General features: G+C 43.2%; 55 protein-coding genes and 2 pseudogenes. 21 read left to right on the forward strand and 36 right to left on the reverse strand.

The window, feature by feature from the left end; genetic code table 11:
* Positions 1-347, reverse strand: a pseudogene (locus SE27_RS14325) (M23 family metallopeptidase); the annotation flags it as partial.
* A gap of 108 nt (positions 348-455) precedes the next feature.
* On the opposite strand from SE27_RS14325, the gene SE27_RS01510 reads away from it, so the two are divergent.
* Positions 456-896, forward strand: coding sequence for a hypothetical protein (locus SE27_RS01510; protein WP_039620229.1), 441 nt, complete (start codon positions 456-458; stop codon positions 894-896).
* Positions 897-993: 97 nt separating this feature from the next.
* Here SE27_RS01510 and lpxC read toward each other — a convergent pair whose 3' ends face one another.
* From lpxC to SE27_RS01555, 9 genes are all read right to left on the reverse strand, one after another.
* A complete protein-coding gene (gene lpxC / locus SE27_RS01515) occupies positions 994-1896 on the reverse strand; it encodes a UDP-3-O-acyl-N-acetylglucosamine deacetylase (protein WP_039620230.1) in 903 nt (300 codons plus the stop codon).
* Between the two features lie 124 nt (positions 1897-2020).
* Entirely contained in the window at positions 2021-3211 is a 1191-nt protein-coding gene (gene ftsZ, locus SE27_RS01520) for a cell division protein FtsZ (protein WP_039620232.1), read from the reverse strand.
* Between the two features lie 164 nt (positions 3212-3375).
* On the reverse strand, positions 3376-4638 hold the full coding sequence (gene ftsA, locus SE27_RS01525; protein WP_039620234.1) for a cell division protein FtsA: 1263 nt from the start codon (positions 4636-4638) through the stop codon (positions 3376-3378).
* Positions 4639-4709: 71 nt separating this feature from the next.
* A complete protein-coding gene (locus SE27_RS01530) occupies positions 4710-5564 on the reverse strand; it encodes a cell division protein FtsQ/DivIB (protein ID WP_039620237.1) in 855 nt (284 codons plus the stop codon).
* A gap of 3 nt (positions 5565-5567) precedes the next feature.
* Positions 5568-6497: a D-alanine--D-alanine ligase gene (locus tag SE27_RS01535; RefSeq protein ID WP_039620239.1), complete on the reverse strand. Its 930-nt coding sequence runs from the start codon at positions 6495-6497 to the stop codon at positions 5568-5570.
* Positions 6498-6553: 56 nt separating this feature from the next.
* The gene (murC, locus tag SE27_RS01540; protein WP_039620240.1) at positions 6554-8002 is read right to left on the reverse strand and encodes a UDP-N-acetylmuramate--L-alanine ligase; all 1449 of its coding nucleotides are present in this window, start codon (positions 8000-8002) and stop codon (positions 6554-6556) included.
* Positions 8003-8015: 13 nt separating this feature from the next.
* On the reverse strand, positions 8016-9113 hold the full coding sequence (gene murG / locus SE27_RS01545; RefSeq protein ID WP_039620241.1) for an undecaprenyldiphospho-muramoylpentapeptide beta-N-acetylglucosaminyltransferase: 1098 nt from the start codon (positions 9111-9113) through the stop codon (positions 8016-8018).
* 305 nt (positions 9114-9418) lie between these two features.
* A complete protein-coding gene (gene gshB / locus SE27_RS01550; protein WP_039620242.1) occupies positions 9419-10363 on the reverse strand; it encodes a glutathione synthase in 945 nt (314 codons plus the stop codon).
* 167 nt (positions 10364-10530) lie between these two features.
* Positions 10531-11013 carry a glutathione peroxidase gene (locus SE27_RS01555; protein WP_039620243.1) on the reverse strand — a complete coding sequence of 161 codons (483 nt, stop codon included), beginning with the start codon at positions 11011-11013 and terminating at the stop codon, positions 10531-10533.
* A gap of 201 nt (positions 11014-11214) precedes the next feature.
* On the opposite strand from SE27_RS01555, the gene SE27_RS01560 reads away from it, so the two are divergent.
* A complete protein-coding gene (locus SE27_RS01560) occupies positions 11215-11412 on the forward strand; it encodes a DUF3565 domain-containing protein (RefSeq protein WP_039620244.1) in 198 nt (65 codons plus the stop codon).
* Positions 11413-11628: 216 nt separating this feature from the next.
* Here the strand turns inward: SE27_RS01560 and pyrE are convergent, their stop codons facing one another.
* Complete coding sequence (pyrE, locus tag SE27_RS01565) at positions 11629-12279, reverse strand: orotate phosphoribosyltransferase (RefSeq protein WP_039620245.1); 651 nt, start codon at positions 12277-12279, stop codon at positions 11629-11631.
* A 40-nt stretch (positions 12280-12319) separates the two neighbouring features.
* Here pyrE and SE27_RS01570 point away from each other — a divergent pair, with 40 nt between their 5' ends.
* Together SE27_RS01570 and SE27_RS01575 are read left to right on the forward strand one after the other, a co-directional pair.
* Positions 12320-13153, forward strand: a complete 834-nt coding sequence (locus SE27_RS01570; RefSeq protein ID WP_039620247.1) for an exodeoxyribonuclease III — start codon at positions 12320-12322, stop codon at positions 13151-13153.
* Positions 13154-13585: 432 nt separating this feature from the next.
* Positions 13586-13933 carry a Spx/MgsR family RNA polymerase-binding regulatory protein gene (locus SE27_RS01575; protein ID WP_039620249.1) on the forward strand — a complete coding sequence of 116 codons (348 nt, stop codon included), beginning with the start codon at positions 13586-13588 and terminating at the stop codon, positions 13931-13933.
* Positions 13934-14015: 82 nt separating this feature from the next.
* On the opposite strand, the gene SE27_RS01580 is transcribed toward SE27_RS01575, so the two are convergent.
* Positions 14016-14453, reverse strand: a complete 438-nt coding sequence (locus tag SE27_RS01580; RefSeq protein WP_039620251.1) for a DUF2147 domain-containing protein — start codon at positions 14451-14453, stop codon at positions 14016-14018.
* Between the two features lie 156 nt (positions 14454-14609).
* Here SE27_RS01580 and SE27_RS01585 point away from each other — a divergent pair, with 156 nt between their 5' ends.
* A complete protein-coding gene (locus SE27_RS01585; RefSeq protein WP_039620254.1) occupies positions 14610-15521 on the forward strand; it encodes an alpha/beta hydrolase in 912 nt (303 codons plus the stop codon).
* Between the two features lie 24 nt (positions 15522-15545).
* Here the strand turns inward: SE27_RS01585 and SE27_RS01590 are convergent, their stop codons facing one another.
* The 5 genes from SE27_RS01590 to SE27_RS01610 form a co-directional block, all read right to left on the reverse strand.
* Complete coding sequence (locus tag SE27_RS01590; protein ID WP_039620256.1) at positions 15546-16241, reverse strand: glutathione S-transferase family protein; 696 nt, start codon at positions 16239-16241, stop codon at positions 15546-15548.
* Between the two features lie 3 nt (positions 16242-16244).
* Positions 16245-18023 (reverse strand): protein-disulfide reductase DsbD, encoded by a 1779-nt coding sequence (dsbD, locus tag SE27_RS01595; protein WP_052251741.1) that lies wholly within the window; start codon positions 18021-18023, stop codon positions 16245-16247.
* Positions 18024-18134: 111 nt separating this feature from the next.
* The gene (locus tag SE27_RS01600; RefSeq protein ID WP_039620258.1) at positions 18135-18902 is read right to left on the reverse strand and encodes a transporter; all 768 of its coding nucleotides are present in this window, start codon (positions 18900-18902) and stop codon (positions 18135-18137) included.
* A 14-nt stretch (positions 18903-18916) separates the two neighbouring features.
* Positions 18917-19459 (reverse strand): ankyrin repeat domain-containing protein, encoded by a 543-nt coding sequence (locus tag SE27_RS01605; RefSeq protein WP_039620260.1) that lies wholly within the window; start codon positions 19457-19459, stop codon positions 18917-18919.
* Positions 19460-19621: 162 nt separating this feature from the next.
* Positions 19622-19987, reverse strand: a complete 366-nt coding sequence (locus SE27_RS01610; RefSeq protein WP_039620261.1) for an HPF/RaiA family ribosome-associated protein — start codon at positions 19985-19987, stop codon at positions 19622-19624.
* A gap of 491 nt (positions 19988-20478) precedes the next feature.
* Between SE27_RS01610 and SE27_RS01615 the strand changes: the two genes are divergently transcribed.
* The 3 genes from SE27_RS01615 (at position 20479) to SE27_RS01625 (ending at position 22599) form a co-directional block, all read left to right on the forward strand.
* A complete protein-coding gene (locus tag SE27_RS01615) occupies positions 20479-21201 on the forward strand; it encodes an outer membrane protein OmpK (protein WP_039620263.1) in 723 nt (240 codons plus the stop codon).
* Positions 21202-21306: 105 nt separating this feature from the next.
* Positions 21307-21810, forward strand: a complete 504-nt coding sequence (locus tag SE27_RS01620) for a GNAT family N-acetyltransferase (RefSeq protein WP_039620265.1) — start codon at positions 21307-21309, stop codon at positions 21808-21810.
* 54 nt (positions 21811-21864) lie between these two features.
* Positions 21865-22599, forward strand: coding sequence for a hypothetical protein (locus SE27_RS01625; RefSeq protein WP_039623731.1), 735 nt, complete (start codon positions 21865-21867; stop codon positions 22597-22599).
* Between the two features lie 133 nt (positions 22600-22732).
* Here the strand turns inward: SE27_RS01625 and parE are convergent, their stop codons facing one another.
* Both parE and SE27_RS01635 read right to left on the reverse strand, forming a co-directional pair.
* Positions 22733-24613 carry a DNA topoisomerase IV subunit B gene (parE, locus tag SE27_RS01630; RefSeq protein ID WP_039620267.1) on the reverse strand — a complete coding sequence of 627 codons (1881 nt, stop codon included), beginning with the start codon at positions 24611-24613 and terminating at the stop codon, positions 22733-22735.
* Positions 24614-24627: 14 nt separating this feature from the next.
* Positions 24628-25212, reverse strand: coding sequence for a YqiA/YcfP family alpha/beta fold hydrolase (locus SE27_RS01635; RefSeq protein WP_039620269.1), 585 nt, complete (start codon positions 25210-25212; stop codon positions 24628-24630).
* A 236-nt stretch (positions 25213-25448) separates the two neighbouring features.
* Between SE27_RS01635 and SE27_RS01640 the strand changes: the two genes are divergently transcribed.
* Positions 25449-26780, forward strand: coding sequence for a PGAP1-like alpha/beta domain-containing protein (locus tag SE27_RS01640; protein WP_039620271.1), 1332 nt, complete (start codon positions 25449-25451; stop codon positions 26778-26780).
* A gap of 47 nt (positions 26781-26827) precedes the next feature.
* Here the strand turns inward: SE27_RS01640 and SE27_RS01645 are convergent, their stop codons facing one another.
* Both SE27_RS01645 and gshA read right to left on the reverse strand, forming a co-directional pair.
* Positions 26828-27352: a disulfide bond formation protein B gene (locus SE27_RS01645; protein ID WP_039620273.1), complete on the reverse strand. Its 525-nt coding sequence runs from the start codon at positions 27350-27352 to the stop codon at positions 26828-26830.
* 18 nt (positions 27353-27370) lie between these two features.
* The gene (gshA, locus tag SE27_RS01650; protein WP_039620275.1) at positions 27371-28948 is read right to left on the reverse strand and encodes a glutamate--cysteine ligase; all 1578 of its coding nucleotides are present in this window, start codon (positions 28946-28948) and stop codon (positions 27371-27373) included.
* A 212-nt stretch (positions 28949-29160) separates the two neighbouring features.
* Between gshA and SE27_RS01655 the strand changes: the two genes are divergently transcribed.
* From SE27_RS01655 to SE27_RS01665, 3 genes are read left to right on the forward strand one after another with little or no spacing between them, the layout of a single operon-like run.
* A complete protein-coding gene (locus SE27_RS01655) occupies positions 29161-29700 on the forward strand; it encodes a DUF924 family protein (RefSeq protein ID WP_039620277.1) in 540 nt (179 codons plus the stop codon).
* Positions 29701-29750: 50 nt separating this feature from the next.
* Positions 29751-30302: a CC0125/CC1285 family lipoprotein gene (locus tag SE27_RS01660; protein WP_039620279.1), complete on the forward strand. Its 552-nt coding sequence runs from the start codon at positions 29751-29753 to the stop codon at positions 30300-30302.
* Between the two features lie 30 nt (positions 30303-30332).
* Complete coding sequence (locus SE27_RS01665; protein ID WP_039620280.1) at positions 30333-31640, forward strand: DUF445 domain-containing protein; 1308 nt, start codon at positions 30333-30335, stop codon at positions 31638-31640.
* A gap of 163 nt (positions 31641-31803) precedes the next feature.
* On the opposite strand, the gene SE27_RS01670 is transcribed toward SE27_RS01665, so the two are convergent.
* A complete protein-coding gene (locus tag SE27_RS01670; protein ID WP_039620282.1) occupies positions 31804-32085 on the reverse strand; it encodes a DUF2798 domain-containing protein in 282 nt (93 codons plus the stop codon).
* Between the two features lie 192 nt (positions 32086-32277).
* Between SE27_RS01670 and argS the strand changes: the two genes are divergently transcribed.
* Together argS and SE27_RS01680 are read left to right on the forward strand one after the other, a co-directional pair.
* Complete coding sequence (gene argS, locus SE27_RS01675) at positions 32278-34068, forward strand: arginine--tRNA ligase (RefSeq protein WP_039623733.1); 1791 nt, start codon at positions 32278-32280, stop codon at positions 34066-34068.
* 22 nt (positions 34069-34090) lie between these two features.
* A complete protein-coding gene (locus tag SE27_RS01680; protein WP_039620284.1) occupies positions 34091-34699 on the forward strand; it encodes an SPOR domain-containing protein in 609 nt (202 codons plus the stop codon).
* Positions 34700-34788: 89 nt separating this feature from the next.
* On the opposite strand, the gene SE27_RS01685 is transcribed toward SE27_RS01680, so the two are convergent.
* From SE27_RS01685 to pncB, 4 genes are all read right to left on the reverse strand, one after another.
* On the reverse strand, positions 34789-35736 hold the full coding sequence (locus SE27_RS01685; protein WP_052251688.1) for a LemA family protein: 948 nt from the start codon (positions 35734-35736) through the stop codon (positions 34789-34791).
* A gap of 83 nt (positions 35737-35819) precedes the next feature.
* A complete protein-coding gene (gene asd / locus SE27_RS01690) occupies positions 35820-36671 on the reverse strand; it encodes an archaetidylserine decarboxylase (protein ID WP_039620286.1) in 852 nt (283 codons plus the stop codon).
* Positions 36668-37516, reverse strand: coding sequence for a sulfurtransferase (locus SE27_RS01695; RefSeq protein WP_039620288.1), 849 nt, complete (start codon positions 37514-37516; stop codon positions 36668-36670). The genes asd and SE27_RS01695 overlap by 4 nt, the downstream gene beginning before the upstream one ends.
* A 111-nt stretch (positions 37517-37627) precedes the next feature.
* Positions 37628-38833, reverse strand: a complete 1206-nt coding sequence (gene pncB / locus SE27_RS01700) for a nicotinate phosphoribosyltransferase (RefSeq protein WP_039620290.1) — start codon at positions 38831-38833, stop codon at positions 37628-37630.
* Positions 38834-39171: 338 nt separating this feature from the next.
* On the opposite strand from pncB, the gene dtd reads away from it, so the two are divergent.
* On the forward strand, positions 39172-39612 hold the full coding sequence (gene dtd, locus SE27_RS01705; RefSeq protein WP_039620292.1) for a D-aminoacyl-tRNA deacylase: 441 nt from the start codon (positions 39172-39174) through the stop codon (positions 39610-39612).
* Between the two features lie 123 nt (positions 39613-39735).
* Here the strand turns inward: dtd and SE27_RS01710 are convergent, their stop codons facing one another.
* The 4 genes from SE27_RS01710 to serB all read right to left on the reverse strand — a co-directional run bounded on the left by SE27_RS01710 (position 39736) and on the right by serB (position 42908).
* On the reverse strand, positions 39736-40248 hold the full coding sequence (locus tag SE27_RS01710; protein WP_039620294.1) for a hypothetical protein: 513 nt from the start codon (positions 40246-40248) through the stop codon (positions 39736-39738).
* A gap of 61 nt (positions 40249-40309) precedes the next feature.
* The gene (locus SE27_RS01715) at positions 40310-40789 is read right to left on the reverse strand and encodes an SCP2 sterol-binding domain-containing protein (protein ID WP_039620295.1); all 480 of its coding nucleotides are present in this window, start codon (positions 40787-40789) and stop codon (positions 40310-40312) included.
* A gap of 153 nt (positions 40790-40942) precedes the next feature.
* A complete protein-coding gene (gene aciT, locus SE27_RS01720; RefSeq protein ID WP_039620297.1) occupies positions 40943-41275 on the reverse strand; it encodes an AciT family ciprofloxacin tolerance protein in 333 nt (110 codons plus the stop codon).
* Between the two features lie 412 nt (positions 41276-41687).
* Positions 41688-42908, reverse strand: a complete 1221-nt coding sequence (gene serB / locus SE27_RS01725; RefSeq protein ID WP_039620299.1) for a phosphoserine phosphatase SerB — start codon at positions 42906-42908, stop codon at positions 41688-41690.
* A gap of 77 nt (positions 42909-42985) precedes the next feature.
* Here serB and SE27_RS01730 point away from each other — a divergent pair, with 77 nt between their 5' ends.
* Entirely contained in the window at positions 42986-44233 is a 1248-nt protein-coding gene (locus tag SE27_RS01730) for a VHS/ENTH/ANTH domain-containing protein (RefSeq protein WP_039623737.1), read from the forward strand.
* Positions 44234-44272: 39 nt separating this feature from the next.
* Here the strand turns inward: SE27_RS01730 and SE27_RS01735 are convergent, their stop codons facing one another.
* Complete coding sequence (locus tag SE27_RS01735) at positions 44273-45247, reverse strand: bile acid:sodium symporter family protein (RefSeq protein WP_039620302.1); 975 nt, start codon at positions 45245-45247, stop codon at positions 44273-44275.
* 100 nt (positions 45248-45347) lie between these two features.
* On the reverse strand, positions 45348-45983 hold the full coding sequence (gene pncA / locus SE27_RS01740) for a bifunctional nicotinamidase/pyrazinamidase (protein WP_039620303.1): 636 nt from the start codon (positions 45981-45983) through the stop codon (positions 45348-45350).
* A gap of 504 nt (positions 45984-46487) precedes the next feature.
* Here pncA and dapA point away from each other — a divergent pair.
* The 3 genes from dapA to purC are packed head-to-tail and all read left to right on the forward strand — an operon-like array spanning position 46488 to position 48762.
* Complete coding sequence (dapA, locus tag SE27_RS01745) at positions 46488-47387, forward strand: 4-hydroxy-tetrahydrodipicolinate synthase (RefSeq protein WP_039620306.1); 900 nt, start codon at positions 46488-46490, stop codon at positions 47385-47387.
* Between the two features lie 13 nt (positions 47388-47400).
* Complete coding sequence (locus tag SE27_RS01750) at positions 47401-48006, forward strand: hypothetical protein (protein ID WP_039620308.1); 606 nt, start codon at positions 47401-47403, stop codon at positions 48004-48006.
* 36 nt (positions 48007-48042) lie between these two features.
* A complete protein-coding gene (gene purC / locus SE27_RS01755) occupies positions 48043-48762 on the forward strand; it encodes a phosphoribosylaminoimidazolesuccinocarboxamide synthase (protein WP_039620310.1) in 720 nt (239 codons plus the stop codon).
* Positions 48763-48872: 110 nt separating this feature from the next.
* On the opposite strand, the gene SE27_RS01760 is transcribed toward purC, so the two are convergent.
* Together SE27_RS01760 and SE27_RS01765 are read right to left on the reverse strand one after the other, a co-directional pair.
* Positions 48873-50138: a replication-associated recombination protein A gene (locus SE27_RS01760; RefSeq protein ID WP_039620312.1), complete on the reverse strand. Its 1266-nt coding sequence runs from the start codon at positions 50136-50138 to the stop codon at positions 48873-48875.
* A gap of 194 nt (positions 50139-50332) precedes the next feature.
* The gene (locus tag SE27_RS01765) at positions 50333-50785 is read right to left on the reverse strand and encodes a YcgN family cysteine cluster protein (protein WP_039620314.1); all 453 of its coding nucleotides are present in this window, start codon (positions 50783-50785) and stop codon (positions 50333-50335) included.
* Between the two features lie 191 nt (positions 50786-50976).
* Between SE27_RS01765 and SE27_RS13575 the strand changes: the two genes are divergently transcribed.
* Entirely contained in the window at positions 50977-51135 is a 159-nt protein-coding gene (locus SE27_RS13575; protein WP_039620316.1) for a DUF1328 domain-containing protein, read from the forward strand.
* Between the two features lie 178 nt (positions 51136-51313).
* Here the strand turns inward: SE27_RS13575 and murJ are convergent, their stop codons facing one another.
* Both murJ and ampD read right to left on the reverse strand, forming a co-directional pair.
* Positions 51314-52864, reverse strand: a complete 1551-nt coding sequence (gene murJ / locus SE27_RS01775) for a murein biosynthesis integral membrane protein MurJ (protein WP_171160645.1) — start codon at positions 52862-52864, stop codon at positions 51314-51316.
* 72 nt (positions 52865-52936) lie between these two features.
* Positions 52937-53512: a 1,6-anhydro-N-acetylmuramyl-L-alanine amidase AmpD gene (gene ampD, locus SE27_RS01780; protein ID WP_039620320.1), complete on the reverse strand. Its 576-nt coding sequence runs from the start codon at positions 53510-53512 to the stop codon at positions 52937-52939.
* A gap of 173 nt (positions 53513-53685) precedes the next feature.
* On the opposite strand from ampD, the pseudogene SE27_RS14330 reads away from it, so the two are divergent.
* Positions 53686-53857 (forward strand): annotated as a pseudogene (locus SE27_RS14330) (carboxylating nicotinate-nucleotide diphosphorylase); the annotation flags it as partial.

A 53857-nucleotide genomic window follows, 5' to 3' on the forward strand; every position in this document is an offset into this window, starting at 1 on the left:
CCATAACTTGAGCTAACACGCTTCATATCTGGTAATGGATGCGAGACCAACCAAGAATATGGACTGTTAAAATAGCTATCCGAAGCATTGCTTGAGCCATATTTTTTGGCTAGCGATTCATTGTTGAGTTCAACTGTTTTGGTCCGCAGCTTCACGCTAACTTTGGTTGCAGCTGGGATATCAATATCATCTGAATCAGCATAAGAGCCTTGCGCCAAAGTACGTGTTAATTGTTCAATACGATCTGTGGATACGTCGTTTGGATTAAGCTGAACCAAATCAGCGAAAGCTACAGATGCAGCAGACGCTGCTAATGAAAACGCTAATAAAATACGGCGTATATGCATAAAAAACCTCTTTTAACTGTTCTTAATTAATGTCCTTGCGTGATCTCTTCCTTGATATCTACTGAAGGATGCGCATAAGATTAAGACATAAAGATGAAGGAACAATGTATGTCTGAACCGGTAAAGCTCTTTCAACAAACAAGAAAACACTTAAAAACAGGAAACTTTACGTTTCTCTCTACACAAGTAGCTGCGTGGCAGAAACTTACAAAACTTATTCAACCGATCTTGCCCCAACCAGAGCAATGGCAAGTTGTTTGCTATGAAAATGGCATTTTAACAATTACCGGTGAAAATCAAGCCATGATCAGTCAATTGGCTTATCTTCAAAAACAGTATATTGCGCAATTATTGCCACTGGCTGAATTCAAAGATTTGCAAAAACTACAAGTTCGTTTAAGAATTCAAAACTCAGTCACCTCAAAGCCAGAATCTCTGACCAGATCCCTCAGTCCAGATACCCAAGAATTACTTCGCGGGGCTGCTGACTTTGTAAGCGACCCCAAGCTTAGCCAAGCCATGCTACGTTTGGCAAGCAATAAAAAGTAACTGACCAGTGAAACACTTTGAAATAGGTTAAATATTATGTGACACAGTTAACATTGCCATTTGTTATATTATAACGTCTGTATTAAAAGACAATAACTTATGTCACATCTACATAAGAAATCGGGCATTGAGTTTTGTCATTAAATGTTACAATTTCGTAATTGCTTGCATCACTCATGACATTGCGTAATAACTGATTATTCAAAGCATGTCCGGATTTATAGCCATCAAATTTAGCAATAATCTGATGACCGAGTAAATATAAGTCACCAACTGCATCTAAAATTTTATGTCGTACAAACTCATCTGAGAAGCGAAGCCCCTCTTCATTCACCACGCCTGTTTCATCTACGCCAATGGCATTGTCTAAACTGGCACCTAAGGCTAAATTATTGGCTTTTAGATAATCTAAGTCTTTCATAAAACCAAAAGTGCGTGCTTCACTGACTTCATAAACAAAGGTTTCGGTTGAAAAATCGATGGTGGCAGATTGATATTCTTTTTTAAATGCCGGATGATCAAAATCAATAGTGAAGTTCAGTTGAAAACCGTCATGTGGATGAAATAAAGCGCGTTTATCATCTAATAATGCAGAAACCGGTTTTAAAATTTTGATAAATTTTTTCGCAGCATCTTGTTCAGCAAGACCGCCTTGCATCAGCAAATAAATAAACGGACCAGCACTGCCATCCATAATGGGCACTTCAGAGGCGGAAACTTCAATAATTAAATTATCAATACCTAGACCTGCAATCGCGCTCATCACATGCTCAATGGTGCCAATCTTGACATTGCCTTCAACCAAATTGGAGCACATAAAAGCTTCTTGAATCAGCATGGCATTGGCAGGAAGATCCACAGACGGCGTTAAATCAGTACGTCGAAACACAATTCCCCCATCAACATGGTGCGGCACAAAGTTGATTAAAACTTTTTGCCCACTATGAAGACCAATACCACTGGCTTTCACCACGCGTTGCAGGGTGCGTTGTTTCAACATATTTACTATCATCTGCTCATCAAACAGCTATACGTTAGCATATTTAGCCATTGATAAAAAACAAAAAAGGTCGCATTGCTGCGACCTTTTGTAAAACACTGACTATCTACTTGAAGGATTAACTTTATTTACGTTGTTGATTTTTCAAATAGTCTTGAATACTCATTGGCGTTGGACGTGCGTTACCGACTGCTGGCGCAGGTGCCGCATTGGCCTCATTCTGTTGGCGCTGAATGGCCGGTACGTCATCATCATCTACTGCGGTTTGCGCGGCATTATGCGCAGGACGTGTCGCAGATTGTGCTGTTGGACGTTTTTTTGACTCCACAGCATCGGCTGAGTTACGGGTTAAACCGGTCGCAATGACCGTTACACTTAGCTCATCACGCGCATCGGGATCAAAGACTGTGCCGTAGAACACTTGACCTTCATCCAAGTCGACAATTTGATTGACCACGTCGGTAATTTCTTCAATCTCACCGAAAGTCACATCATCGCCGCCGGTCACGTTAATCAAAATACCTTTGGCATTCATGATGGTCACGTTATCAAGCAGTGGACTACGAATAGCTTGTTCAGCTGCTTGACGGGCACGGGTTTCACCGCGGCCTGAACCGACACCCATCATGGCATAACCACGGGTGCTCATTGCAGTTTTTAAATCGGCGAAGTCTAAGTTAATGTGTCCCGGACGTACCACCAAATCAAAGATACTGCGTACAGCATTCAGCAATACGTCATCGGCTTTTTTATACGCATCTTTCATGGAAATATCACGGAAGACTTTAAGCAAGCGCTGATTGGGAATAATAATTAAAGAGTCAACGTGGGCCTCTAATGCTTCGATGCCTTTTTCAGCCGATTGCTGACGACGTTTACCTTCGAAATTAAATGGTGTCGTGACCACACCCACGGTTAAAATGCCCATTTCTTTGGCAATTTCAGCCACCACAGGTGCAGCGCCCGTACCTGTACCACCGCCCATACCGGCAGTGACAAAGACCATATCCGTACCTTCAAGATGCTGACGAATAATTTCGCGACTCTCTTCAGCAGCAGTTTCACCCACTTGTGGATTTGCACCTGCACCCAAACCACGCGTGCTTTGCTCACCCAACTGGATTTTAAACTGCGCATTCATACGGTCTAATGCTTGTTTGTCCGTATTGGCACAAACAAATTTTACCCCTTGAATGTCAGACTCAAGCATGTGCTGTACAGCATTGCCGCCTGCACCACCGACACCGAATACAGTGAAACGGGCTTGACCGTTGCTATCGTTTTGATCATCTTCTAAAAATTCAAATGAGGCCATGACCTTTGGATTTCCTAATGCGTAATTGGCAGTCACTTAAGCCCGTATACTGCCTTGATCTTAATAAACAAAAATTGGGTTTTAGGATGCGGCTCAACTTCCCACTTGTCAAGTCCAAGCCGTTACACGTACAACTTCCTAACAATATTCCCAAAAAATTCAACTTAAAATATCGATTTCAACTGATTATTCAATGCGGACCATGCTCGCCCTACGCGCTTAAATACAGACAGCTTCTCAGGGTCTACAGGATCGACAATGGTGTCTTGTGTATCACTTTGACTAAACATCAGTAATCCTGCAGCGGTGGCATACTGTGAACGACGTAATGCTGCTTGTTGATGTTCTTCTGCATGTACCTGTACTGGAGGGTTGCCCAAATGAGCAGACACGCCCAACATATGCCGCGCTAAATTGACCATTCCTTCAATTTGACTGGCATCACCGGTCAAAACCACGCCATGATATAAACCATGAATGGCACCATTACGCTGTAACTCTTGATGAACTTGAGTCAAAATTTCTTCATAACGCGCAATAATAATTTCGGCTAATTCAATGCGACTGATGGTTTGCGGACCATCAATGCCCTGAAACTGGATCATATGATCCGGTTTAACCACTTTTAAGTCCACACAACCATAGGATAGTTTAATGCGTTCCGCTTCTTCTGTGGTGGTTTGTAGTACCGCCGCAATATCGCGTGTTACATGCTCACCGCCACGTTGTAAGGTATGGGTTAATGCCAGACGACCATCTAAATACACTGCAATGTTGGTGGTACCAGCACCGATATCCACCAAACACGCGCCATATTCTTTTTCATCTTTAAGTAGGCTGGCTTCAGCAGTGGCTAAACACGACACCACCATTTTTTCCACCCCAATATTGGCCCCTTTTAAGGCACGATCCAGATTCTGCATGGTGCTAATTGGTAACATCATCAGTTGATAATGCCCCACCATACTGTGTGCAGACATCCGAATAGGATTTTGCACCCATTCGGTTGAATCGTCTAGCTCAAAGCCAAGCGGCACTGCGCTAACCAAATAATGATCCGAGGTCACATGACTGGCTTTGGCCAACTCCAATGCGCGTACCACTTCACTGGTGCCAATCGTGTGTTCGTTATTCTCAATGGGCGTTCGACCAGAGGCATAAAAACTTTTTAATTCTGCGCTTGGAATAGACACCCAAGCGGAATGCACGCGGCATTCAGCCATATCTTCTGCTTCTTGTACGGCATTTTTAATTGCGGTAATGACTTTATCGAGACTTACAATTTTTCCTTTATTCATGCCTCGGTTACGAGCGGTTGCCATACCAATCACTTGGATATTGTCCGGCGCATGTACCTTACCAATCAAAACTGAAACTTTGTGTGTCCCAATGTCAATCGCAACAACCGAGGGAACAGCTTCATTCATTATCTACTACTACCATGACGTGTTTCGTTAATTTATGGCCTTAAGCCTCTATTGTATATAAAGCCGCCCAATTATGGCGTTAGCGTTCTTGCCTGTGCAATGGCTGTGTCATCACTCGTTACAACAAAGTGACTGTTTACAATGCGCGGCGCGGCTGAATTTTTCCACTGTAGTGCTAAACCATTTCTGTAGCGTAAATCGACAGAGGAAACTTTCGACCACACCGGTTTTAAATCTGTTTGGGCCAAATGACTTAAGCGTTGTAGCTTACTCATGGTTTGATCTTGATCGACAATAACGCGTAAACCGGAATCAAACTGCATAAACCAAGTCATTCGTTCGGTTAAATATAATTCTTTTAGACGTGCATTTACCGGTAGAAACAATTGATTAATTTCATTATAACGGCGCATCATCATTTTCGACTGCGTGGTAGGCCCGTGTAATAAGGGTAGTTTTTGATTATTTTGCGGTACCACTTCAGCAAAGACATCGCCGCTGTCACTGAGTAAGCGTCCACTGCCCCAACGCGCAATGGCATGACGCGGCATAACGCGTAGTCGAATTGAATTTGGCCAAGCACGCGATACCACCACGCGATCAACCCAAGACAACTCTAATGCCTGATCTCGAATTTGCTCTAAATCCGAAGTAAAATAATTTTTCGTGATCAACGGGCTAACATGACTGCTGACTTGACGCTGTTCAGCCTCAGAACGCGTGCCAACCACATCAAGTTCGGCCACACGCGCCTCAGTCATCACCGTATATAACGCATATAGCCCAACGGCCAAAACAATAATCGCAATCAGCATTAACAACCAACCGCCAATATTCAGCAGCTTTTCCTTACGGCTCGGCGGCTTATCATGAATGGAGGTAATAGCTGCGCGTTTACGACGCATGGATGCTGGAAGTTGGGCCATCGTTTAGTGAGCCACAGCGGTTAAAGTCTGCTGCAAAATAGCCACACACAGCGCATCAAAACTATATCCAACAGCTTGCGCCGCTTTAGGCACCAAAGAGTGACTGGTCATGCCCGGCACGGTATTGACTTCTAAAAGCCAAAAATTGCCTTGCTCATCCTGCATAGCATCAATACGCCCCCAACCACTGGCGCCCACCGCTTGAAATGCACGTAAGCATAAATCTTGTAGCTTTTTCTCTTCTGCGTCAGTCAATCCACAAGGAATGCCGTACTGCACATCGTTACGATTATATTTGGTTTCATAATCATAAAAAGCCACATCGGCAGGTGGCTGTAAACGAATGACTGGCAAAGGCTGACCATTTAAAAATGAAATGGTAAATTCTCGACCGGTGATCCATTTTTCCGCCATGACCACAGCATCATGTTGAATGGCTTTTAAAATAGCCCCTTCAAGATCTTCAGCTCTTTCGACCTTGCTCATGCCCACACTAGAGCCTTCATGCACCGGCTTAATAATCAGTGGCAAACCTAAGGTAGCAATCACCTCGCTTAAATCAGTCGCTTGACTGACAATTCGATAAGGTGCCGTGGGCAGCTCAGAACCTTGCCACACTTGCTTGGTCTTAACTTTGTCCATTCCAATGGCAGAACCTTGTACACCGGTTCCGGTATAAGGAATATTTAACCACTCTAAGACGCCTTGAATTTGACCGTCTTCACCGCCGCGGCCATGCAAAACAATAAACGCACGATCATAATGGACCAATTCAATCACACTGCGATCTTGTGGGTCAAAAGCTTCTGCATTTACCCCTGAACGTAATAATGCATCAAGCACAGCTTGACCACTATCTAAAGAAACCTCGCGCTCAGCAGATTTACCACCAAGCAACACGGCAACTTTGCCGAATTTTGAAGCATTTGCCACGTTTATATCCTTAAACTTTATTACTGCATGATCAAATTCAAAATCACAAATAATGATTATTTTAAATACAGATTATTGTGTGCCAACTCAATCGAGATAGCCCCCACATTACCCGCGCCTTGGGTTAATAACAAGTCATTCGCTTGTAACACTTTTTGCAGTACAGGCTGTAAATTTCCCTCGACAGGATCGAGTAAAATAGGTTCCACGTCACCGCGTAAACGAATACTACGCGCTAAGCTGCGGCTATCCGCACCGACTATCGGCTTTTCTCCGGCAGGATACACTTCTAGCAAGATTAATTGATCCACTTGTGACAATACATCTACGAAATCATCAAAACAATCCCGTGTCCGGCTAAAGCGATGCGGTTGAAACAACATCACTAAACGGCGATCTGGATGGCTGGCACGCGCCGCTTTAATGGTGGCTTCAACTTCTTTGGGATGATGACCATAATCATCCACCAATTTCACGTTCCCCGCTTCAGTGGCAAACTCACCGTGTACTTGAAAACGACGCCCTACGCCGCTAAAACCTTCCAAAGCTCGGCAAATGGCTGCATCGGAAACACCTTCATCGGTGGCAATCCCAATGGCCGCTAAGGCATTCAGGACATTGTGCAAACCCGGTTGATTTACCGTGACACGTAATGGTTCGCGACCCTTACGCAGCACCGTAAAATGTGTGCGCATGCCATCTTGATCTGGATCTATGGCACGAATGTCGTTGTCTTCATTAAAACCATAAGTCAACAGTGGACGACCAATACGCGGCATAATTTCACGAATATTGGCATCGTCACCGCAGACCACGGCTAAACCATAAAACGGAAGTTTTTGTAAGAACTGCACAAAAGTGTCTTTGAGCACATCGAAACTACCGCCATAGGTATCCATATGATCGGCATCAATATTGGTAACAATGGCTGCCATCGGATGCAAATGTAAAAAAGTCGCATCTGATTCATCGGCTTCCACCACAATATAACGACTCGCACCCAAAGCGGCATTAACGCCAGTGCGGTTTAATAGGCCGCCAATCACGTAAGTTGGATCCATATTTTCTTCGGCCAACATACAGGTGATTAAACTGGTGGTGGTGGTTTTACCATGCGTGCCTGCAACAGCAATCCCATGTCGATAACGCATTAGCTCGCCGAGCATTTCAGCACGGCGCACCACCGGAATACGCGTTTCGATTGCGGCTTTCACTTCCGGATTTTCAGGATCAATCGCGGTTGAGACCACCAATACATTGGCATCTTTAATATTTTCAGCACTGTGCCCAATATAGACCTGAATACCATTTTCTTCGAGTTGTGCTGTGGTTTTTGAGGCTTTGATATCAGAACCCGACACTTGATAGCCTTGGTTTTTTAACACTTCTGCAATGCCGCACATGCCTGCACCACCGATACCCACAAAGTGAATATGTTTAATACGGCGCATTTCAGGCACTTTAATTAATTTTTTTGCTTGATCAGCAGGACTAGAAGGAGACATAGATTACTCGAATTTACAATTCTTGAATTAAACGAACCACATGTTGTGTGGCATCAGGCTGTGCTTTTTGACGCGCCTTAACTGCCATTTCAGACAATACGGGGCGATTCATCAGTGGGGTGAGCAATGTGGTTAAATGCTCTGGCGTCATAATCGCTTGTGGGCAAATTTTTGCAGCATGAATATCGGCTAGAAATTTGGCATTTGCAGTTTGATGATCATCCACTGCACTGGGCAAGGGTACAAAAACAGCCGCCACACCTGCGGTGGCAATTTCAGTCACAGTCAATGCGCCAGCGCGGCAAATAATTAAATCAGCATTGGCATAAGCCTGCGCCATATCTTCAATAAACGGTTGTACTTGCACCTGCATATTTTCCGGTGCATGCACATACGCAGCTTGGGTGGCCTCGAAGTGGTTTTGTCCACATTGATGAAACACCTGCATCGGTACATCAAGCTGTTTCAATGCTTCGGGTAACGTTTGATTTAGTGCCTGTGCGCCCAAAGAGCCGCCAACTATCAAAATTTGTAACGGCATACCGGCTTGAGCGCGTTGTTGATAACGCCATGCGGGATTTAAAATTTCTGTAATTTCTTGACGCACCGGATTGCCCGTTGTGACAATTTTCTCACTGGCAGGAAAAGTATGCGGAAATGCCTGACAGACCCGTGTGGCTATACGTGACAGTTGCGTATTGGTAAAACCGGCAATCGCATTTTGTTCATGAATAATCACTGGAATACCTAAGGCACGTGCAGCGAGCCCACCGGGCCCCGCCACATAGCCTCCAAAACCCACCACGCTGTCAATTTTAAGCTGTTTCATATACCGCATAGCGGCAAGCGTGGCTTTTAAAATTTTAAACGGCGCCAATAATTTTCGGGCGATGCCATTGCCACGTACACCTTGAATATCAATTTGATAAATTGGAATATTTTGGTTTTTTAATAGTCGGTTTTCCATGCCCGTCGGTGTGGCTAACCAAGAGACAGTGATGCCTTGTTGCTGTAATTCTTTTGCAACAGCGAGTGCGGGGAAAACGTGTCCGCCTGTCCCTGCGGCCATCATCATTACATGTTTAGGCGTTGTTTGCGTTGCGTCAGTCACAGTCTAATTCTTCAATTCAAAATAAAGGCAAAAGAAAATTCATTTTAAGCATTCAATTGTAATCACAAACCACTCAGGCGGGGAAGCATATTTACTTTTTTTCAACACGCGCTGCATTGTTTTTTTCTGCGCAGTTAAATGTTTAAACTGGTTTTATTGTTCAGCTAGACAAATATACAAGCTTATACGGGTTTATTCAATTTATTCGTATGGTTTTAAATGGTCGACATATTAATCGATTTTAATCGCTTAGTTGGCATTAAAAAAGAGCCTTAATCAGGCTCTTTTTTAATGCATCAGATAATTTAAGCTTTGAGGCCTTGTTCTAAAACATCAAATAGATCGTCAGCAATACTGGTGCCAAACTGATCATCAATTTCACGGATACAGGTTGGACTGGTCACATTAATTTCAGTGACGTAATGACCAATCACATCCAAGCCCACAAAAACCAAACCTTTTTCACGTAATAATGGCCCAACTTTGGCGGCAATCGCTTTATCACTTTCAGTTAATGCGCGTGCTTCACCTAAACCGCCGGCAGCCAAGTTGCCACGCACTTCACCATTTTGCGGAATACGCGCCAGACAATACGGTACAGCTTCGCCATTAATCATCAAAATACGTTTATCCCCCTCGACAATTTCCGGAATATAACGCTGCGCCATAATCGGCTGCGTGCCATTGTTGGTTAACATTTCAATGGTTGAGCCAATATTAATGCCGTCTTGATACAAACGGAAAATGCCCGTACCGCCCATGCCATCCAGAGGTTTGACAATCACATCCACCTGCTCTTTCAAAAACTCACGGATTAGACCTTCATTTGAGGTGACCAACGTCGGCACTTGTAGTTCAGGGAACTGCGTTGCAAATAATTTTTCATTACAATCACGTAGGCTTTGCGGTTTGTTAATAATCCACGCACCTTCACGTTCTGCCTGCTCTAAAATATAAGTCGTATAGACAAAGTTCATATCAAACGGCGGATCTTTACGCATCAACACCACGTCGTAATCGGCAATTAATTGTTTTTGTTTAGCGCCCAACTCATAATAATGAGCGTGATTTTCAAACACCTGTAAGGGAGAAATCAGAGCAAATGCTTTGCCCTGTTCAATATACAAATCTTGCTGCACTGCATAACCCAATTCGTGCCCACGGCGTGCCGCAGCCCACAGCATCGCCATGGTCGAATCTTTTTTCAGGTTAACGTTTTCGATGGGATCCATCACCACAAGTACGCGCATATCGATCTACTCAGATATTTTCAATTGGCAAAAGTATAGCGAAATTCAAGCGCTTTGTTTCACCAAGTTATGTAACTATAAGATGATAAAAAAGTGATTTCATTCAATTAAATATTCAATGCGCTGTATTTAAATCAATCCAGCCAAGTGAATTTTATCTCTGCGTTTTATGCCAACAGGCGTTGAATATCTTTGGCAATTTTTTCAGGTTTGATGATCGGTGCATAACGTTTAATCACTTCACCTTTTTGATTAATTAAAAATTTGGTGAAATTCCACTTAATCCGCTGAGTGCCTAAAATTCCTTTCGCCTGCGTGCTTAAGTATTGATACAGCGGATGCGCGCTCGGCCCATTCACATCGACTTTGGCAAACATCGGAAATGAAACCCCATAATTACGTTGGCAAAAACCGCCTATTTCCGCATTGCTTAATGGATCTTGATGAGCAAATTGGTTACAGGGGAAACCTAAAATAACCAAACCCTGCTGTTGATAGTCTTGATAGAGCTGCTCTAGACCTTCAAACTGTGAGGTTAAACCGCATTGGCTGGCGGTATTGACAATAAGTACAACTTTATCTTGATACGCGGATAAATCTTGTGACTGCCCTTCTAAAAGTTCAGCCTGAAAATCATAAATTGTGGTCATCAATCATCTCGCTTTGATTAAAAAATAATACCTTTAAAGCCGTACGGTTAGAACTGCTTAAATTACCAATAAACCTTGCTGCAATTAATATTGCACACAATTTAATTGTGTGCAATATTAATTGCAGCAAAAAATGAAAACAAACGTATTTTTAAAGGTTAAGGTTAAAGTTTAGAGCCACCATAAAATGGAGATAAAGACATGCAGCAGGCAATTATTGGTTTTCACGTGGATGAAGAAAATGATTGGGTCGCAGATTTAGCCTGCGGGCACGGACAGCATGTGCGGCATAATCCACCGTGGCAAAACCGTCCTTGGGTGATGAGCGAGCAAGGGCGGCAGGAAAAATTAGGCATGATGTTAGCGTGTAAGAAGTGTGATGATGAAGGTCATCAATAATTCAACTTTCTCTGTTTTCGAATGTGATCAATAAATGGTTTTTTACGTCGTTATTTAAATATATTTTCTGTTGTATTGCAGCGTGGCTTCTTTAATTCACTTGAAATATTAACGAAAGCTTTAGCCAATGCAACTTCAAAAAGTGCTCTAATTCTTCAAAAATAAGGCCCTATTCTCTATAGAACCCTATTAAGAATCAATAGTTTATCTTAATGCTTAGATTCCATATTTCACACGGTAATCTTCCATTTTTGCTAAAGCCTCTTTTTCGCCTTTAGCCGCTAAAAAGTCCATTAAATCTTTCATGGTAATCAGTGCATGGACTGGAATTTCTAATTCTTTTTGCACTTCTTGAATGGCAGATAAGTCGCCCTGACCTTTTTCTTGACGATCCAGCGCCACCAAAACACCAGCAATTTGTGCACCGGCATGTTTAAGCACTGTCACCACTTCACGAATAGCTGTTCCTGCGGTAATCACATCATCAATAATCCAAACTTTTTGACCTTCAACAGATGCGCCCACCAACATACCGCCTTCGCCATGATCTTTGGCTTCTTTACGGTTAAAGCCCCACGGCATGCTTACGCCATGATTTTGTGATAAAGCCACTGCGGTTGCCGCCACAAATGGAATGCCTTTATAGGCTGGTCCAAAAATCACATCAACATTGTCGCAAGTATTGAGTTTATCGGCATAGCCTGAAGCTAAAAGCGTGAGTGCATCGCCATCATTGAGCAAACCGGCATTAAAAAAATAAGGACTCACCCGACCTGATTTTAAAGTAAACTCACCAAATTTAAGCACACCGCGTGATAAGGCAAGTTCGATAAATGCTTGAGGGTTAAAAGTCGCTTGCGAGGTCATGAGGTGCTCCAAAATTCATAAACTGAGGTAAGACCTGCGCATGATACCAAAGAGTAGCTATCCAAGTGACCAAAAAATTCTACGCGTCGTTTCAATTAACGTAAATGGACTGCGGGCTGCTGTGACCAAAGGTTTACTTGAATGGTTAGAACAGTCCGAAGCCGATGTGATTTGTATGCAAGAAAGTCGAATCACCCATGCGCAGTGGACTGAAAAATTCAGACCTGAAGGTTGGCATACGCATCTATTTCCAGCCGAACGCGCAGGTTATGCCGGCACGGCCATTTATAGTCGCTTACCCTTTGTGTCAGTGACCGATGGTTTGGGCTTTGAACTGGCCGATTCGCAAGGGCGTTTTATTAGCGCAGAATTCGATTTGGGTTTAGATAAACCCGTGCATATTTGCTCACTGTATCTGCCCTCTGGTTCCTCCGGTGAAGAAGCGCAAGCGCGTAAAGATCACTTTTTAGATCAGTATCAAGATATTTTAAAGCAATGGCGCGATGAAGATAAATCGGTCATCGTCTGTGGCGACTACAACATTGTGCATAAGCGTATTGATATTAAAAACTGGTCGGGCAATCAAAAATCGTCTGGTTGCTTACCGCATGAACGTGCATGGCTCGATCACCTTTATGATGATTTAGGTTATGTCGATACCTTTCGCGAAGTACGTCAAGAGGCTGAAGTTTATTCGTGGTGGTCGAATCGCGGTCAAGCACGCGCCAACAATGTCGGTTGGCGCATTGATTACCAAGCCTGCTCACCGGACTGGAAAGCACGTACTGTCAACGCTTGGGTCTATAAAGAGACATGGTTTAGCGATCACGCACCGGTGATTATTGATTACCAAATTTCATCTCTAACCCAGTAATTAAGTGAACACTTGTTCACTCAAACATATCTAAATGCCTACAGTGCTTGACGCGTTTAAGTATTTTTATACATCTTATTTAAGCGCATTATTGCTTCACGGCAAAAGGATACGTCAGGACGACAGCAAAAGGACAGGACGCCGAAGGATGGAAACAAAATAAATGGCCTAGGTGGTTTATTTTGCAAGGATGTGACAACGGACGTTACCGTGAGACCCGCATGATCAGGATGATTAAATGCGGGTTTTCTCTTTTTTAAGACCTGTATTTTAAATTTTCAATGCCTTTTTCTAGATCACCAGTTTGGTACATTAAGATGTCATTTTGATGACCTCTTGCGCTTATTTACATGCAATGCTCTATCTTGACCCTAGAGCTCAGTTGAAATTTTCGCTAGGCTGGTCAATCACAGACAATTTTATAGGCGCTGTATGCTGAAAATTTATGGTATTAAAAATTGTAATTCAATGAAAAAAGCTTTTGATGCATTAAACGCTCAAGGCTTAGCTTATGAATTCCATGATTATAAAAAACAGGGCATTGATGCTGAAACGGTAAAAGCATGGTTAGATGCCGTCGGGCAAGAAGTCATTCTCAATAAAAAAGGCACCACATGGCGTAAACTCAGTGCTGAAGAACAAAGTGCAGCATTGGGCAGCGAAACCGGATTAATCAGCGCATTAACCACGCACAGCAGCTTAATTAAACGTCCGGTACTACAAACGGAACAAGGGTATATCGTCGGTTATGATGAAGCGGCTTATCAGGCCCTTAAATAAGTGCTCCATAGTTGCAATGCGAGATATAAAAAAGCCTAACCGAAATCAGCTAGGCTTTTCTTTTTTACAGCTTAACTTTCACTTAGTTGGCACGAACCCAAGTTTGGTTACGACCTAAAGCGGCAACGCCAATAAAGCCACGAAGTTGTAATTTCTTACCGCCTTCGATCATTTGGCCTTTCAACTTATAGGTTTTACCTGATTGAGGATCAAGAATAGTGCCGCTCTCATAGGTGTTATCGCCGTTATTTTTTAAACCATGCACAATCTTTAAGCCTTTCAAAGATTTGTTATGGTAAGGCCCTTCACATTTCGAGCAGGCTTTTTCTTCACCTGGCGTCAAGATACTTTGGATGGTTGCAGACAATGTGCCGTTTTGTTGCTCAGTAAATTTCACCACGGCTTTCGGTTGTTTTGTTTTATCGTCGATCGTTTTCCAAACGGTTTCGTTTAGTGGATCGGCAGCGTTGGCCAATGCTGTGAGTCCGAGCAATCCTAGTGCAAGTGCGATTTTTTTCATTTTTGTTTATTTCCCTAGTCTAGTTTAAGACCTAATCATTATTAAAAAGTCACAACATTTTTGCAATTTTTGCGTGTGACCATTTAGTGTAACCTTGTAACTTGTGTTGGTAAATACAACTGCATTTTACGCCAGAAATAACAAGATGGAAAAACTATGAAGATAAGCCCATTGTGGAAACAATTAATTACAGAGGGCATTTTAAAAACTGCCATTCGTAAACCCAGTCAATTTAACTTACCGCCCCATTCTATCCGTTTTGCTTTGGAGCAAATGTGCCGCGCCTTTCCGTGTAATAAGCAAGTTCAGATCAGATCACTGCGCTTAGCGGGCTTTCCTGCTGAAGAAATTAAACCACAAAATGAAGCAACGCAACTCATTTTACATATTCATGGCGGTGCGTTCTTTTTAGGCTCGCTTAATACCCATCGTGCGTTCTTAAGCAACGTCGCGGCACGTACGCAAATGCAAGTCATTCATGTCGATTATCCACTTGCACCGGAGCATGCCTATCCTGAAGCGGGCGATGCTCTTTTTGAGGTCTATACCACGCTCTTGGCACAAGGAATTCAGGCCAAAGACATTATTTTATCCGGTGATTCTTGTGGTGCAAATCTGGCTTTAGCGCTGGCTTTAAGAATCCAACAAGAACAGTTGCCGCAAGTGGCCGGTTTGATTTTACTCTCACCGTTTTTAGATTTGACCTTAAGCAGTGAGTCTTTGCGTTATAACGCCAAACACGATGCCTTGTTATCGATTGAAACCTTAGAAACAGGGATTGATTACTATGTGCCTAAAGCCATCGATAAAGCAGACCCCAGCGTATCGCCGTTATTTGCCGACTTAAGCGGTTTACCGCCGACCTTGGTACAAGTGGGTTCAAAAGAAATTTTATTAGATGATGCGCAGCGCTTTAAAGAAAAAGCGGAGCAGGCCAATGTTGCGGTTACCTTTAAACTGTACACTGGAATGTGGCATGAGTTTCAGCTGTTTCATGCGTGGTTTGATGAAGCACAGCAAGCCTTAGCTGACTTGGCCGAATTTGCCCATCAACTGGATCGAAATTAAGTCAAAATTGTACACGCCTAAAGATCAACTCTGATCTTTAGGCGTTTTCACTGGCCGATAAGGCTCTAAATAGTTTACCCAAGCCTGCTCTTGTAAAGCAGCATCCATCCACTGCTGAACCGCAGCATGCTGACGCATGGTTTCTACATATTGTTGGGCAGAGGCACTTAACGGCAAGCCATAGCTCAGTAAGCGCATCACCACGGGTGCATAAAAGGCATCCGCAATGCAGAACGCACCACATAAAAAACCTTGTGCATGCGGTCGCTGTGCCCAAATAGACTCAATCCGTTCAACCTCTTGACGCAGCTGTGCATTTTGCTGCCATAAACGCTGACCGACTTCGCTTAAGTTGGCTTGAATATTCATGCCACAGTCACTGCGCAAATGAGTAAAGCCACTGTGCATTTCGGCAGAAATACAACGTGCATGTGCGCGTAGCTTGCGCTCTGTTGGCCACAATGCCTGCTGTGGATGTTGCTCGGCCAAATACTCACAAATAGCCAAAGAATCCCACAGCACTACATCCTGATCGATTAATACCGGCACTTTGCCATTGGGATTAATCGCCAAAACATCTTGCTTAAACGTTCCCGTATTGCGTTCTGCGGGAAAGGGCAACATTATTTCTTTAAACGGCAAATCAAAGGCCTTGAGCACCAACCATGGCCGCATGGACCAACTCGAATAATTTTTATTGGCGATATACAGCTGATACATAGCTTATTGCTCCACTGCCTGCGCGAAACGTGTCACTTGTTGCAGTAATTCAGCCTCGCTAAATGCGCCAGTTAAACGCAATGTCCGTATTTCTTGTTTGCGGCTATCTAAAAATAAATAAGTCGGTGGGCCTAAAATATCCCATTGATTAAGCAAGTTTTGATGCGCGGCATCAAAGCTGCTTAAATCCAGTTTAATTAAATAGTATGCGGACAGCGCTTGCTGAACATCTGCGGATTTTAAAATTTGTTGCTCAATCGGCTGACAAGCCACACACCAATCGGCATAGACATCAATCACAATGGCTTGCTGGGGCGGTGCCGCGCTTAACACCTGTTGAAATTCAGCCGCGGTTTTAGCCACATGCCACATGGCATTGTTGGCTGTGTTTTGCGTCACAAAGAAACGCTGACTTTGTTGATATTGGCTATAAGCCACATACGGCACAGCAATCACTAAAGCAGCAATATACAGCCATTGAAACGGTCTCTTGTGCCGCTTAACACGTAAAGCCACATAACCAATAAAACCTAAACCCAAACCTAGGCTTAAGCATTGTAGCCATGCCTCTGACAGTAAAGGACGGATAAAATAAAGCGCTAATGCCAGCATAATAAAGGCAAAAAACACTTTTACTTGGTTCATCCACAGCCCAGCTTTGGGCAATACTTTGGCACCTAACACACTGGCCAATAACAGCGGTGTGCCCATACCGAAACCTAAAGTAAATAGCAACACCGCGCCTTGCCACTGACTTTGGGTTTGTGAAATAAACAACAATGCGCCAGCCAGCGGTGCGGTCATACAGGGGCCGACCAACAATGCCGAGAGCATGCCCATGACCGCCGCGCCAAGTAAGTTGCCGCCTTTTTGTACTGCATGCATGCGATCTAAGCGGTTCACCACGGCATGCGGTAATTTAATTTCAAACAGCCCAAACAAATTGAGTGCAAACAGCACAAATAACAGGCTAAAAGCGATTAAGGTCGAAGGTTGTTGCAACCAACGCTGAAAACTCAAGCCGGCAGAAGATGCAATTAAACCTAAGATGGCATATACCGTGGCCATGCTGCTGACAAAGACCAAGGCAATCAGCCAAGCTTTAGCACCTTTTGTGTCGCGCACAATCAGTGAGGTTAAAATAGGCAACATTGGCAGGGAGCAAGGTGTAAAGGCCAACAATATACCTAAACCAAAAAATAGTAATAAACCATAAAAGAATGAACTTTGTGCCAGCTTTTCTGACCATTGCTGATCTTGTGCGATACTTGCTTGTGCTGCTTTTGGCTGGGTGGCGAGCTGATTATTTTTTGCTAAAAAATCTGTTTTTGGTTGCAAATTTTGATTGGATGAAGAAGCCAAATCAAGTAAACGTTTGCCCGATTTGGCTTGGTTTTGCAACAGCACCAAACCATCTATGTCAGTTTTAAATTCAATGCTTTGCGGTGGATAACAAATTCGATCTTGTGCGCAGCCCTGCCACGTCACTTGATAGGTTTTTAACGCTTGAGTGGCAATGCTAAATTCAACTTGATCAAAATAAACTTGAGTATGACCATAATTATCATCTTGCAATGCTGTGGCTTTGGGCAAGGTTAAAGGCAGTTTTTGACTGCCCTGCTGGACGCTGAATTTATGTTGATATAGATAATAACCCGATGAAATATCCCATTTTAATTGGGCCTGATGCGGCTGATCCGACAGCACGGTAAAAGAAAAAGCATCCTCGGCTGAACGCAGTTGATCATCCGCACTGAGCGTCATCGAAAATAATAAGATCATGCTCAAAAGCACAATCTGAATCAGAGAACGATGCGACAAAGAAAATGAATTACGCAGCGCTACAGGATGCTTTTTTATATACATGGCAACAGTTCTATCTAAATTGTTCTATTAAAATAAGAAAGCGATACCTAAACCCGATTGATAGCTTTTATGCTGACCATTTAAGCTCACCCCCACACTGCCATCCATTTGTACTCGTTCATTCAAGGCATACATCAGACCTGAACCTAAGGCATATTCATAAGGTGTGCTTTCGGCTTTACGATAGACCAATTCAGAAAAACCAGACCATTTATCTGCAATTTTATAGGTAATGGTTGGCACCGCCATCACTGCCCAATCGCTGTTTTGTGCTTCATAACGCATGGTGATTGAGGTATTGATTAAATCACTATACTCATACGCCACAGCTGAAGTTAAGCTATAAATATCGTCATGCTGACTAAAACCATCATTACCGGTGGCCAAAATAGCTTCAGCTAAAATGGCCATAGACAGCTTGTCATCATCTAGATTAATCGCTTTTTTCAGACCAATACTGATATCGCCTAAACCATCCTCTTCAAAGGATTCACCGGCGCGTTTAACTTTGCTCCATGCTGGACCTTGCCAGCCCAATTGCAGCTCTAAGTCTTTGGCTAAACCGGTGCGAAATAACATGTCAGCATTTAAAGCCAAAGTTTTTTGTTTGACACCGTCGATACGCTCTTCGTCATAACGGGCGCTGGGCAAACCTTGTTCCCATGCCAACTGACCGATGGGAGTAATACCGGTGCCAATGCCTGTACCGGGGCGATCAAAAGAAAAATCGGCGGCAAATGCATTGATGCTGAAACCCGCCACCAGCATAACACTGGCTGTTTTTAGTGCTGACATGATTATCTCGCTAATTATGCTAATTCTTTGGTCATTTTAGCGCCGTGGCTACGGAGCAATTCTAGAGTATTTTTTTCTTCCGGCAATGCTTCTGACCAGTTAATCGCGTCAAAATCACAATCGAAAAATAAATCACTGATGGAAGATAAAATGGTTAAGCCTTCGTCATCTTTGCTATTCGGATCAACTTTTTCATCCAATAAGCGTTGAACTGCCGGCACACAGGCAGAACTGGCCGCATCCCAAAGTGGTCCATACAACTCTTCTGCATCCCACAGGTGTAGGTTGGCTTTGGCCTCAATCAGGGCCTCTAAAATGGCCATATGTACGATTAAATTTTGTTGTTTTTCGGCCTCAGATAATGGTGTACCCGCTTCATGGGCTTCACAAATGTGTTCCCACCATTTAAATAAACCATCTGACCACACTGAAATGACCGGACCTTTTTCAAGATCAATAAAGTTAGGGCTCAGCCCTTCTGCTAAAAGACGTTGTACTTGAGCAAGGTCTAATTCTTCTATGGCTTGGACCAAGACTTGTTGTTGCGCTGTTAACATGCAAAAATTCTCTTTCATTGGTTTTAACCCATTATGCCGAATAAACCGAGCGTTGTTATACGTAAATCTATAACTGGTCTCTTTTATTGTTTTAATTTTTAAATCGCAGGCATAAAAAAAAGCTCCGCAGAGCTTTTTTATGAACCATCAATACAGAGCCACTTAGTCGTCTAAAGCACCGGCATCGCTGTCAGCAAATTCTAATGCAGCGGCACGGGGATCATCTCTCTTTTGAAATGAATGTTCTAAACTACGTTTTAAACGATCAATGGCGCCATGCATTGCAGTGTCTACATTATGGCTACGATGATTCACCACCACCGGTTTAAGTCCAGCTGGACGCGCTTCAATCATACAGTGAATATCGTCTGCTCCGCCCTTTCCGGCATTTTCATCACTTAAATGTACGGAAAAATGGGTGATGCGTTCACTATGACGCTGGAATGCTGCATTTAGTTCTGCACGAACATAAGTAATTAAACGTTCATTATTTTGAATATTTTTATCAGTACGGATTTCAATGTTCATATAATATCATCCTCTTGCTTTATTTAAATCTTGATGTGCAAAACTTGTATCTTGGCACGTTAACTTTGCTGTAAAAAACAGCGCTAAACATCTTCAACTTAGTTTGGAACGAATCCCTCCCCCATTGAATGATAAACACTTTTGATTCTGCAGAGTCGTGTCCTTATGCCTTGAATATACGGGGCTAAGCGAAGCATATGCAAGTAGTATTTTGATATTTTTTGAAAGTCCTTATAAAAACTAAGTGATTTAATTTTATTAAGCAAATTAGTTGATAAATATCATATTATTTTTATCTGATCTAAATATCAGTCCTATCCGAAGCAAAGGTTTTTATCTGACTGTATTTGTTGAGTGGTAAAGCTGTAGGCGAATTTTAATCCAAGCATCTGGCTAGCATGCAATATTTTTAAAGTATTGCTCAATTTTAACTTTATTTTTACTTAAGAATCTGTATGCTTTGTGGGCTTCTCGGGGGAGATATTTTTTTCATGAAATTAACACAAATTTTTGCAACAGCATTATTGGCTTCAACTACCTGCTTAACGCAAGCTGCGCCAATCTGGCAAGACTTTAGCATTACCGGTTTATACGGTGAAAATTACGAGTTAACTGCAGAGCCTGAACAAAGCACCGCGACCTTTGAATATGCGGCCAAGCTTCAATATGGTGATTTTTTTGCGTTTGCTGATCGTACCACCAGTGATGGTGAATCAACCACCTATTTTGAAGTGTCACCACGTCTTAGTCTAGGTGCAGTATCAGGTCAGAAACTTGAACTGGGTCCAATTAAGGATGTCTTGATTGCGACCACGTGGGAAGGTGGTGAAAATAACAATAACTATCTATACGGTATTGGTTTTGACTTGGCCATTCCCTACTTTCAGTTTGCGCAATTAAACTTCTACCGCGCCAATAATGATTTCCAAAAAGACGATTATCAACTGACCTTTTCTTACGGCGTGCCGTTCAAACTGGGCAATGAAGACTTCTTAGCGGATGGATTCTTAGATTGGTCCACTGCAGAGCAAGACGAAGTTAATCACGCCAGTGAACTGAACTGGACCACGCAGTGGAAATGGAATGCCGGTAAACATATCTCACCAGATACGCGCCTTTATGTTGGTATTGAGCACTCGGTATGGCAGAACAAATACGGCGTTAAAGGTGTAAACGAAAACAACGTCAGTGCTTTGGTTAAATATCACTTCTAAGACCCAACATTTAAACTTATTAAAGCAAGATTTCGATCTTGCTTTTTTATTGCCTGAAAATAGGATTATTCCTACACTATAATCTTTATTAAATTGGTCTCTGCCATGGACTTTCATATCCGCTGTGCCCAAATACAAGATTTAGCGCAGATCTTAAGTATTTATAATGCTGAAATTCGAACGGGAACTGCAAATTGGAATGAACATGAGAAATCTTTAGCTGATTTTCAGCATTGGTTTAATGCTCTACAGCTGCAGCAGTTTCCTTTATTTGTGGCCGAAGATCAAATCTCTAAAAAAATTGCGGGCTATGCCGATTACGCAGCTTTTCGACCTATTACTGGCTTTCAGCACAGTGTTGAACATTCTGTTTTTATTCATCCAGATTTTACCCGCCAAGGTTTAGGTCAGGCCTTAATGCGAAAACTCATTGATCATGCTCAGCACAATCATATTCACGTTATGATCGCTGCAATTGACGCTGAAAATACAGGCTCTATTTTACTGCATGAAAAGTTAGGCTTTATTCAAAGTGGCTATATGCCGCAAGTGGGGAAAAAATTTGGACAATGGCGCGATTTGGCTTTTATGCAATTAATTCTTTCATAAGCTTATTTTCAGAATATAGTGTCTAAAAGAGCGAAAAAAATGAAGCGTCCGCATATGAATACATACATCCTAATCTGCCTTCCTGTGCTTGCTGCGCTGGCGAGTTCACAGGCCGATGCACAACTCACCTTTGAGCAAGAGTTACAACAGGGATGTGCCAAAGTGCAGCAATATGCATTAGCGGGTAAAAAATATTATGACCAAAAACAGTATCAAAAAGCCTTGGCACAATTTAAAGATCAAGCGGCTTGGACTTCATTTTGTTTAATAAATTCAGAAGAAAGTGGCATAAAACTGTCCGATCGAGATGGTGTAATTGCCAATAATAATGTCGGTTTAAGCTATGCCAAGCTGAATCAACCGCTTTGGGCGCGCGCATGGTTTATGCGAGATGCAAAGTCGCCACAGAGTCAATTTAATTTAAAGGCATTAGTGGTGCCTAAAAGCTCCACTCAGCTGCACGGAAGCTATGTCAGCCCGAGCGGTTTTGCACAATGGAATACGATTAAAGTTCAGAAAAGTAAAAAATCCTATCATATTCATTTTGAAGGGTATTACTTTCCCCTTCGCGGCTTAATTTATGGGCCCAATTTAGGTGCCTTTGATATAGACATGCCGCTTGATCGACAAAAAGTGGTCTACCAATATGAAAATTGCCAAATTGCCTTAAGTTTTGCTTTTGACAGCCAAAAAGGACAACACATTGTGGTCACTCAAAACTCAGTTGATGCCGATTGTGGTTTTGGACACAATGTCTCTGCAACGGGGCATTATTTAAAAGTAGAATAACAGTCTTAAATCGAATCTTTATTTTTGATCTATAACCGCAAGATAAATTCATTTTTCTGAAACTTCTATTAGGTATCTTATAAAAAAAGCCCACTGGGTGAGCTTTTTTTGAGATCTATTCGACTTAAAACAACTACACCACTAAATCGGCTAAATTACCTTTTTGCTCTAACCACGTTTTACGATCGCCAGCGCGTTTTTTTGCCAATAATTTATCCAGTAAACTGGTGGTTAATTGCATGTCATCTAAATCGAGCTGCACCAAGCGACGCGTATCTGGATCCAGTGTGGTTTCACGCAATTGACTGGCGTTCATTTCCCCTAAACCTTTAAAACGGGTAATTTGCGGCGATTTGCTTTTGGCTTTTTTCAGCGTGGCTTCCAGTTCCGCTTCATCTAAGGCGTAATGCACATCTTTGCCATCATCAATACGGAACAATGGTGGCATGGCCACATATAAATGCCCCGCTTCCACCAAGGTTGGGAAATGTTTGACAAACAACGCACACAATAAAGTGGCGATATGCAAACCATCCGAATCGGCATCGGCCAAAATACACACTTTGCCATAACGCAGTTCAGACAAGTCATCACTGCCGGGATCAACCCCAATGGCGATGGCAATATTATGTACTTCTTGTGACGCCAATACTTCGTCAGACGCCACTTCCCAAGTGTTTAAAATTTTCCCGCGAATCGGCATGATGGCCTGAAAATTTTTATCACGCGCTTGTTTGGCCGACCCACCAGCAGAATCCCCTTCTACAATAAACAGCTCAGATTCTTCCAGAGTATGTCCCACGCAATCGGACAATTTACCCGGCAACGTTGGCCCTGCGAAAATTTTTTTACGTTCCACTTTTTTGGCGGCTTTTAGACGACGGCCGGCTTTGGCAATCATCATTTCTGCCAATTGCATGGCGGTGTCTGAGTTCTGATTTAACCACAGCGCAAAAGCATCTTTGGCGATATTCAGCATCAAACCCGAAGCTTCACGACTCGACAAACGCTCTTTGGTTTGCCCAGAAAATTGTGGCTCTTGGAATTTTAACGACAGAATATAATTGACCCCATCCCAGACATCTTCAGCGGAGAGTTTTAAATTGCGCGGCAATAAATTGCGCAGTTCACAAAACTCTCGCATGGCATCGGTCACACCTGAGCGCAGACCATTGACATGCGTGCCGCCTTGCGCAGTGGGAATCAAGTTGACATAACTTTCTTGAACCTGTTCGCCGCCCTCAACATTCCAACAAATAGCAAACTCAGCGCGCGCACGTTCGACCTCAGCCGTGGCCACAAAAGCAGGATGCGGCACAATGTCGCGATCCTGCAATTCATCCATCAAATAATCAACCAGACCATTTTCAAATTGCCATTCAATTTTTTCATTATTCATCTGATCGATATAGACAATTTGTAAGCCAGCCGCCAAAACTGCTTTGGCTTTCAGATTGTGTTTCAGCGCTTTTAAGGCAAATTTGGGTGAATCAAAATATTTGGCATCCGGCCAAAAATGTACCATGGTGCCACTGGCACGTTTCGGCGCTTTACCGGCTAAGACCTCAAGTGCTGAAACCGGTTCACCATGCTCAAAAGCCATTTGGTAAACATTGCCTTGGCGCTGTACAGTAACTTCGACCCGATTGGACAAGGCATTGACCACCGAAATTCCCACACCATGCAAGCCCCCAGAAAATTGGTAGTTGTCGGTGCTAAACTTGCCGCCGGCATGCAGTTTGGTCATGATAATTTCGATACCACTTTGCCCATATTCTGGGTGAATATCGATTGGCATACCGCGGCCATTGTCTTCAACCGACAACGAACCATCCTTATAGACAATAATACTGATTTTATTGGCATGTCCAGCCAGCGCCTCATCCACTGCATTATCAATGACTTCTTGTGCCAAATGGTTTGGGCGCGTGGTATCGGTATACATGCCGGGACGACGACGTACCGGATCTAAACCAGATAAAACTTCAAGTGATTGAGCGGTATATTGAGACACGTTGTACGGTTTCCTTATTTGATACAATCCGATAAAAACTGTAAGACCATCGGTATTTTGTCTGCGAAATTATCCATCGCATGTTGGCCATGTGTTTCGGTGATTAACAGCGAGCCTTTTGAGCCGCGGCTATAATAGCGCTGTGCTTCGCGATAATCCAAGATTTCATCACCTTGCTGCAATAACACTAAAATTTTGTCCGCATCTCTAACCGATGAGACCGCCATCTGTTGCAGCTGCTGAAGTTGCTGCGCATCTAAAGTCCACTGCGCATTCACCACATACGGTATCTGTGCTGAGCCAAATAAATCATCAAACAGTTGCCATGGTCGCATAGCCGGATTAATTAAAACAGCCGGCACGCCATATTTTGCGACCAATTGTGTCGCATAAAAACCGCCTAAACTACTGCCAATTAACCCCACGTCTTCTAAACTCTCAATTAGCTGGGATAAATCAGCTACGACCTGCTCGGGTGGTTGATTTAAATCGGGCAAATACAGCTGTATATCTTTTTGCTGCTGACAATATGCGTGTAGAAGTTGGCCTTTAAAGGACAAGGGACTACTTTGAAAACCATGTAAATAAATAATATTCATCTATTTTTTTAAATATCAGGGCTGAAATATACGAAATAAGTGCAAAAGCTGATCGCACACAACAAAGTGGCTTTAAATCATGATATAACCGGAATTGTTAGACAAAAAATCCCATAATTCAAGTGTGTACTGGTTATGGTTAAAGCTTAAAAAGATGAAAATTATTCAATTAACCAGCAAATTCCAAGAACAAATATAGCGCCTGCAGCACAGCATCAAAAAAAGGATAGGATTAAATGCCGAGTTTAACACCATTGCATGAAACCTATTGTATATGGGACAGCACGCCTCCAAGTCAAGCTGATTTATTAGAGGGCTTGGCACAAATGCTGACGACACCGTTAAGTGATGCCATTCCCGATCTGATTCAAGTGATTCAACGTGAAATACTCAACAACTGGTTTGGCATGAGCGAATATCGCCTCAAAAAATTACAAAAAATTCGCTATATTGATAAATTTCATCGTTTCTCCTATGACAGCTTGCTTAACTCTGGACATTATCTGCTTGCCCCTTTGCTGCGCCAAGCCATTGAAAAATTTCCTAAATTACACAATAAATCATTAACCGCCTCTCAGCATCGAATAGTCGGTATTTTAAATGGCATTTTGGGCGATTATTTATCCCGAGATCAAAATCCGATTGCCCTGCCGATGGTGTTATATGACCACTACGGTGAAGTGCAAAAAGGCGATCTCTCGGGACGTGTGGTGATTTTTGTACATGGCCTGTGTATGAATCATTTGTATTGGTCAAACCCACTGCATGGCGGAATTGGCGAGAAACTATTGGCTCAGCGCGACCACAACACCATGCTGTATTTAAATTACAATACCGGACGACGTATTTCAGCCAACGGCCACAGTCTGGCCAACACGCTACAAGACTTGCTGCATCGTAATCCACTGATTACCAGTATTGACCTGATTGGGCACAGTATGGGCGGTCTGGTACTGCGCAGTGCATTGTTTTATGGCAAACAGAGTCTGCATCAATGGGTGCATCTGACTGAGAATTTGGTCTGTTTAGGTTCGCCGCATCATGGCGCAATTTTAGAGCGTATGGGCTTTATGTTGCAGGATCAATTGGGCTATTTGCCCTTTGTAAATATCATTCGTCATTTGGTGAATAGCCGCAGTAACGGTATTTTAGATTTACGTTATGGCAGTGTCCGTGATGATGATTGGGAACACCATCCCGCGCGGATTGGCGCTATGGATGACAACCGCAAACCGGCACCGCTGCCCGCTCATATTAATGTCTTTTTCTTGGCCGGCTGTATCAGTGATGCGCATAAAAAAAATCGCTCTACAAACTTATTGGGCGATTATTTGGTCAGTATTGACAGTGCGTTGGGCGAGCATCCCAATCCGCGCTTTCAATTGAAACTACCGCAATCTCATAAAGCGATTTTTTATGGCTTAAATCATTTTCAATTGCAGTCTCATTCAAGTGTGGCCGAACAAGTGGCAAAGTGGTTTTATCCGCCAAAAGATCAGCAGGCATTTGAACAGATAGAAGAATATACCCTACAGTGGCAAGACTTGGCTGGCATTGCCTTAACTTAAATTAGGGCTAAAAAAACCACCGTTGAGGTGGCTTTTAAAGGAGTTTTTTATCTTTTCTTGGCGGGTTTGTGGGTTAAAAAAGGATAATCGCGCAGCAATTGCCATACACAGATCAACAACAAGCACGCGAAAAACAGCAATGACCACACCGGTAGCGAGAAACCGAATAAACTCCAGTCCACCGCAGCACATTCTCCTGAACCGGTGAGCACTTGCTGAAAGACCGATTTAAGCGGCAAGGTTTCTAACCAGTAGTCCAATCCTGGGCCACAGCTGGGCACCTGATCGGGCGGTAAGTTTTGTAGCCAAACATGCCGTGCAGCCACGGCAGTCGACCATAAAATACTTAAACTGGCCAAGAATACATAACTACGCCGACCGGCATTGCTGGCCGGATTATGCAGAAAAGCCAGCAGAGAAATCAGTCCCATCCCCATGAGGCCAATCCGCTGAAACACACAAAGCGGGCAAGGCTGTAGACCCTGACCATGTTCTAGATACAATGCAAAGGCCATGCCCAATACACTGGCTAAGAACAAAAAACCATTCACGAAGCGATAACTCCACTGCATGGTACATCCTCTTCTTTTTTATCGATAATCGGCAAGATATTGCTCAAAACTGAGCGTATGGTCTTGTTCCAGTTGTTGTTGTTGCTGTAAAGACTGTTCAACCAAACCATCAAAGTAGGCCAAGGTATCGGGACTTAATGGATGCTGCTCATAGCTTAAGGCATGTTGCTGTGCCATCGCGCTGCCAAAGCTCCATGTACCACCGCTGTGCAAGGTGTCCGCAATCACTTGTGCAGATAAGGTTTCTTGCACCTCCTCGACACGTTTGGACATTTCCGTGCATGCTGCGCTGTACAGTGTTGTGGCATAACTCTGATCTAACAGCGCGGCCAACGGCTGCATGTTACGCAGCTGCACACGTGACCACTCTTCAAGGGCGTGCTCACCTTGGGCATCTAAAATACAAGCATTCGGTGCGCGGCCACGATTGACCACTTCAGCTTGATTACGCTCAATCTGCTGTTGCTCTGCCTCCAGTAAATCTGGGCTGTCTTGTAATAAACAATGCAGCGCCAACACCTCTAAAAAGCCAGCCGTGGTTTCATCAATACCAATTGGGCTATACGGATTCACATCGACTGCGCGTAATTCAACATAGGCTACGCCGCGGTTTTGCAGCGCCTCAGACGGGGTTTCTCCGGCTTGCGGCACTTGTTTGGGCCGAACCAAACTGTAGTATTCATTTTCAATTTGCAGGACGTGGTCATTAATTTGAATTGGCTCACCCTGTTCATTACTCAAACCCAAACGACTAAAGGGTAAATACGGCGTTTTAACCGCTTTTTGTAGCCCATCTAAATAACCGGTTAAATCATTATAATGAATACCCAGTTTTTTCTGCGCTGTATTTTGATAGCCAAAATCGCCCATACGTAAGGCAGTGGCATACGGCAAGAACAGTGTGCCTTTTAATAACGGCAATAAATGATGCTCACGGCCGGTCATAAAGCACTGACACACAGACGGACTGGCACCAAGCAAAAAAATCACCAATGGGCTTAAACGAATAAAATTACGAATTAAGCCAAAATAACGATGACTACGATAATCCTGTAAGCTTAAGTTTTTTAAGTGCTCATCCGTTTCATGCTGTTGTAAGGCTTCAAATACGCTATCAGGGAAAGATAAATTATAATGCACGCCAGAAATGGTTTGCATACGGCGGCCATAACGCACGCCTAAGCCATGACGATACAAGGTCTTAAAACGACCAATATTGGAGCTGCCATATTGTGCCAAACGAATGCTGTCATCCGAGTCATCCAGCATACACGGCATCGACAAGGGCCAGAGTTTTTCATCATGCTCTAAATGACGATGCGCGATGGCATGTACATCCGTTAAATAATCTAAGGCTTTTTGAATGCTGTCTTGTGGCGGCGTAATAAATTCCATCAAGGCTTCAGCATAATCAGTGGTGATATGCGGATGTGTTAAAGCTGACCCCAGTGCTTTTGGATGCGAGGCTTGCGATAAAAAACCAGTGCTTTGCATACGCAAGCTTTCACGCTCAATACCACGCAACATGCCTTTAAATAGCGAAGAATCCACCCAAGTGGGTAACACAACTTGAGCGGGCGATTCGGGTTGACTCATTACAATCTCGCTTATCGGAAGATAACTACTAAAATAAAATCATCAGTTTATAGCAGTATAACGTGATTTGCTGCTGTCACATTATCGGCCATAGGCGTTTCAAGTAAAACGTCTATTTTATTTGTGGGCAATTTTTATCACAAAGTTACTCTATAAGACATCTGAATTTTGTGATTGTATTGAAGAATAACTGCTAAGAAATTGTAAATATTATGAATTATCTCAATATTTTAGAATTTTGGTTTAAAGCGGACACACAAGCCTTATGGTTTGCTAAAAGTGTTGATTTTGATGCATTAATCAGCGAAAAATTTAGTGACATTCATCAACAGGCAGCACAAGCAGAACTGTGGTCTTGGCGTAAAAGTGCCGAAGGTCGCTTAGCAGAGATTATTATTCTGGATCAATTCTCACGCAATTTATTTCGTGATCAAGCCGCCGCCTTTGCTCAAGATCCGATGGCACTGATACTGGCGCAAGAAGCCATCAGTTTGGACTTAGACAAACAATTAAGTCCAGAACAACGGGCATTTTTATATATGCCGTTTATGCACAGTGAATCAAAAGCAATACACGAATTTGCCTTAAAGCTGTTTCAGCGACTTGGTGAGCCCGTCAGCTTAGAATTTGAGAAAAAGCACAAACAGATTATCGAGCGCTTTGGACGCTATCCGCACCGCAATCAAAGCTTAGGTCGAATCTCGAGCGCTGCAGAACTTGAATTTTTAACCCAGCCGGACAGTCGGTTCTAAAGTGCTGTGCTGGCGTGATGTAACACAATCCATTGATATGGAGGTTGAACATGAAAAATCATATCCTCAGTCTGGGTTTGGTGGCATTTATGGCCTTATCGGGCTGTGCCATGACCCCGTCAAAACCCCTCACTTTTGACCAACTCGGTCAATTTAGCAGCACGCCTTTAAACACTCAGTCCTATCGGATTTCGTTTATGGCCCGTTCTAACATGAGCTTTGCCACCGCACAAGAAGTGACCTTGGTTAAAGCTGCACAAACCACCGTACAAAACGGTTTCCGTTATTTTAAAGTCATCGATGATCCGAGCAATCGTACGCAACCACCGCGTCAAGCCGTGGTTTATCCAGCGCCACGCTATATGCCGTACGGTTATTATGGTCGTTATCCAGGATTCTGGCCTGATCCGTTTTATGATGTACCGCAAGTGGTCAATATTGATCCCACCCAAGTGTCCTACACCATTCAATGCTATAAAGATCAGCAAAAATCACCCAGTGATGCCTTCGATGCACGGTTGATTTTACAATCCTTAGGTGCAAAATACGGTCTAAATAGCAACGGCCAAATGCTCACAGCACCCACCACTACGGCTCAGTAAATTTATCTTATCTTTTTATAGGACCACTGCATGAACACAGCGCCAATCGCTCCACCCGCCAGTTTGCAACGCAGTAAACGCTTGGCCAATCTGGCGTTAATTTTGGCCCTGTGCACATGGGTGGTGCTGATGGTGGTGGCCAAACTGCTGCCCGATTATGTCTGGCTGATTCATATTTTAATGTTGGCTGCAGAAGCCGGTGTGGTCGGGGGTTTGGCCGATTGGTACGCCATTACGGTTTTATTTCGCAACCCTTTTGGCAAAATACCGATGCCGAAATTTTTGCTCGATCACACCGAAATTATTCCACGCAATAAAGCCCGTATTGCCGAATCCATGGGCCGTTTTGTACAAGAAAATTTTCTATCACCACATGTGGTGAAAAAAAGTCTGCAAAGCACAGATCTGAGTTTAGCCATGGGGCAATGGCTGGCCAAAGCTGAAAATAATCGTCAAGTCACCCAAGTTATTCAGCACAGTGTGCCGAAAATTTTTGAATTTGTCGGTCAAGAACAAATCGGTCACTTTATTCAAAACAACAGTGTGCAATGGGTACGCAATACCCAAGTCAATACACTGGCCAGTGAAATGCTGCGTGCAGTACTTGAAAATGACTTTCATCAAGATGTATTACAGCGCGGATTAGATTTGGCCCACGGCTGGGTTACCTCACACCCACAACAAACACGTGAACTGACCCAAACCTTATTTAAAGAATTGGGCGTGTGGAAATTGGCCAAAGGCGCCAGTTGGATTGGCATTGATGTGCAAAAACGTACCATTGATTCTTTGGTGGAGCGGGTTGAGTCGATGTTGGCTGACCCACAACATCCATGGCGACAAAAAATTGAATACATCGCTCAGCAGTGGATGCTGGATTTGGCTGACAGCAGCAGCGCCGCCAGTGAACGCTTAAACCGCAATAAAAATGCCTTACTCGATAGTCCACAAGTGCTGAGTTTTATTAGCGGTGCAGTGGTGATTTTATGTGACGCCATTAAAGCCGACTTACTGAAGGCAGATTCAGGCATCGCTGAAAACCTACGCATTGCCCTACAACAGGTTGGTGAGAACATGATCTCCAACACCGCAGTGCGTGAGTTACTTAATCAGCAAATGAGCACGATGGCCGTCAGTTTAAGTGACCAATACAGTGAAAAAGTGATTCTCTTTATCAGCGAGCGCATTCACGAGTGGGATTCAAGTGAAATGATCAACAAAATTGAACATGAAGTCGGCGGTGATTTACACATGATTCGCGTCAATGGTGTGGTGGTGGGCGCTTTTATTGGTTTGGTGCTTGGGGTGATTCGCGCTTTGGTTGATCTGGCTTTTTAAGCGCGCAACCTATACGACTAGATGCAGGCTAAACCCCGCCTGCAGTTTAGCGCTTTCTATTTTTTCAAAATGACATGCCCGAGATCTCGGCAAAGTCTAGGCGCGGGAGTGCGCTCTATAAAATTATAAAATATCAGTCCAGCAGTTTAGATGCAGAGTGCATTTATTGGGGATTGATCGGTGGAATGTCCACCACCAAACCAGTGAGACGACGCACAAAGGGCAAAATAATCAGCACAATTGGAAAGGCAAAAGCCCAAGAGATCATCCAACTGCTTAACCAGATCTGCATAAAACCTTCAATCCAACCTAAATTACGCAACAGATTAATCAAGGAAATAATGCCACTCATCAAGCATGATAAAAACAAAGGCAGAATCCAAGCGGCGTATTTTGCCGGTAGTTTAGGAATATTTCCGACAATCATCGGGCGTGAGCGCTGCATGTCAATCTCGTTCATTTCAAAGACTAAATACTATGCCATAAACCACACACAACAGCGCCATTTTTGTGCTGCAGCTTGACTGATCCAGCCAAATAACCATGCCACTTTTATTCAATACAAATGGGTTCACCTAAAGGCAGTGAAATTTGCTATATTTGCTGTTTTTCTGCGACATTTATTTTTCGACTGATTATGAATACGGCCATCCAAGCAGCTCTCGATCATGCAATACAGTCCCTTCAAGCTGAAGGCGTACTCCCATCTGACTTTAAGAACAGTGGTAACCTCACTCGAACCAAGGATCGAAGCCACGGCGATTTTGCATCAAACATTGCCATGATCGCATCTAAAGCTGCGCACATGAAGCCGCGTGATCTTGCAGAAAAAATTCTCACTCATCTTCCTAACGTGGCCGATATCAGTAAAGCTGAAATTGCCGGCCCAGGCTTTATCAACTTCTTTTTAAATGCCGACCAACGCTTTATAGTGCTTGATCAAATTCAAAGCCAACAGGCCACGTTTGGGCGCAGCCAAGTCAATGCTGACAAACGCATTCAAGTGGAATTTGTATCGGCCAATCCCACCTCAAGTTTACACGTCGGCCATGGCCGCGGTGCAGCCTACGGTATGACTGTTGCCAACTTATTAGAAGCCACTGGTGCGCAAGTTGACCGTGAATATTATGTCAATGATGCTGGCCGCCAAATGGATATTTTGGCCACCTCGACCTATTTACGTTATTTAGAATTAACCGGTCAAGCATTGGTTTTTCCTAAAAATGCCTATCAAGGCGACTACGTCAAACAGATTGCACAAAGCATTATCGATCAAGATGGCGCGGCTTATGTCCGTCCGGTGGCGGATGTTTATCAAGATGTGCCCGAAGACGTGCAATATGCCGCAGAATTAGATCAAGATGGCAATAAAGTGGTGCTGTCCGGCGACAAAGAAAAACATATTGATGGGCTAATTTTCAATGCACAACATTTAATTAGCACCGGTTATCGCGTTTTTCTACAAGCAGCTTTAAAAGCCATTTTAGATGACATTAAAGATGATCTGGGTGAGTTTGGCGTAACCTTCAATCAATGGTTTAGCGAAGAATCCCTCACTGATAAAATTGCTGAAGCACTGCAAACTTTAGATCAACGTGGTTTCCTCTACGAAAAAGACGGCAACATTTGGTTTAAATCGACTGATTTTGGGGATGAAAAAGACCGTGTGGTGAAACGCCGTAATGGTCAAACCACTTATTTTGCTTCTGACATTGCCTATCATTTGAATAAATTACAACGCGGTTATACCGATATTATCGATATTTGGGGTTCAGATCATCACGGTTATATTGCCCGTGTTAAAGCCGCAATTGATGCTTTAGGTTACGATTCGAAAAAACTCACCGTCTTGTTGGTGCAATTCGTCAGCTTATGGCGTAGCGGCGAAATGGTACAAATGTCCTCACGTTCAGGCCAATTTGTCACCTTACGTGATTTACGTAAAGAAGTCGGCAACGATGCGGCACGTTTTTATTATGTGATGCGTAAATCTGAACAACACATTGACTTTGACTTAGACCTTGCTGTGTCGCAAAGCAAAGACAATGCGGTGTACTATATTCAATACGCACATGCACGTATTTGCCGTATGTTGGAAAAAGCGGCAGCGACTGCAGTGAATTTTAATGCTCAGCAAGCACGTGAATTTGCAGCTAAACTCGATTTAGATGCCGAAACTGAAATTTTAGCCAAATTGGCGGCTTATCCTGAAATTGTAGTTCGTGCTGCCAACAGTTACGAGCCGCATCAAGTGGGTAACTATTTGAAAGAATTAGCAGCCTTGTTTCATGCATGGTACAACGAGCATAAAGTGCTCGGTGAGGATGCAGATCTGACTCAAGCACGTTTATTGCTTTCAGTAAATGTACAACAAGTTTTGCGCAATGGTTTAGAATTATTAGGCGTTTCTGCGCCCACCTCAATGTAATTAAAATAAAAGGAAGTCCCACGTGTTTGGAAAAACGCAACGCGGTGTCTCTGAGCGACCGAATAAGCCTAAAAAACCCCTGATTCCAACATGGCTTGGAACACTGGTCGTGATTTTAATCGTGTTGAGTTTTGCAGTGGCTTTAATGCTATGGAAACCGTGGGCGCCGGTCAAACCGCAGAATCAGATTAGCACGCAGCATTACCAAGAAGACACCAATAAAGATTATCGTTTTTATGATTTATTGCCGCAACAACAAGTCACGCCTATTCCCGATCAAGCCATGCCTGAAACCAAAAGTTCAAACACGGTGGTGATTGTGGAAGCGCCAAAAGTTGAACCGGCAATCAGCAATGAAACCGAATTGGGACTGGAAAACTCAGAACCGCCTGCGGTGTATCAACCAAGTTATATTCTACAGGTGCGTAGTTATGCAGATCCTGACAGTGCTGATGCGCGCCGTGCAGAAATTATTTTAAATGGGCTCTCAGCCGATGTGGTGAAATCCTCTGAAGGTGGGCAAACATGGTATCGCGTGGTCTCAGGACCTTACGATTCTGCCGATGCGGCCCTCATTGCTCAGCAGACACTGCAACGCAGCGGCATTGACTCAATTGTGGTCAAGCGTTAATCCCTAATCTACAATCAAAAAGGCCCCCTTGCACCACAAACCCTGATCGGTGGCTGTGCAAGGGGGCTTTTTCATGGCTAAGTTGTGACTTAATCCTGACCACTACGCTCTAAAACCGGCGGATTTAACGTGACACTGTCAAGCTGATGATGCAGCACCGACCACTGTTCAAAAGTCAGCCACTGCTCAGAACCCACTTCACTTAAGCGAACCTGTTGGCTCCAATTCACTTCTTGCGCCAAGTCTAAAATTTCTTCACGCACCACAGGCCCTTTAGGCACTGAATCGGGTAACACATAAAAGAATTTAGGTTGAACGGGCTTGCCCATATAAGTATTGGCCTTTTCAACCAAGCCTTGCACTTGATCACTGGCGGCAATTTTCTTACCAGCATCAGAAGCACGGTCCATGGCCACCTTTGAAGAGGACGCCAAGGATTTAGAACCTTCAACAATATTCTCTTTGGCTGACTTAAATAAGGCATTTAAACGTTCGCCATCATCCGTTTTAAAATCTTTTAAAATATGATGTTCAGCATTTTCTACCGATAAATCTAAATAAGGTGCTTCAGAGAAGCCCAAACCATTGGCAATAAAAATGGTCGGGATAGAAGCACGCGTGCTGTTATAGCCTTTGACGCGTGCATTATATTCATTACGCCATTGAGAAATTTCAGCTTCACATTGTTCAATATTGCTAATTAGGCGATGATACTGCTGATCGACTTTTAATTCAGGATAACGCTCGGCCAAACCCTGTAAATTCGTCAGCATCATATTACTGTCTTTATAATTAGAATAAATTGCACTCATTCCAGTTTCTTTAGCCACGCTTAAATGCACCAATTGTTCACTGGCTTGATAGCCTTTAACCACATCCATCAATTGGTTAATCAAATTCACTTTTTTACTAATTGAAACCGAAATATTGGATAAGGCTTCTTTAATGTCCTGTGCTTTTCGTTGTAACGTATTATAAGAAGTCAGTGCCAAATAAATAACTGCAACTACAATGATCAATAAAATCCATTGCCACATAATTAACCCTCGTTATTGTTAATGCGCTTGCGTACAAGCGCATATTTATATTGAGGGTTGATTCTAACGTTATTTATTCAACATTAAACTAAATGACCCATTTTTTGTCCCATCACCACAACTGAATTGGCAGTTAATGCGGTATCCCAAGCAATTTTATCCTGTTCAAATAAAATCACAGCAGTTGATCCCAAATAAAAACGTCCCAACTCTGCGCCTTTTTCAAGGAACAGGTTATGTTGGTTCAGCTCTAAACGACCACTCGGTTTCACTTTGCCGGTTGCCACTGTTTCAATACCGGCCACAATCATGGCACCGACTAAAACCACTGCCATACGACCCAGTTCCGTATCGAACAAACACACCATACGTTCATTACGGGCAAATAAGCCGGGAATATTTTCTGCGGTGATTTGATTGACCGAAAACAACTCGCCCGGCACATATAAGGTTTCCGTCAAAGTGCCAGCGAACGGCATATGTACACGGTGATAATCTTTTGGCGACAAATAGACTGTGGCAAACTGACCTTGCTTAAATGGTTCAGCCAATTGCGGGTCGGCAATTAATTTTTCCACCGAAAAGCTTTGGCCTTTGGCTTGAAAAATTTCGCCCTGTTCAATTTGACCCAGTTGTGAAATTGCACCATCCGCAGGTGACACAATGGCGTTTGCATCCAGATCAATGCGACGCACGCCGTCTTTTAAAGAGCGAGTAAAAAACTCATTAAAAGATTTATATTTCAGCGCATTGCTTTGTTCAGCAATCGACATATCAATGCCATATTGGGCTTTAAAAGCTTGAATAACGGTATTTTTAATCAGCGGATGTTCACTGGCGGCCAGTTTTCCCACCACACGTGATAATTGGTGTTGCGGTACAACACGTTGTGCTTGAATAAATAGTTGTTTTTTTAAACGTGATGTAAAGCTCAAGAGGGTAACTCTCCGGTAATAATGGGACTATCGAGGCGGTTGCCCCATTCACTCCACGCACCATCATAAGCTTGAATAGGCCAACCGAGTAATCGACCCAAAATATAAGCCAACCCTGAACGATGATGTGATTGACAATACACCACCACAGGCTGCTTTAAATTGAATCCTAATTGTTCTAAGCGTTGTTGAGTGCGTTCTAAAGGATGTAATTTTAAATGATTTTCACGGTTAAGGGCAGTGCTCCACTCAAAATGTCGGGCATTTGGAATATGACCGCCGCGTCTTGCGGCCAAACGCAGTCCAGTATATTCCTCAACTGTACGGCAATCCCAGATTTGCGTGGTGTGATCTGTAACTTTGGCCAGTAGCTCTGGATATTCAATGCGGTACTGCTGCAGATTGCTTTGATCCATTTCAAATACAGCTGCAACTGGTGCTAAAAACGGCACTTTAGATGAGGTGGCAAAACCGGCACCAAGCCATGCGTGAATACCGCCATTGAGCAAACTGACCTGATAAAAGCCCAAACAATGTAAAGTCCAAATCAAGCGCCCTGCCCATGCACCGCCTTCATCGTCATATACCACCACATGATGCTGTGCTGAAATATTTAAATAATCAAGCAATGCTTGTAAGCCTTCAATATCGGGTAATAAGCCTGAGGCCTGTTCTTCTTGGCGCACCAATTGCTTGGGTTTAACATGAATGGCATGCGGAATATGCAGTTGATCATACACAGAGCTGCGGCATAGATCGACAATGCGTAAATTTTCATGCCCGATATGCGGCAGTAAATCTTCTGCTTCAATCAGTAAACCAAAATCAAATGGAGATACAGTCATAGTTTTTAAATTTTATTTAGATCAACGCTGACAATCTTAGCACAACTCATTTTCACACCGCGGCTGATTTTCCATTTTCAAGTGCTGGATAATCAGCCCTAAGCGCAGGCTTTATGGTGTTTCGCTAATATCAAACACCTGACGTAAATAGGCCAAGAACGTGTCGTTATCCGTCATGGTTTTGCCCGGACTATCAGAAATCTTGGCCACCGATTGACCATTACACTCCACCAATTTCAACACAATATTCAGCGGCGTTTGCCCCATATCATTGGTTAAGTTGGTGCCAATCCCAAAGCTGACCTGAAAACGATCTTTAAAGTAATGATGTAAATCCCATGCTTTTTCTAAATTCAAGCCATCACTAAAGGTCAACATCTTACTCTTACTGTCAACTTTGAGTTTTTTATAGTGCGCATAGGCTTTATCGCCCCATTCATAGGGATCGCCACTGTCATGACGCAAACCATCAAACAGTTTGGCAAAATACAAATCGAAGTCGCGTAAGAAAGCATCCATTCCCACCACATCGGTCAATGCAATGCCTAAATCGCCGCGATATTCCTGCACCCATGTCTCCAGCGCTGCTTTTTGAAAATCACGTAAGCGCACATCTAAGGCTTGAAAGGCTTGTAAAAACTCATGCGCCATGGTGCCGATAGGAGTAATTCCGAGTTCTTTGGCAATCAATACATTGCTGGTACCACGAAAAATATGGGGCGCCGCTTGATGAAATTCAGCGATCACGTGTTTTTGCCACTCATAGCTATAACGACGGCGTGTACCAAAATCAGAGACTAAAAACGGCGGATCATTAGGATTCTGTTGTTGTTGATATTGTTTCAGCAGCAACATCTTAGCTTGTAAACGACGTTCGCCTTCAAGCAAAACCGCATCACTGCGAATACGACGAAAATACAATTCATTCACAATCGCCAGTACAAAAATTTCAAACATCATCGCTTGAACCATCGGGCCTTCAACCCAAATATCCAAACGACCTTCAGCATCAATACTGGCTTGAATAAAGCGCCGTTTCAGCTGAAATAATTCTAAATAATCAACAAAGTCACTTTTAATAAAACGCAAACTGCGTAAATACTGCAACTCATGGTCTTTAAACTGTAACTGACACAAATAGTCGAGCTGCTGATTTAAATCCGCTAAAATATCGGTCAGCGGATAAACCGTGTCCTCTAAATTACGACAGCGAAAATGATACACACTGTGGGTTTGAGGAAACTTATGCAACACCACTTGTAACATGGTGAATTTGTATAAATCGGTATCTAATAATGAGTGAATAATGGCAGACATAAGACGTTCAATTTTTATCAACTACTGGCATTAAAGCATACTTTTTTCAGTAGAAAACCAATGTTTTAGTAAATCTGTATAACGATGTGCTGTCGCTGGTTAAGCATACTGATGCCGACTCCCATATTGCGCTTTATAGCGTGTGGCAAAAATAGCCACATCGAAGGGCCCAGCTCTACTCATTTACTCAGTATCAATTTAATTTCAGTGCAGAGCTTTAGTACTAACCTGCTACTGGGCAGTTTTTATTTGTTGTCTGTACAGCCGATGCACTTTAGCCTAAAGCCTAGTCTTTGTTACAATCTTGCCGATATTTACAATCAGCAAATGGACAGACGATGCGCGCATTATTACAACGGGTATTAGAGGCCAAAGTGGTGGTCGATGGACAAACCACAGGACAGATCCAGCACGGCATTTTGGTTTTTTTAGGTCTGGGTAAACAAGACAATTTGGATAGCGGCAAAAAGCTGATTGATAAAATTTTGAAATATCGTCTTTTTGATGATCCGCAAGGTAAAATGGGTTGGAACATCACCCAAGCCGGTGGTGGATTATTATTGGTCTCGCAATTTACTTTGATGGCACACACTCAAAAAGGTTTACGACCTGACTTTGGCCCAGCCATGCCCCCCGATGAAGCCAAACTGCTTTATCAACAACTGGTTGAATATACTCAAAGCCAATATGATCAGGTACAAACTGGTATTTTCGCTGCGGATATGCGCGTTCATTTGGTCAATGATGGCCCCGTGACATTCAATTTAGAAGTTGCATAAAGCGATGTAGATTAAAGACTAAAATAGGACTGATTTCTATCATGATAAAAATCAGTCCTAAAAATGGTAGATCGACCATCTAAATACTAAACAATAGGATTAAAGCTTACAGGATTGTAATTATTATAAAGTACTAATAAGTTGAGCACGCTGCATTATAGGCGCAGGAATATCTTGTACTAACATCACAGTTAATGATTGAGTGTTTTTATCCTGAGCAGTAACAGGCTGACCTGCATCCAATACAGCATTCACATCGCTTGGGCTTAAGCTGTACATCGCACCTGTAGCAGGATCCACAATTAGCAAACCAATTAAACCACCGAAAATAATATTAGCCACATACCAACCATTTACTGACCCAGTCACTTGAACAGATTTAGCCTGATAACCTTCTTTCTTAAAACTAACTTCATAAGCAGCCGGTTTAAAATAACCATTACCACGCTTTAAAGTTACTGTGACAGGTGTGGTGCCCGCATGCACTTTCTCACCGGCTTTATTGGTAATAGTAATATTTGCAGTATCGGGTACTGATTTAAACGTTAAAGTTTGAGTTGAACCAGATAAAATACTTGCACATCCAGTCATTGTAATAGACGCAGCAATCAAACTTGTTATCATTAATTTTTTCATAATAAAGCCCCCTAAAAGTGGGGGCATTATTATCAATAAAAAACATAATTACAACAAAAAGCTACTTACCAGTTTTTTCACGAATAAATGAACGTAATGATTTTACTTTTTCTTTAATCGGTTTCGGTAGTTTAGGTGGGATCAATTTAGCCACTTTGTTAAACCACATCAATAAACTAAAATCGCCTTCCATTTTAATGCTGCCATTTTGCATGCCTGTCATAAATGCAGTCGGATCGCCTTTAATTAAAGTTTTGACCCCTTGTTCGCTATTGGCAAATTGCACGGTAAAATCGGCTTTTTCAGCATCGCCAGACAGCGTATCAATATGGCCATTGTTAACCACAATTTGACGCGCAAGGCCTTCATCGGTACCAATTTGAATCCGGAACTGACGCTCATGAATTAATTCAACGAATTTTGGACTGGTACGCGCCAATTGCTTCATCCGTAGAGCCAAACCCGCAACCAGTAAATCAAGCGGATCGGTACTTACATCGACCAGCGGTAATTTTACGACAGGAATCGAAGGAATTTTCATGACATTTAAGCCTATTGTAATTGTGGGGAAATTGATGAATTATCCTACCATAAGTTGTGTTTTTTGAAGTAAGGCTTTGTATAACAATGATGAACAAAGCAAAAAAAAGATGACCCCGTGAGCCATCTTTTTTAAAGGATGAAATTCAATTGATTAGCGACTCGAACATTGCTGTTCTTCTTCATATACCGGCGTATGCTCAATGCAACGACGCTCATGCAAGGCACGCTCGGCACGCCGATCTTCACGCAGCAACAGCATGGCAATCAGTGCCATACTCAGCATCGACGCCGTGAGATAACTGTAAATAAGGGGCAATTCAAATAACGCTTGCATACTCAAGCGAAGCACTTCAACTAAACCCCAAAACAACATCCCTGCACCCATAAAGGTGAATAAACGACGATAAGGCGAGAAGAAAACTGCAATCAACGCAGCTGCTATCAAGCTTAAGCCAATTAAGCTGGCTATATTCGCTGTAAGCATAAAAACCTCCGTCTAAAAATAGCAATTTTGAACCGCTATTGTGATCTAAAGCTCATTCCTGCTGCCTGTACTCAGGACTGGAATAAGCGCATATCAATCTGTATACCTGCATTATGCGTCGTTTTTTCAATAAAAAAAGTCTTGTATTTTTCTAAAGCGACATACGCTGTCGCAAGAGTATTTTGTCATTACATGTTTTTATTTTTAACTTTTTCTACAAGCAAGATGGCCATGGCCTTGGCGTGTCATTACAAAAAAAATCCTGTTTTTAGCCGGCTAAAAAATATTTTTTTGACTTTGATCAAATGCTGTTTTAAGCAGCAATTGATCTTGGCTATTGAGTAACTCTGCTGCATCTTTGAGCTAAAAAACGTGACCCTATAGGTCACGTTTTTATGAATAAATTCAACTATTAGGCACGGCTTAAATATTTATCGTGCACGCCCAAAAGATACAATACGCCATCCAAGCCAACACTGGAAATCGCTTGATTGGCATTTTGGCGGACCAATGGTTTGGCACGAAAAGCCACGCCTAAACCTGCAATTGACAGCATCGGTAAATCATTGGCACCATCACCTACCGCAATGCTCTGTTCGAGTGAAATTCCCATATGATCAGCCAATTCACGTAGCAATAAAGCTTTACGCGCACCATCTACGATATGACCTTTCACTTCACCAGTAACCACGCCATCTTGCACATCTAAGATATTTGCATGTACTTCATCAATCCCCAATTTTGCTTGTAAATATTCTGCAAAATATTGAAAACCACCGGATAAAATTGCAGTTTTATAACCCAAGGCTTTTAAGGTGGAAATCAAGCGCTCCGCGCCTTCAGTGATGGTTAAACGCTCAGCTATTTTAGGCAATACCGCAGCATCTAAGCCTTTAAGCAGCGCCACACGTGCACGGAAACTTTGCTGAAAATCAAGCTCACCCAGCATGGCGCGTTCAGTGATTTCAGCCACTTGTGCGCCCACACCCGCTTCGATCGCCAATTCATCAATCACTTCTTGTTCAATGAGCGTGGAATCCATATCAAAGCAGACCAAACGACGATTACGGCGATAGACGTTGTCTTCTTGCACCGCAACATCGACATTGAGTTCGGTGGATAAGCGTAAACATGCCGCACGCATGGCAATGGCATCTAACATTTGTCCTTTTAAACCAAACTGTACACAAGAACGTTTTGGTGCAGTGAATTGCTCGCCCAATTCAGGGCGTCCAGACAGGCGCGTCACGGTCTCAATATTAAACCCTTGGTTTGAAACGATTTGCGTCACAGCCTGTAATTGTGAGGGCGTTAATTCAGGTGCCAAGGCGGTCACGATATACCGTGTCTGACCGCCTTCACTGACCCATTGATCATATTCTAGGGTAGAGATTGGTTTAAAGCGCACTGTTAAGCCAATATCATGTGCTAGAATCAGGATCTCTTTCATGGCCAAAGCGGTCGCGGTTTGGTCCTCTGAAGAAATAACAATACCTAAAGTGAGTTGGTTATGGATAACCGCCTGCCCTACGTCTAAAATTTGTAAAGAATGTACGGACAATACCTGCATTAATCGTGTAAATTGATTAGGCTGGTCGGGTCCTAAAAATGATATAAGAATGATTTCTTGCATGAATTGACTCGAATTGGCGTGACAACTATTGTAAGAATCATAATCGAATTTGAATATAAATGCCTTGGAAGTTTACGTTGAATGCGCCTAGACAAGGGCTCTTTGCTAGCCTACTGATTGTAAGTTTTGCTTTACACACCTTTTTACTGGTTCTGGCGACGACGCATCAACTCAATGCCAATCGTGCCAGTCAAGGCCAACTGATGACCACGCAACTGGTCACAGACAGCCTATCTGAATTGGAACCAGCCAACACGGTGTCCTTGGCATTATTGGCCGAGCGTTATGCCACTCACCCGAGTGTCGCCTCTATTCGTATTTTAGATGCCAACAATCAGGTTTTGGCCACCGGTGGTTTAACCAAAACCCGTCAAGGCGAAGTCTTTGTCCGCGAAGCCGTGCAAAATGAAAAGAAAGTCGGCAGTATTGAAGTCACTTTGATTCAATCCAGTATTGGCGAAATTTTACGCACCCAGTGGTTGGCTATTTTACTGTCGCTGCTGATTCATGCGCTGTTGTGGGCGGCCTATCGCGCCATTGCACGACCAAGTCGCACCGAGTATTTAGCGCGCATTAACAATGAATCACGCTTAAAACATGAAATTCAGAGCTTAACTCAAGCCTTGGAACAAGAACAACACAATGCAGCTGTGGCGATTGCCAAAGCACAAAATACAGTCAAAGCTAAAGTGAAAGAGGTCAAACCTGTGGTATTGGATGACCATTGTGTTGCCCTAAATATTCAGTTTTATGACCCTAAACAACTGATTGATTCAGTCAATAAAACCGTGTCAGTGCCTTACTTTAATTTATGTCAAATTTTCCTCAATAAAACCACCGAACTGTGTATTCAACATTACAAATTAAACAGCTCGGACATAACAACAGTGCGTAAATTTGATGAGCACGGCGCAACTCTGAGCATGGCCGCAGAAACACCGAATGCGGTGCAATGTTTGGTGATGATCAGTACCGTATTCCAGTTATTATCGGATGTGTTATATAAGCGTTATCGTGCAGAAAAACGCTTTGTGTTACAAACGCGCAGTGCCATTTCTAGCCACGTCGCAGCGATGCAATTAACGCCGGTGCAAGCGGCTGAACGTTTGGTGCATCAATTGACCGCCAAAGAAAGTGCGATTCATTTACCGCAGCTGTTACTCAAAGAAATTTCCGATCGCTATCAATTGGTCAGCCTACCCAACCCCACCAATGTGTTGACGCGGCATGCCTTTATGATGAATGGTATGGACAGTGAAGTGGCCGAATTGGCGCAAAGCTTTAGAACAGAAATCTTAAAGGCCAAACAATCGAAAGCCTCTTAAGTGAAAGATTAAAAAACCGAGCCTCTGCGCTCGGTTTTTTTAATCTTTCAATTCTGCTGAGTCAGTTTGCTTTGCCGTTATTTTAGCATGCTGATTGGCCCAATAACTGGCCAGAGCAGGACCTGAGATATTGTGCCAAAGACTAAAAATAGCGCTCGGTACAGCCGTCATCGGTGAAGCGGCAAAATGCACCGCAGCCAATGCCACGCCCAAGCCTGAGTTTTGCATCCCCACTTCAATGGCCACCGCTTTGCAATCGGCATAGCGTAAATTAAAATATTGACCGAGCCAAAATCCCAGCAGATAGCCCAACGCATTATGCAGCACCACCACGGCCAAAATCAGCAGGCCGGAGCTGAGAATTTGTGCCTTACTGCCAGCAATAATAGCGGCCACAATCGCGACAATGGCCACGACTGAGATCAGCGGCATGACCTGAATATAAAGTTGTACTTTTTGTTTGAAGATCGCGCGAACCATCAGCCCCAAAATAATGGGCAACAGCACCACCTGTAAAATTGAACCCAACATGGCCAGTGCGTTAATTTCAATCCATTGACTGGCCAACAGATAGAATATCGCGGGGGTTAAAATAGGCGCCAATAAGGTGGCCACGGCGGTACAGGTGACCGATAAGGCGGTATTGCCTTTGGCCATATAGGTAATCACATTAGAGGCTGTACCTCCGGGGCAGCAGCCCACCAAAATAACCCCTACTGCAATTTCAGCAGGTAACTGCAATAACTGACACAAGACATAGGCCAGCCCCGGCATCACTATAAACTGGGCTGCCACCGCCACAACCACGGCTTTAGGCTGCTGCACCACGCCTTTAAAATCGTTTAATGTCAGTGTCATGCCCATCCCAAACATAATGATGCCCAGCATCCAAAGAATATATACTTTTAGCCAGACAAAAGCGGCCGGTGCCAATAAAGCCAAAGCTGCAAACAACAGCACCCATAGCGCAAAGGTCTTTTGGATCCATTGGCTAAAGCGCAAAAAACTCGACATGGGTGATATTCCGTATAGATTATTTTTTAAAAAGCGAGCGATCGGGACATCGCCCTCTTATCAACAGTTTCAACAGCATGGGCTTTAAGTCATCAGCGCTTTAGAGTGCTGCCTGCGACACGATGTCTTGCACTAAAATTCGTTTTACGCCCACCGCCAACATTTCTTGCCAAGCCTGTTGTAAGGAGCCATTCAGATCAATGCCCTTGGTGGCATCGGCAATGACATAACTGTTAAAGCCCAACTTACAGGCATCGATGGCGCTCCATGCCACACAGAAATCGGTAGCAATCCCGACAATAAACACGCTATCAATGCCACGCTGTTTTAAATAACCGGCCAAACCGGTCGAGGTTTTTTGATCGGCCTCCATAAAGGCAGAATAACTGTCGATGTTCGCATGAAAGCCTTTACGGATAATCAATTGTGCACTCGGCATGTGTAAATCTGGATGCAACTCTGCGTCTACTGTGCCTTGTACACAATGTGCCGGCCATAACACTTGAGTGCCATATTCTAGCTCAATACTGTCATACGGTTGTTTAGCAGCATGATTTTGAGCAAAGGAGATATGATTTTCCGGATGCCAATCTTGGGTCAGCACAATATTGTCAAAATACTGCGCCAATTGATTAATCTGCGGAATAATTTCATCGGCATGATCAACGGCCAAGTTACCGCCGGGGGTAAAACCATTTTGAACATCGACCACAATCAAAGCACTATTTTTTTGCATACTGTATTTGTCCATTTTTGCGCATAGCATAATCTTGTTTTAGCATATAACAGGACAGAGCAAAGCATTGACACTGATCAGTACAAATCTGACATGACATTTACCCACGCTCAACATTCAACAAGATAGGGCGAGCACTAGATTTGAGCAACTGTCGATGAGGTGTATTTCAGCCGATATAGCATTAAAATGCTATCGTTAATTGCTAATCTCACGCTTAAGCATCCATCCAAACTATAATGAATCCTGTTAGTGCATCGCGGCTGATCGGGGCAATTTCCACAGCAAGGCAGATTAAGTGAATTTTTTTCATTGCTTTTTATAAAGTTTTTAGATGCTTTGACTAAAGCATATTGTTCTTCATCGTTTGTTCGTTCATAATTTGCCAAGGCATGATTCAATTTTGTTCAATAATATTGACCTTGCTATACATCAAAATACGCACCCATCCAAACTTATGTTTTTCTACCTCTACCGGATGGACAAATAGGATATTTTTTCAAAATGACTCAGCAAGCACAGATCATCCAAGGTTCAATTGTCGCAATCGTCACCCCAATGTTTGAAGATGGCAGCGTAGATTGGAAGGGTCTAGAAAAGCTGGTTGAGTGGCATATTGCTCAAGGCACCAACAGTATTGTTGCCGTTGGTACCACAGGTGAAGCATCAACATTAAGCATGGCCGAACACACGCAAGTCATTAAAGAAATCATTCGTGTGGCCAATAAACGCATTCCGGTGATTGCTGGAACGGGTGCAAACTCTACCCGTGAAGCCATTGAACTGACCAAAGAAGCCAAAGAACTGGGGGCAGATGCAGCCCTGTTGGTGACGCCTTATTATAATAAACCCACGCAAGAAGGTTTATATCAACATTATAAAGCCATTGCTGAAGCGGTCGATTTACCGCAAATTCTTTATAATGTACCGGGACGTACCGGTGTCGACATGCTCAATGAAACCATTATTCGTTTGGCTGATATTCCACAAATTGTCGGCATTAAAGATGCCACCGGTGATGTGCCACGCGGTAAAGAACTCATTGATGGCCTACAAGGCAAAAATATGACGGTATACTCGGGCGATGATGCCACGGCCTATCAGTTAATTTGTTTAGGTGCGCACGGCAATATTTCAGTGACCGCCAATATTATCCCGCAACAAATGAGCCAAATTTGTGCAGCTGCCTTGGCAGGTCATGCCGAACAAGCGGAAGCACTCAACAACCAAGTTGCAAATTTACACAATATTCTATTTTGTGAATCCAACCCAATTCCTGTGAAATGGGCACTTCATGAAATGGGCTTAATTGGTAACGGTATTCGTCTACCATTAACTCCGCTTGCAGAACAATATCGTACCCCACTACGTGAAGCACTCAACGTTTCGGGTGTCATTAAATAAAGAGCACAACACTATGCAATTACGTTTTGGTTTGCCCCTTGTACTTTCAGTGGTTAGTTTGGTGGGTTGTAGTTCCATAGCAATTAAAAATGGTTCATTGGATTATCAAAAAACCGCAACCGTTGAACCGTTAAAATACCCTGAAGCAGCCATGGTTCGAGCGGCAACGCCTTTGTATCCAGCACCGACGGTGGATGCATTGGCCATCGAGCATGCGCCTAAACTTGAAAATCAGCGTGGGAATCGTTTTGCGCTCCCACGTCCAGACAAAATTCAGACCAATACAGCAACTGATGCACAAGATGAACGCAGTGATGTCGGTCGTCCACAATTATTACGTGACGGAAATCAAAATCCTTTGCTTAAGATTGAAGGGAATTCTGCTACAATTTGGCAGTACACCTTAGCGACCCTCAGTAGCTTAAATTATAACGTTGTCGGTCAAAGTAAAAATCGTCCTGAAGTGACGATTAAGGTTGATCAGCAGGTTTATGTCATCAAACTTAGCTCTGTGGGCAGCAGTCACAATATCGCGGTGTTCAATGCCGATAATAGCTTTGCAGATCCAGAAAAAGCTGCAGAACTGTTAAACCAGATTTACCAAAATTGGCCAGCCTAGTCGTACTAGGCATTTTTTTTTGAAAAAGGTTCCCCCATGTTGAAACAAACCTTGCTCTATACAGGTAAAGCGAAATCTGTTTATGAAACAGATAGTGCAGATCACCTTATTTTAGTCTTTCGTGATGATGCCTCAGCTTTTAACGGCGAGAAAATCGAACAACTGGATCGTAAAGGCAAGGTGAATAACCGTTTCAACGCCTTTATCATGGAAAAATTGGCTGCTGCGGGTATTGAAACGCATTTTGAGAAATTACTTTCTCCGACTGAAGTTTTAGTGAAAAAACTCAGCATGATTCCAGTGGAATGTGTGATTCGTAACTATGCAGCGGGAAGCTTATGCCGTCGTTTAGGCGTTGAAGAAGGCAAAGCACTTACCCCATCAACTTTTGAATTATTCTTTAAAGATGATGCTTTAGGCGATCCAATGGTGAATGAATCACAAGCCATTGCGTTGGGTTGGGCCACTGCTGAACAGCTTAAACAAATGCAAGTGTTGACCTATCAAGTCAATGACGTGCTGAAAGCGTTGTTTGATGAGGCCAATATGTTGTTGGTTGACTTTAAACTTGAATTTGGCGTGTTCCACGACCGTATTGTTTTGGGCGATGAATTCTCTCCAGACGGTTGCCGTCTTTGGGATAAAGACACCAAGAAAAAACTCGATAAAGACCGTTTCCGTCAAGGTCTAGGCGGCGTGGTTGAAGCATATGAAGAAGTGGCGACACGTTTAGGAATCGATCTTTCTGATATCTAATCGATCTGCTGCATAAAAAAACCGAGCTTGATTGCTCGGTTTTTTTATGGCTCATTATTTAGAATTTCACAGCAGGCAAAGGTTAGGGCCAACTTTATATACAAGTAGATTTACGGTTCACTCTGCCAGCGTCGCTGTTGTAAACGCTCCCCTTCCACTTCACGTTTATTGCGCGCCGATTCGTAAATTTTAGTGCCTTTCAGCTCTGGCGGCAAATACTCTTGCAGTACAAAATGCTCTGCATAATTATGCGGATAAAGATAATCAATGCCATAGCCCTGCTCTTTCATCAGTTTGGTTGGCGCATTACGTAAATGCAGCGGCACCGGTAAATTCGCAGTTTTATCGGCCAAATCCAAGGCTTTATTGATGGCCAAATAGGTGCTGTTACTTTTGGCACTGGTGGCCAAATACACCGCACATTGTCCCAAAAGAATTCGACACTCCGGCATGCCGATGGCTTGCACAGAACGTAAGCATTCACCAGCCAGCAACAATGCATTCGGATTCGAGTTGCCAATATCCTCAGAGGCTGCAATCAGCATGCGCCGCGCAATAAACACCGGATCTTCACCGCCTTTGAGCATCCGCGCCATCCAATACAATGCAGCATCAGGATCACTGCCACGAATGGACTTAATAAAGGCAGAGGCCAAATCATAGTGTTGCTCACCGGATTTGTCATAACGGGCAATATTTTGCTGGGCAACTTTTACCACAGTCGCATTGGTAATAACATTGTCTTGATCAGGCTCAAAGGTACTGGCCACCAGATCGAGCAAATTCAGCGCTTTACGTGCATCTCCACCGGCAAACTGAATCAAGGCCTCATCTTCTTCAATCTGAAGATGACGCTGTTGTAAGAATGCATCCTGCTCAATGGCGTGATGCAGCAAGGTGCGAATCGCCTGCTCATCCAAAGCATTTAAACTATAGACCTGACAACGCGACAGTAATGCGCTGTTCACCTCAAAAGACGGATTTTCGGTGGTCGCGCCAATTAAAGTGATCTTGCCTTTTTCTACCGCATTTAATAAAGCATCTTGTTGCGACTTATTAAAACGATGAATCTCGTCAATAAACACCACCGAGGTTAATAAATCTCCGCTCTCGGCAATCACTTCACGTAACTCTTTCACGCCGGTATTCAGTGCTGAAAGACTGACAAAAGGTCGATCTACCGCTTGTGCCAACAGTAATGCAATGGTGGTTTTACCCACCCCTGGCGGTCCCCAAAAAATAATCGAGGGTAAATGCCCTTGATCAATCATTTGCCGCAGCGGTGCTTGATCGGCCAACAGATGATCTTGACCAATAATTTCAGATAAATCCCGAGGACGAAGCCGTTCAGGAAGTGGAATATGTGTATCTGCCATGGTGTTCTTTATTTGCCCTGCTTCAATGCAGTCTACTATGGAATATCAAAAATCGACATTTCAATACGCGGCTTTTACAAAAAATCCGCTATAACGCTCAGGCTATAGATTTAAAATAAGATCGTATTCAGTAACCTGATATTAATTTATACAGCACGATTGATACCGCGTAATCTATGCAATAAACGTGTTAACTAACGAATCCAGCGCACAATATAGTCTTCAATTTGTTCTTCATCGACCTCGACTTCCGAGATACAGCGACCAGCAGCCGATTTCTTGGCTTGAATGATGCTACTACGTGTACCACTATTTAAATAGTGCCAAGACGGCAGACTTTTACCTTGCTCTAAACGACGATAAGCACAACTGGCAGGCAACCATTGAATATTGGCCAATTTTTCTGGTGTCAATTGAATACAGTCCGGTACATGCTGCACGCGCTGTGCATAGTTACTACACTGTGCGGTCTGACAGTCTAAAAGTTTACATGCCACTTTAGTGTAAGCGATCTCTTGCAGTTCTTCATCTTCTAATTTGATTAAACAACATAAGCCACAGCCGTCACACAATGCTTCCCATTCTGCGGAATTCAGCTCAGTTAAAGAATATTTTTTCCAAAATTGGGGACGTAAATCTGTGCTCATGACAGCCTGAATATGAAAAATATGGCCTAGTATAACGTGTTCAAGTTGTTAATGCAGAGCTGGGATTTTTACTTTGAATCATATATATACTGTGAAAGCGAACATTTAACAAACACAAGCATAACACTGTTGATATTTTCTAAGCCCTATACTTAATTCACTTAGAAAACAACAACTCATGGAGAAAACTTATGTTTCGTTGGGCAATTATTTTTGCAGTGATTGCACTCATTGCGAGCTTATTAGGTTTTGGTGGTGTCGCAGGATTGTCAAAAGATTTTGCAGTAATTCTACTGGTGGTGGCGGTCATCTTAGCCGTTGTCGGATTCCTTTCACGAGGGAAAGTATAATTCACTGCGCTATTTAAGCCATTGAATATACCGTGTTAAAAGAGCCGCTTTCGGCTCTTTTTTCATGCCTTCATTTCTCTTTCTTTCACTAAAACTTATTCAATTCGCTCAGAACAATACTGGGTTTTTCCATCGCAATATTGCTTAAAAAAACCCAGTGCAGCGCTCTTTTACTGGCTTAAGGTTTTAAATGCCGTGGTCTAAAGCCTGTGGCCAATAAACCCAATCCATAAGCCAGCACACCCAGTACACATAATCCGAGCACTTCAGAAATGCGAATCCACTGCGACACTTCGCCATTGTACCAAGTCAAGCCATACCACAGCACCGCAATCATCACCGCATTGGCGATGGCGAACTGTAAAGAAAGTTTTTTCCAGTGTCCGGCAAAGCGGAAAATATTACGTTTATGTAAGTAGAAATACAGCATTCCTGCATTGACCATGGCGGAACCTGAAGACGCCAATGCCAACGCCATATGTTCTGCTTGCCAATCAATCAGTTTAAAAAAGCCAATAAAGACCACGTTTAAAATAGCATTGGCTGCTACCGCCATTAAGCCGACCCGTACCGGTGTTTTGGTGTCTTGCTGCGCATAAAAGCCCGGTGCAAAGACTTTAATCAGCATAAATGAAATCACTCCAGCACTCATACATTGCAGTGCCAGTGCCGTCATTTGCGTGTCTTCTACCGTAAACTGACCGCGTTGGAACAAGGCTTGAATAATTGGCGTAGACAGCATAAATAAAGCAATACTGGCCGGAATACCCACCAACATAATCACCCGTGCCGCCCAATCAATCATGCCACGAAATTTAGTTTGATCTTGCTCAGCATGGCGCGCAGACAATGACGGTAAAATTACCGTACCAATGGCCACCCCAATTAAGCCCAAGGGCAGTTCAGTCATGCGCTCGGCACTATATAACCAAGACACCGAACCATCTTGCATAAACGAGGCCCAAATGGTGTTCAGCAATAAATTGATTTGCGTGACTGACACGCCAAACAGCGCCGGCAGCATCAATTTCATGATGCGATCAACGCCCTCGTGTTTAAAATCGACTTTGGGTGGAATGAGTAATTTTTTACGCCACAGTTCAGGAATTTGAATGGCCAATTGTAAAATACCGGCCACCACCACCGCCCAACCAAGCGCCATAATCGGTTCTGCCATATAGGGCGTTAACCACCATGCAGCCGCAATCATGGTCACATTCAGCAAAACCGGTGCAAAAGCCGGTGTTGAAAATGAGCCATAACTGTTTAAGATACTGCTGGCAAAAGCCGTGAGTGACATAAACAGTAAATACGGAATGGTCAGGCGAAACATATCCGTGGCCAAAGCAAATTTTTCTGGATCACTATGAAAGCCCGGTGCATAGACATACAAGATGGCCGGCGCAGCAATCATGGCAATAAAGGTCAGCGTGGTCATAAAGGTGGCCAAACAGCCAAACACACGACTAATTAAAATTTGCACTTCCGCATGGGTTTTGGTGCTTTTGTATTCGGTCAGGACCGGAATAAAGGCTTGGGAAAATGCCCCTTCAGCAAACAGTCGCCGAAAAAAGTTAGGGATACGAAAGGCCACCACAAAGGTATCGAAGTCTTTACCTGCACCAAACACATTCAGTAGCACCACATCTCGCACTAAACCCAACACCCGAGATAACATGGTCATTGCACTGACAATAAAGGTCGATCGCCAAAGCGCCATCGTGTCCACCTAGTCTTAAAATAAGTCGCTATTGTAAAGAAACTTCACAGGAGTTTCGTGGTTAAATTATAAAGAATTCGATCATTTAATGGCTTTATATTGCTGGATTAATCTTCGAATTTTAAGCCAATCAAAATAGGGACCGGGGTCGGTCTTACGCCCGCGGGCAATGTCAGAATGACCGGCGACATGCTGCAGCAGCTTAGGATAAGTCGCTTGTAACACCGTCACCACGTGGGCCAAGACTTGATATTGGATCTCTTGAAACGGCAAATCATCACTGCCTTCAAGCTCAATTCCAATGGAATAATCATTACATTCTTTTTTGCCCAAATAGGTTGAACGTCCGCTGTGCCACGCGCGCTGATTAAAATTGACAAATTGTAGCACTTCGCCGCTGCGTAAAATCAGCAGATGGGTCGACACTTGCATGCCTTGAATGGTTTGAAAATAAGGATGCAGCGACCAATCCAGTTCATTTTGAAAAAACTGTTCAATATAGCCCCCCCCAAATTGTGAAGGCGGCAAGCTAATGTTATGCACCACCAGCAATTCAATTTCGCTGTGTGCTGGGCGCGCGTTATAATTGGGTGAAGCGATTTGTCTGGCGCCGATTAACTGACCCTCGATAACCTGAAACGTGGCAGCGTGTTGCATAGTCTTATCCTAAACCGAAGGTACAGAAGCAGATGATTTGAGCGCCATCGTAAAACGTTCCGCTTAAAATCTCAAATGACCGCGATAAAAATGCGCTAAAAATATTTCTTTTAAATGAACAATGCTACTATAACGTGCAATTTTAATGGGTTAAAAAACACACGGACATACTGATGAGCATATCTCAATCGTTACTTGAACAATCGATTCAAATCAATATTCAGCACGCATTACAAGAAGATATTGGCGATGGTGATCTGACGGCTTTATTAACCCCAGAACATGAGCAAGCCACGGCGCGTATTATCAGCCGTGAAGCGATGGTACTGGCTGGTCAGCCGTGGG

The sequence above is a fragment of the Acinetobacter harbinensis genome, from assembly GCF_000816495.1.
Classification (GTDB): domain Bacteria; phylum Pseudomonadota; class Gammaproteobacteria; order Pseudomonadales; family Moraxellaceae; genus Acinetobacter; species Acinetobacter harbinensis.

Excerpts from the sequence above, each read along its gene's own strand:
- SE27_RS01655 (WP_039620277.1), top strand. The coding sequence starts at position 29,161 with ATGAATTATCTCAATATTTTAGAATTTTGGTTTAAAGCGGACACACAA.
- pncA (WP_039620303.1), bottom strand. The coding sequence starts at position 45,983 with ATGCAAAAAAATAGTGCTTTGATTGTGGTCGATGTTCAAAATGGTTTT.
- SE27_RS01660 (WP_039620279.1), top strand. The coding sequence starts at position 29,751 with ATGAAAAATCATATCCTCAGTCTGGGTTTGGTGGCATTTATGGCCTTA.
- pncB (WP_039620290.1), bottom strand. The coding sequence starts at position 38,833 with ATGTCTGCCATTATTCACTCATTATTAGATACCGATTTATACAAATTC.
- ampD (WP_039620320.1), bottom strand. The coding sequence starts at position 53,512 with ATGCAACACGCTGCCACGTTTCAGGTTATCGAGGGTCAGTTAATCGGC.
- SE27_RS01600 (WP_039620258.1), bottom strand. The coding sequence starts at position 18,902 with ATGTCAGCACTAAAAACAGCCAGTGTTATGCTGGTGGCGGGTTTCAGC.
- SE27_RS01750 (WP_039620308.1), top strand. The coding sequence starts at position 47,401 with ATGCAATTACGTTTTGGTTTGCCCCTTGTACTTTCAGTGGTTAGTTTG.
- SE27_RS01585 (WP_039620254.1), top strand. The coding sequence starts at position 14,610 with ATGAAGATAAGCCCATTGTGGAAACAATTAATTACAGAGGGCATTTTA.
- SE27_RS01530 (WP_039620237.1), bottom strand. The coding sequence starts at position 5,564 with ATGGCCCAACTTCCAGCATCCATGCGTCGTAAACGCGCAGCTATTACC.
- purC (WP_039620310.1), top strand. The coding sequence starts at position 48,043 with ATGTTGAAACAAACCTTGCTCTATACAGGTAAAGCGAAATCTGTTTAT.
- serB (WP_039620299.1), bottom strand. The coding sequence starts at position 42,908 with ATGCAAGAAATCATTCTTATATCATTTTTAGGACCCGACCAGCCTAAT.
- SE27_RS01735 (WP_039620302.1), bottom strand. The coding sequence starts at position 45,247 with ATGTCGAGTTTTTTGCGCTTTAGCCAATGGATCCAAAAGACCTTTGCG.
- SE27_RS01590 (WP_039620256.1), bottom strand. The coding sequence starts at position 16,241 with ATGTATCAGCTGTATATCGCCAATAAAAATTATTCGAGTTGGTCCATG.
- SE27_RS01760 (WP_039620312.1), bottom strand. The coding sequence starts at position 50,138 with ATGGCAGATACACATATTCCACTTCCTGAACGGCTTCGTCCTCGGGAT.
- dsbD (WP_052251741.1), bottom strand. The coding sequence starts at position 18,023 with ATGATCTTATTATTTTCGATGACGCTCAGTGCGGATGATCAACTGCGT.
- SE27_RS01635 (WP_039620269.1), bottom strand. The coding sequence starts at position 25,212 with ATGAATATTATTTATTTACATGGTTTTCAAAGTAGTCCCTTGTCCTTT.
- SE27_RS01715 (WP_039620295.1), bottom strand. The coding sequence starts at position 40,789 with ATGAAAATTCCTTCGATTCCTGTCGTAAAATTACCGCTGGTCGATGTA.
- SE27_RS01710 (WP_039620294.1), bottom strand. The coding sequence starts at position 40,248 with ATGAAAAAATTAATGATAACAAGTTTGATTGCTGCGTCTATTACAATG.
- ftsA (WP_039620234.1), bottom strand. The coding sequence starts at position 4,638 with ATGAATGAAGCTGTTCCCTCGGTTGTTGCGATTGACATTGGGACACAC.
- aciT (WP_039620297.1), bottom strand. The coding sequence starts at position 41,275 with ATGCTTACAGCGAATATAGCCAGCTTAATTGGCTTAAGCTTGATAGCA.
- SE27_RS01605 (WP_039620260.1), bottom strand. The coding sequence starts at position 19,459 with ATGTTAACAGCGCAACAACAAGTCTTGGTCCAAGCCATAGAAGAATTA.
- dtd (WP_039620292.1), top strand. The coding sequence starts at position 39,172 with ATGCGCGCATTATTACAACGGGTATTAGAGGCCAAAGTGGTGGTCGAT.
- SE27_RS01645 (WP_039620273.1), bottom strand. The coding sequence starts at position 27,352 with ATGCAGTGGAGTTATCGCTTCGTGAATGGTTTTTTGTTCTTAGCCAGT.
- SE27_RS01575 (WP_039620249.1), top strand. The coding sequence starts at position 13,586 with ATGCTGAAAATTTATGGTATTAAAAATTGTAATTCAATGAAAAAAGCT.
- ftsZ (WP_039620232.1), bottom strand. The coding sequence starts at position 3,211 with ATGGCCTCATTTGAATTTTTAGAAGATGATCAAAACGATAGCAACGGT.
- dapA (WP_039620306.1), top strand. The coding sequence starts at position 46,488 with ATGACTCAGCAAGCACAGATCATCCAAGGTTCAATTGTCGCAATCGTC.
- SE27_RS01640 (WP_039620271.1), top strand. The coding sequence starts at position 25,449 with ATGCCGAGTTTAACACCATTGCATGAAACCTATTGTATATGGGACAGC.
- murC (WP_039620240.1), bottom strand. The coding sequence starts at position 8,002 with ATGTCTCCTTCTAGTCCTGCTGATCAAGCAAAAAAATTAATTAAAGTG.
- SE27_RS01510 (WP_039620229.1), top strand. The coding sequence starts at position 456 with ATGTCTGAACCGGTAAAGCTCTTTCAACAAACAAGAAAACACTTAAAA.
- SE27_RS01570 (WP_039620247.1), top strand. The coding sequence starts at position 12,320 with ATGATACCAAAGAGTAGCTATCCAAGTGACCAAAAAATTCTACGCGTC.
- argS (WP_039623733.1), top strand. The coding sequence starts at position 32,278 with ATGAATACGGCCATCCAAGCAGCTCTCGATCATGCAATACAGTCCCTT.
- gshA (WP_039620275.1), bottom strand. The coding sequence starts at position 28,948 with ATGAGTCAACCCGAATCGCCCGCTCAAGTTGTGTTACCCACTTGGGTG.
- lpxC (WP_039620230.1), bottom strand. The coding sequence starts at position 1,896 with ATGTTGAAACAACGCACCCTGCAACGCGTGGTGAAAGCCAGTGGTATT.
- SE27_RS01620 (WP_039620265.1), top strand. The coding sequence starts at position 21,307 with ATGGACTTTCATATCCGCTGTGCCCAAATACAAGATTTAGCGCAGATC.
- SE27_RS01610 (WP_039620261.1), bottom strand. The coding sequence starts at position 19,987 with ATGAACATTGAAATCCGTACTGATAAAAATATTCAAAATAATGAACGT.
- SE27_RS01695 (WP_039620288.1), bottom strand. The coding sequence starts at position 37,516 with ATGACTGTATCTCCATTTGATTTTGGTTTACTGATTGAAGCAGAAGAT.
- SE27_RS01625 (WP_039623731.1), top strand. The coding sequence starts at position 21,865 with ATGAATACATACATCCTAATCTGCCTTCCTGTGCTTGCTGCGCTGGCG.
- SE27_RS13575 (WP_039620316.1), top strand. The coding sequence starts at position 50,977 with ATGTTTCGTTGGGCAATTATTTTTGCAGTGATTGCACTCATTGCGAGC.
- pyrE (WP_039620245.1), bottom strand. The coding sequence starts at position 12,279 with ATGACCTCGCAAGCGACTTTTAACCCTCAAGCATTTATCGAACTTGCC.
- SE27_RS01685 (WP_052251688.1), bottom strand. The coding sequence starts at position 35,736 with ATGTGGCAATGGATTTTATTGATCATTGTAGTTGCAGTTATTTATTTG.
- SE27_RS01670 (WP_039620282.1), bottom strand. The coding sequence starts at position 32,085 with ATGCAGCGCTCACGCCCGATGATTGTCGGAAATATTCCTAAACTACCG.
- SE27_RS01580 (WP_039620251.1), bottom strand. The coding sequence starts at position 14,453 with ATGAAAAAAATCGCACTTGCACTAGGATTGCTCGGACTCACAGCATTG.
- SE27_RS01665 (WP_039620280.1), top strand. The coding sequence starts at position 30,333 with ATGAACACAGCGCCAATCGCTCCACCCGCCAGTTTGCAACGCAGTAAA.
- gshB (WP_039620242.1), bottom strand. The coding sequence starts at position 10,363 with ATGCGCGTACTTGTGGTGATGGATCCCATCGAAAACGTTAACCTGAAA.
- SE27_RS01765 (WP_039620314.1), bottom strand. The coding sequence starts at position 50,785 with ATGAGCACAGATTTACGTCCCCAATTTTGGAAAAAATATTCTTTAACT.
- SE27_RS01555 (WP_039620243.1), bottom strand. The coding sequence starts at position 11,013 with ATGACCACAATTTATGATTTTCAGGCTGAACTTTTAGAAGGGCAGTCA.
- SE27_RS01560 (WP_039620244.1), top strand. The coding sequence starts at position 11,215 with ATGCAGCAGGCAATTATTGGTTTTCACGTGGATGAAGAAAATGATTGG.
- SE27_RS01615 (WP_039620263.1), top strand. The coding sequence starts at position 20,479 with ATGAAATTAACACAAATTTTTGCAACAGCATTATTGGCTTCAACTACC.